55 protein-coding genes and 1 pseudogene (2 of these 56 only partly in view) are annotated in these 57,671 nt (G+C 59.9%); 37 read left to right on the top strand and 19 right to left on the bottom strand.

The window, feature by feature from the left end; translation table 11 throughout:
- Positions 1-846: the 5' portion of a DMT family transporter gene (locus tag AB4N43_RS09080; RefSeq protein WP_460153812.1), read on the bottom strand. It extends 48 nt beyond the left edge of the window; 846 of the gene's 894 nt are visible here — the first part of the coding sequence; its start codon is at positions 844-846; the stop codon falls past the left edge of the window.
- A 223-nt stretch (positions 847-1,069) separates the two neighbouring features.
- Positions 1,070-1,828, bottom strand: a complete 759-nt coding sequence (locus AB4N43_RS09075; RefSeq protein WP_027922291.1) for a helix-turn-helix transcriptional regulator — start codon at positions 1,826-1,828, stop codon at positions 1,070-1,072.
- A gap of 129 nt (positions 1,829-1,957) precedes the next feature.
- On the opposite strand from AB4N43_RS09075, the gene AB4N43_RS09070 reads away from it, so the two are divergent.
- Complete coding sequence (locus AB4N43_RS09070; RefSeq protein ID WP_027922292.1) at positions 1,958-2,773, top strand: UDP-2,3-diacylglucosamine diphosphatase; 816 nt, start codon at positions 1,958-1,960, stop codon at positions 2,771-2,773.
- 136 nt (positions 2,774-2,909) lie between these two features.
- Here the strand turns inward: AB4N43_RS09070 and AB4N43_RS09065 are convergent, their stop codons facing one another.
- Together AB4N43_RS09065 and AB4N43_RS09060 are read right to left on the bottom strand one after the other, a co-directional pair.
- A complete protein-coding gene (locus AB4N43_RS09065; protein ID WP_059181402.1) occupies positions 2,910-3,500 on the bottom strand; it encodes an HD domain-containing protein in 591 nt (196 codons plus the stop codon).
- 29 nt (positions 3,501-3,529) lie between these two features.
- Positions 3,530-3,841 (bottom strand): Mpo1-like protein, encoded by a 312-nt coding sequence (locus AB4N43_RS09060; RefSeq protein ID WP_027922294.1) that lies wholly within the window; start codon positions 3,839-3,841, stop codon positions 3,530-3,532.
- Positions 3,842-4,004: 163 nt separating this feature from the next.
- Here AB4N43_RS09060 and AB4N43_RS09055 point away from each other — a divergent pair, with 163 nt between their 5' ends.
- A complete protein-coding gene (locus AB4N43_RS09055; protein ID WP_081743913.1) occupies positions 4,005-5,066 on the top strand; it encodes an AraC family transcriptional regulator in 1,062 nt (353 codons plus the stop codon).
- Here the strand turns inward: AB4N43_RS09055 and AB4N43_RS09050 are convergent.
- Positions 5,023-6,477 carry a TrkH family potassium uptake protein gene (locus AB4N43_RS09050; RefSeq protein ID WP_027922296.1) on the bottom strand — a complete coding sequence of 485 codons (1,455 nt, stop codon included), beginning with the start codon at positions 6,475-6,477 and terminating at the stop codon, positions 5,023-5,025. The genes AB4N43_RS09055 and AB4N43_RS09050 overlap by 44 nt on opposite strands.
- 121 nt (positions 6,478-6,598) lie before the next feature.
- Between AB4N43_RS09050 and AB4N43_RS09045 the strand changes: the two genes are divergently transcribed.
- On the top strand, positions 6,599-7,165 hold the full coding sequence (locus AB4N43_RS09045) for a nitroreductase family protein (RefSeq protein WP_027922297.1): 567 nt from the start codon (positions 6,599-6,601) through the stop codon (positions 7,163-7,165).
- A 97-nt stretch (positions 7,166-7,262) separates the two neighbouring features.
- Here AB4N43_RS09045 and AB4N43_RS09040 read toward each other — a convergent pair whose 3' ends face one another.
- From AB4N43_RS09040 to AB4N43_RS09015, 6 genes are all read right to left on the bottom strand, one after another.
- The gene (locus AB4N43_RS09040) at positions 7,263-8,603 is read right to left on the bottom strand and encodes a sensor histidine kinase (RefSeq protein WP_059181399.1); all 1,341 of its coding nucleotides are present in this window, start codon (positions 8,601-8,603) and stop codon (positions 7,263-7,265) included.
- A 169-nt stretch (positions 8,604-8,772) separates the two neighbouring features.
- The gene (locus AB4N43_RS09035) at positions 8,773-9,222 is read right to left on the bottom strand and encodes a Spy/CpxP family protein refolding chaperone (protein WP_027922299.1); all 450 of its coding nucleotides are present in this window, start codon (positions 9,220-9,222) and stop codon (positions 8,773-8,775) included.
- A gap of 210 nt (positions 9,223-9,432) precedes the next feature.
- Entirely contained in the window at positions 9,433-10,110 is a 678-nt protein-coding gene (locus AB4N43_RS09030) for a response regulator transcription factor (RefSeq protein WP_027922300.1), read from the bottom strand.
- A gap of 7 nt (positions 10,111-10,117) precedes the next feature.
- Positions 10,118-10,531: a translation initiation factor 2 gene (locus AB4N43_RS09025; RefSeq protein WP_027922301.1), complete on the bottom strand. Its 414-nt coding sequence runs from the start codon at positions 10,529-10,531 to the stop codon at positions 10,118-10,120.
- 122 nt (positions 10,532-10,653) lie between these two features.
- Entirely contained in the window at positions 10,654-10,953 is a 300-nt protein-coding gene (locus tag AB4N43_RS09020) for a YciI family protein (protein WP_027922302.1), read from the bottom strand.
- Between the two features lies 1 nt (position 10,954).
- Complete coding sequence (locus AB4N43_RS09015) at positions 10,955-11,551, bottom strand: septation protein A (RefSeq protein ID WP_194939839.1); 597 nt, start codon at positions 11,549-11,551, stop codon at positions 10,955-10,957.
- 87 nt (positions 11,552-11,638) lie between these two features.
- Between AB4N43_RS09015 and AB4N43_RS09010 the strand changes: the two genes are divergently transcribed.
- The 6 genes from AB4N43_RS09010 (at position 11,639) to rluB (ending at position 16,727) form a co-directional block, all read left to right on the top strand.
- Positions 11,639-12,502 (top strand): PHP domain-containing protein, encoded by an 864-nt coding sequence (locus AB4N43_RS09010; RefSeq protein WP_027922304.1) that lies wholly within the window; start codon positions 11,639-11,641, stop codon positions 12,500-12,502.
- A gap of 13 nt (positions 12,503-12,515) precedes the next feature.
- Positions 12,516-13,145 carry an L-threonylcarbamoyladenylate synthase gene (locus AB4N43_RS09005; RefSeq protein ID WP_032833461.1) on the top strand — a complete coding sequence of 210 codons (630 nt, stop codon included), beginning with the start codon at positions 12,516-12,518 and terminating at the stop codon, positions 13,143-13,145.
- Positions 13,146-13,967: a segregation and condensation protein A gene (locus AB4N43_RS09000; protein WP_027922306.1), complete on the top strand. Its 822-nt coding sequence runs from the start codon at positions 13,146-13,148 to the stop codon at positions 13,965-13,967.
- An 11-nt stretch (positions 13,968-13,978) separates the two neighbouring features.
- On the top strand, positions 13,979-14,944 hold the full coding sequence (gene scpB / locus AB4N43_RS08995; RefSeq protein WP_059181397.1) for an SMC-Scp complex subunit ScpB: 966 nt from the start codon (positions 13,979-13,981) through the stop codon (positions 14,942-14,944).
- A 147-nt stretch (positions 14,945-15,091) separates the two neighbouring features.
- Complete coding sequence (locus AB4N43_RS08990) at positions 15,092-15,283, top strand: DUF1289 domain-containing protein (protein ID WP_059181396.1); 192 nt, start codon at positions 15,092-15,094, stop codon at positions 15,281-15,283.
- 157 nt (positions 15,284-15,440) lie between these two features.
- Entirely contained in the window at positions 15,441-16,727 is a 1,287-nt protein-coding gene (gene rluB / locus AB4N43_RS08985; RefSeq protein WP_027922309.1) for a 23S rRNA pseudouridine(2605) synthase RluB, read from the top strand.
- A gap of 152 nt (positions 16,728-16,879) precedes the next feature.
- Here rluB and AB4N43_RS08980 read toward each other — a convergent pair whose 3' ends face one another.
- A complete protein-coding gene (locus AB4N43_RS08980; protein ID WP_460153805.1) occupies positions 16,880-17,845 on the bottom strand; it encodes a M29 family metallopeptidase in 966 nt (321 codons plus the stop codon).
- A 69-nt stretch (positions 17,846-17,914) separates the two neighbouring features.
- Positions 17,915-18,052, bottom strand: coding sequence for a hypothetical protein (locus AB4N43_RS08975; protein WP_027922311.1), 138 nt, complete (start codon positions 18,050-18,052; stop codon positions 17,915-17,917).
- 810 nt (positions 18,053-18,862) lie between these two features.
- Between AB4N43_RS08975 and AB4N43_RS08970 the strand changes: the two genes are divergently transcribed.
- Together AB4N43_RS08970 and arfB are read left to right on the top strand one after the other, a co-directional pair.
- Positions 18,863-20,275, top strand: coding sequence for an amino acid permease (locus tag AB4N43_RS08970; protein ID WP_460153803.1), 1,413 nt, complete (start codon positions 18,863-18,865; stop codon positions 20,273-20,275).
- 127 nt (positions 20,276-20,402) lie between these two features.
- Positions 20,403-20,816 (top strand): alternative ribosome rescue aminoacyl-tRNA hydrolase ArfB, encoded by a 414-nt coding sequence (gene arfB / locus AB4N43_RS08965; RefSeq protein WP_008010994.1) that lies wholly within the window; start codon positions 20,403-20,405, stop codon positions 20,814-20,816.
- Here arfB and AB4N43_RS08960 read toward each other — a convergent pair.
- From AB4N43_RS08960 to phhA, 6 genes are all read right to left on the bottom strand, one after another.
- Positions 20,813-22,009, bottom strand: a complete 1,197-nt coding sequence (locus AB4N43_RS08960) for an MFS transporter (RefSeq protein WP_460153801.1) — start codon at positions 22,007-22,009, stop codon at positions 20,813-20,815. The two genes, arfB and AB4N43_RS08960, sit on opposite strands and share 4 nt — an antisense overlap.
- 103 nt (positions 22,010-22,112) lie before the next feature.
- A complete protein-coding gene (locus AB4N43_RS08955) occupies positions 22,113-22,295 on the bottom strand; it encodes a hypothetical protein (RefSeq protein ID WP_027922314.1) in 183 nt (60 codons plus the stop codon).
- 77 nt (positions 22,296-22,372) lie between these two features.
- Positions 22,373-22,504: a hypothetical protein gene (locus AB4N43_RS08950; protein ID WP_010461912.1), complete on the bottom strand. Its 132-nt coding sequence runs from the start codon at positions 22,502-22,504 to the stop codon at positions 22,373-22,375.
- Between the two features lie 217 nt (positions 22,505-22,721).
- Positions 22,722-23,915 (bottom strand): amino acid aminotransferase, encoded by a 1,194-nt coding sequence (locus AB4N43_RS08945; protein WP_460153798.1) that lies wholly within the window; start codon positions 23,913-23,915, stop codon positions 22,722-22,724.
- Positions 23,915-24,271, bottom strand: a complete 357-nt coding sequence (locus AB4N43_RS08940) for a 4a-hydroxytetrahydrobiopterin dehydratase (protein WP_027922316.1) — start codon at positions 24,269-24,271, stop codon at positions 23,915-23,917. Before AB4N43_RS08940 ends, AB4N43_RS08945 begins: the two co-directional genes overlap by 1 nt.
- A 104-nt stretch (positions 24,272-24,375) precedes the next feature.
- Complete coding sequence (gene phhA / locus AB4N43_RS08935; protein ID WP_027922317.1) at positions 24,376-25,161, bottom strand: phenylalanine 4-monooxygenase; 786 nt, start codon at positions 25,159-25,161, stop codon at positions 24,376-24,378.
- A 278-nt stretch (positions 25,162-25,439) separates the two neighbouring features.
- Between phhA and AB4N43_RS08930 the strand changes: the two genes are divergently transcribed.
- From AB4N43_RS08930 to pseG, 26 genes and pseudogenes are all read left to right on the top strand, one after another.
- Positions 25,440-26,993 carry a sigma-54-dependent phenylalanine hydroxylase transcriptional regulator PhhR gene (locus AB4N43_RS08930; protein ID WP_027922318.1) on the top strand — a complete coding sequence of 518 codons (1,554 nt, stop codon included), beginning with the start codon at positions 25,440-25,442 and terminating at the stop codon, positions 26,991-26,993.
- A 175-nt stretch (positions 26,994-27,168) separates the two neighbouring features.
- Positions 27,169-27,336 carry a periplasmic nitrate reductase, NapE protein gene (locus tag AB4N43_RS08925; RefSeq protein WP_027922319.1) on the top strand — a complete coding sequence of 56 codons (168 nt, stop codon included), beginning with the start codon at positions 27,169-27,171 and terminating at the stop codon, positions 27,334-27,336.
- A gap of 39 nt (positions 27,337-27,375) precedes the next feature.
- Positions 27,376-27,642 carry a chaperone NapD gene (locus AB4N43_RS08920; RefSeq protein ID WP_027922320.1) on the top strand — a complete coding sequence of 89 codons (267 nt, stop codon included), beginning with the start codon at positions 27,376-27,378 and terminating at the stop codon, positions 27,640-27,642.
- Positions 27,633-30,137: a nitrate reductase catalytic subunit NapA gene (gene napA, locus AB4N43_RS08915; protein WP_194939837.1), complete on the top strand. Its 2,505-nt coding sequence runs from the start codon at positions 27,633-27,635 to the stop codon at positions 30,135-30,137. Before AB4N43_RS08920 ends, napA begins: the two co-directional genes overlap by 10 nt.
- An 11-nt stretch (positions 30,138-30,148) precedes the next feature.
- Positions 30,149-30,640, top strand: coding sequence for a nitrate reductase cytochrome c-type subunit (locus tag AB4N43_RS08910; RefSeq protein WP_027922322.1), 492 nt, complete (start codon positions 30,149-30,151; stop codon positions 30,638-30,640).
- A gap of 9 nt (positions 30,641-30,649) precedes the next feature.
- Positions 30,650-31,245: pseudogene (locus AB4N43_RS08905) on the top strand (cytochrome c3 family protein).
- Between the two features lie 212 nt (positions 31,246-31,457).
- The gene (locus AB4N43_RS08900) at positions 31,458-32,198 is read left to right on the top strand and encodes a flagellar basal body rod protein FlgF (protein WP_059181392.1); all 741 of its coding nucleotides are present in this window, start codon (positions 31,458-31,460) and stop codon (positions 32,196-32,198) included.
- Positions 32,199-32,243: 45 nt separating this feature from the next.
- Positions 32,244-33,029, top strand: coding sequence for a flagellar basal-body rod protein FlgG (flgG, locus tag AB4N43_RS08895; RefSeq protein WP_027922324.1), 786 nt, complete (start codon positions 32,244-32,246; stop codon positions 33,027-33,029).
- A 52-nt stretch (positions 33,030-33,081) separates the two neighbouring features.
- Positions 33,082-33,777, top strand: a complete 696-nt coding sequence (flgH, locus tag AB4N43_RS08890) for a flagellar basal body L-ring protein FlgH (protein WP_027922325.1) — start codon at positions 33,082-33,084, stop codon at positions 33,775-33,777.
- Between the two features lie 27 nt (positions 33,778-33,804).
- Positions 33,805-34,893 carry a flagellar basal body P-ring protein FlgI gene (locus AB4N43_RS08885; RefSeq protein ID WP_032833447.1) on the top strand — a complete coding sequence of 363 codons (1,089 nt, stop codon included), beginning with the start codon at positions 33,805-33,807 and terminating at the stop codon, positions 34,891-34,893.
- Positions 34,894-34,904: 11 nt separating this feature from the next.
- Positions 34,905-36,200 carry a flagellar assembly peptidoglycan hydrolase FlgJ gene (gene flgJ / locus AB4N43_RS08880; protein ID WP_027922327.1) on the top strand — a complete coding sequence of 432 codons (1,296 nt, stop codon included), beginning with the start codon at positions 34,905-34,907 and terminating at the stop codon, positions 36,198-36,200.
- Positions 36,201-36,223: 23 nt separating this feature from the next.
- A complete protein-coding gene (flgK, locus tag AB4N43_RS08875; RefSeq protein WP_460153793.1) occupies positions 36,224-38,290 on the top strand; it encodes a flagellar hook-associated protein FlgK in 2,067 nt (688 codons plus the stop codon).
- A 13-nt stretch (positions 38,291-38,303) separates the two neighbouring features.
- Positions 38,304-39,869, top strand: coding sequence for a flagellar hook-associated protein 3 (locus AB4N43_RS08870; protein WP_027922329.1), 1,566 nt, complete (start codon positions 38,304-38,306; stop codon positions 39,867-39,869).
- Positions 39,870-39,962: 93 nt separating this feature from the next.
- Positions 39,963-43,535 (top strand): glycosyltransferase, encoded by a 3,573-nt coding sequence (locus AB4N43_RS08865; protein WP_460153791.1) that lies wholly within the window; start codon positions 39,963-39,965, stop codon positions 43,533-43,535.
- A 987-nt stretch (positions 43,536-44,522) separates the two neighbouring features.
- Positions 44,523-45,296, top strand: coding sequence for a glucose-1-phosphate cytidylyltransferase (rfbF, locus tag AB4N43_RS08860; RefSeq protein ID WP_027922331.1), 774 nt, complete (start codon positions 44,523-44,525; stop codon positions 45,294-45,296).
- Complete coding sequence (gene rfbG, locus AB4N43_RS08855; protein WP_027922332.1) at positions 45,278-46,360, top strand: CDP-glucose 4,6-dehydratase; 1,083 nt, start codon at positions 45,278-45,280, stop codon at positions 46,358-46,360. The genes rfbF and rfbG overlap by 19 nt, the downstream gene beginning before the upstream one ends.
- Positions 46,357-46,917 (top strand): dTDP-4-dehydrorhamnose 3,5-epimerase family protein, encoded by a 561-nt coding sequence (locus AB4N43_RS08850; RefSeq protein WP_027922333.1) that lies wholly within the window; start codon positions 46,357-46,359, stop codon positions 46,915-46,917. Before rfbG ends, AB4N43_RS08850 begins: the two co-directional genes overlap by 4 nt.
- Positions 46,914-48,140, top strand: coding sequence for a methyltransferase domain-containing protein (locus tag AB4N43_RS08845; protein ID WP_460153789.1), 1,227 nt, complete (start codon positions 46,914-46,916; stop codon positions 48,138-48,140). Before AB4N43_RS08850 ends, AB4N43_RS08845 begins: the two co-directional genes overlap by 4 nt.
- A complete protein-coding gene (locus AB4N43_RS08840) occupies positions 48,137-48,994 on the top strand; it encodes an NAD-dependent epimerase/dehydratase family protein (RefSeq protein ID WP_059181386.1) in 858 nt (285 codons plus the stop codon). Before AB4N43_RS08845 ends, AB4N43_RS08840 begins: the two co-directional genes overlap by 4 nt.
- Complete coding sequence (locus AB4N43_RS08835) at positions 48,984-50,054, top strand: class I SAM-dependent methyltransferase (RefSeq protein ID WP_460153786.1); 1,071 nt, start codon at positions 48,984-48,986, stop codon at positions 50,052-50,054. The genes AB4N43_RS08840 and AB4N43_RS08835 overlap by 11 nt, the downstream gene beginning before the upstream one ends.
- 17 nt (positions 50,055-50,071) lie before the next feature.
- Positions 50,072-50,809 carry a cephalosporin hydroxylase family protein gene (locus AB4N43_RS08830; protein ID WP_027922337.1) on the top strand — a complete coding sequence of 246 codons (738 nt, stop codon included), beginning with the start codon at positions 50,072-50,074 and terminating at the stop codon, positions 50,807-50,809.
- A 56-nt stretch (positions 50,810-50,865) separates the two neighbouring features.
- Complete coding sequence (locus tag AB4N43_RS08825; protein WP_460153784.1) at positions 50,866-53,799, top strand: TIGR00180 family glycosyltransferase; 2,934 nt, start codon at positions 50,866-50,868, stop codon at positions 53,797-53,799.
- Between the two features lie 30 nt (positions 53,800-53,829).
- On the top strand, positions 53,830-54,831 hold the full coding sequence (gene pseB, locus AB4N43_RS08820; protein WP_027922339.1) for a UDP-N-acetylglucosamine 4,6-dehydratase (inverting): 1,002 nt from the start codon (positions 53,830-53,832) through the stop codon (positions 54,829-54,831).
- Entirely contained in the window at positions 54,828-55,991 is a 1,164-nt protein-coding gene (gene pseC / locus AB4N43_RS08815; protein ID WP_027922340.1) for a UDP-4-amino-4,6-dideoxy-N-acetyl-beta-L-altrosamine transaminase, read from the top strand. Before pseB ends, pseC begins: the two co-directional genes overlap by 4 nt.
- Positions 55,992-55,995: 4 nt before the next feature.
- Positions 55,996-56,691 (top strand): pseudaminic acid cytidylyltransferase, encoded by a 696-nt coding sequence (gene pseF, locus AB4N43_RS08810; protein ID WP_027922341.1) that lies wholly within the window; start codon positions 55,996-55,998, stop codon positions 56,689-56,691.
- A protein-coding gene (gene pseG, locus AB4N43_RS08805) for a UDP-2,4-diacetamido-2,4,6-trideoxy-beta-L-altropyranose hydrolase (protein ID WP_410921348.1) crosses the window boundary here: on the top strand, positions 56,688-57,671 show its 5' portion. 522 nt of this gene lie beyond the right edge of the window; only the first 984 of its 1,506 coding nucleotides appear in the window; its start codon is at positions 56,688-56,690; its stop codon lies beyond the right edge, outside the window. Before pseF ends, pseG begins: the two co-directional genes overlap by 4 nt.

Below are 57,671 nucleotides of genomic sequence, written 5' to 3'. Positions count from 1 at the left end.
GGACAGCCGGCTGGAAACCACGATCGCCACAATGATCAGCGCGCCGCCGATCAGCATCCGCAACGTCGGGTTTTCATTGAACAGCAGCCAGGCCATGGTGATCCCGTAAACGGGTTCCAGGGCGAACACCACCGCCGCCGTGCGGGCCTTGATCACCGCCAGGCTGGCGACGAACAGACTGTGGGCGACGCCGGTGCAGAACACCCCGAGCAGACTGATCCACAGCCAATCGATGCCACGCACTTCGCTCAACTGCGGTACCGCCACGGGCAGCAGGCACAGCGCGACCACCACGTTTTGACACAGCGCGGCCTGTACCGGCGGGATCCGTCCGGAACTGGCCCGGTTGGTCAGCGACAGCAGGGCAAACAACAACCCGGAACCGACGGCCCATAGCAGACCGGTGGTCGCGCCGCTCGCCAGATCGAAGTCCGGTGTGACCAACACCAGCCCGACACTGACCAATACCACCAGCAGGATTTCATTGGCGCGAATCCGCTCGCGGAAGATCAGCCCTTCGAGGATCACGGTAAACGCCGGGAAACTGGCAAAGCCCAAGGTCGCAATCGCCACGCCCGCGACTTTCACCGCAATAAAAAAACTCACCCAATGTCCGGCCAGCAGCAAACCGCTGAGCAGCAGGCGGCGCCAATCCACGGCTTCAAGTTTCTGCCAACGGGTGTTGCTGGCGAAACGCGCGAAAACCGCGAGTGCCAGCACCGCAAACGCAGCGCGGCCAAAGACGATGACAGCGGGGGACGCGGCGGCGAGTTTGCCGAACACACCGGTCAGGCCAAACATTAATGCGCCGATATGCAGGGCGCCAAGGGCGGAACGGGGAGTCATTGCAATCCTTGATAAACGAGTAAACCAAACCGACAGAAACTACGGATTTGTAGCAGCTGGCGCAGCCTGCGTCCGACTGCGGAGCGGTCGTAAAACCTGAAAACGCGGTGTATCAGACACATTGCATTTGTCCCGATGGCGACCGCTTCGCAGTCGGACGCAGGCTTCGCCAGCTGCTACATTTAATCGCGTGATGCGCGGTTTTTCTGTCGTCAGACTCGCCTCATTTGTCGCCAGCCTCGCGCCGCAGTTTGCCGGGAGAGGCGCCAAACTCGCGCAACACTGCGGCGGCGAAGGCGCTCTGTGAGCTGTAGCCGACCCGACTGGCAATCTCGCCGATGGGCAATGGCGAATCCCGCAGCAACCCCACCGCAATATGCAGCCGTCGACTGCGGATATAGTCCATCGGCGTCTGCCCGCATTCAGCCACAAACCGTGCGTGCAACCGGGCGCTGGACAACCCGGCGACACCGGCCAGGTCCGCCACTTGCAACGGATAAGCTGCATGCTGATCGATGTGCGCATTCATCGCTGCATACGGCAGGCGTCGTCCGCCCACGCTGGCTGGTTTGGCGTTGTTGAGGCTGGCCAATAACAGCACCGCGCCTTGTTGCGCGATCAACGGATCGTGGACCTGACTGCTCGCCAACCAACTGACCAATTGGCTCTGCCCGGCATCCAGCGGCAAGCGTCCAGCGTTGTCGAGCAGACGGCGACTGGCCTCGGCGTGATCGCCCAGCGACTGTGAAATCCATTGATCGCTCGGCACATCCAGCACCAGGCAGCGGCTGCCATTGCTGCTGCCGCAGGCGTGATGGAAACCGGACGGCACCACCACGAAACTCTGCTGCACCACCTGACTGCCACGCCCGTCGACTTCGAAATCCAGCGCGCCCGACAGCCCGAACACCAGTTGGGCGTGGTCGTGGCTGTGGACGATCAGGTCGTGGGTGTACTGGCGTAGTGTGAGGATCGGTCGCATCACCGCTCTCCTGGGCAAGATGGGGCCAGTCTACACCGGCCGGTTGCTGTCACAGGAATGACTCACCCCTGTCATGACCGATTAACCCGACCGGCGCAAGCTTGGAAAAACAATCGCAGAGGGTTGCCCATGACCAGCGCCGAGCTCGCCAAACCCAGTCGTAAGCAACGTGTGCGGACCTTGTGGATTTCAGATGTGCATCTGGGCACTCGAGACTGCCAGGCCGAGCACCTGTCGCAGTTTCTCAAGGGCTACCACGCGGACAAGATTTACCTGGTCGGCGACATCATCGATGGCTGGAAACTGCGCGGCGGCATGTACTGGCCCCAGGCGCACACCAACGTCATTCGTCGCTTGCTGACCATGAGCAAGCGCGGCACCGAAGTGATCTACGTCACCGGCAACCACGACGAGTTCCTGCGTCGTTACTCCAAGCTGATCCTGGGCAACATCCAGTTGGTCGACGAAGCCGTGCACGTCACCGCCGACGGCCGTCATCTGCTGGTGATCCACGGCGATCAGTTCGATGTCATCACCCGTTATCACCGCTGGCTGGCCTTCCTCGGGGACTCGGCCTACGAGTTCACCCTGACCCTCAACCGCTGGCTCAACCACTGGCGCGCCCGCTATGGCTACGGCTATTGGTCGTTGTCGGCGTACCTCAAGCACAAGGTTAAGACAGCAGTCAGCTTCATCAGCGATTTCGAGGAAGCCATCGCCCACGAATGCGTGAAGCGCGAGTTACATGGCGTGGTGTGCGGGCACATCCACCATGCCGAGATTCGCAAGGTGGGCGAGGTGGATTACCTCAATTGCGGGGATTGGGTGGAGTCGTGTACGGCGCTGATCGAGCATTGGGACGGGTCGATCGAGTTGTATCGGCTGGCGGATGCGCAGGCGCGTGAGGCGGAGTTGAAGGCGCTGAAGGTTGCCGAGCCGGCCTGAAATTTGCGGTGACTGGGCTGGGGCCTCATCGCGAGCAGGCTCACTCCTGCATTGAACTGAGTCTGCCTTGAGAACGCGGTCAACTGTAGGAGTGAGCCTGCTCGCGATGGACCGCGCAGCGGTCCCCTGAGGTGTATCAGGCCGGCGAATATTCTTCCATCGCCGCCTTGTAGATCGAGTTCTTCGGCTGCGCAAACAACCGTTCCATCATTGGCATAAAGAAACTCAACGGCAGCGTGTCATAGGCCGGGTCAAAGGCCGCCGCATCGTATTTGGCACAGAACTCGACGGTGGCCTGATACTGCGGATGGTCCTTGAACTGCTCGCGCAGGTGCCGATCCATGCCCAAATGGTGGAAAAAGTAATAGCCTTGGAAAATCCCGTGTTTCTCCACCATCCACAGATTCTCGGCGCTGACGAACGGCTTGAGAATCGCCGCGGCAATGTCCGGATGGTTGTAGGAACCCAAAGTGTCACCGATGTCATGCAGCAACGCGCACACCACATATTCCTCATCACGGCCATCGCGCCAGGCGCGACTGGCGGTTTGCAGGGAGTGGGTGAGACGGTCCACCGGGAAGCCACCAAAATCGCCCTCCAGCAACTTCAGGTGCGCCACAATCCTTGAAGGCAATTGTTTCGCGTAGGCACTGAAGTCGGCGGCGATGATCGCCCAGTCTTCCCGGGTGCCATCCTTCATGTGGGTGAAACGGGCGTTGGCATTCATTGACTCTTCTCTCTTCGTGTTCACGACGCTTAAAACGGCACGCGACCCAGGATCATGTCGCGGTACATGACGAAGTCACCGAGCAGGCTATAAAGAGGATGCTGGAAGGTCGCAGGCCGATTCTTCTCGAAGAAAAAATGCCCGGCCCAGGCGAAGCTGTAACCCGCCAGCGGCAGGGCCCACAGCAGCAGCCACGCGCCTTTGCCGATGGTCAGGGCGAGAATGAAGATGACCAGTGTCGTGCCGATGAAGTGCAGTCGTCGGCAAGTGCTGTCACTGTGCTCGCTGAGGTAATACGGGTAGAACTCAGCAAAGCTGTTGAAACGTTTGATGTTTTCCACGACAGCGATCTCTGTGGTTGTTGTTCTGATTGCAAGATGTTCTGCGGGTAGCTTATTTGAGTCTAGAGTGATCATTGGCATCAGCCAGTGACAATAGGCGCCACTTTAGTATCCTTCGAAAACTAGCCGCGTCAGACGGCTCACTGAACAGTAAGCAAACGCCATGAGCGAACGAACGACTTCTGCAAGCTGGGCGATGGGGATTGTCAAAGCACTGGAGATGGACGGCCTGGATTGCCGGGCACTGTTCAAGCAGCTAGGGCTCGACTACGCCTCACTGGATGATCCGGATGCGCGTTTTCCGCAAGATTCCATGACGCGACTGTGGCAGCGCGCGGTCGAGCTGTCCGGCAACCCGGCGATCGGCCTGAACATGGGCAAGGTGGTGCGACCGGCGTCTTTCCATGTCGCCGGTTACGCCCTGATGTCCAGTCAGACCCTGGCCGAAGGCTTTCAGCGGCTGGTGCGCTATCAGCGGATCATTGCCGAAAGTGCCGACCTGAGTTTCCGTCTGCTGGATGAAGGTTATGCGCTGATTCTGACGGTCCACGGCGACCACTTGCCGCCGACCCGGCAAAGTGCCGAGGCGTCACTGGCCTGTGCGCTGGCATTGTGCGGCTGGTTGACCGGGCGGACCTTGCAACCGCTCAAGGTGCTGTTACAGGGCGATCAACCTGTCGACCTCGAACCCTATAAACAAGCCTTTCATGCGCCGTTGCTGTTCAACGCGCCTTACGACGCGTTGATCTTCGAACGTGCCGACATGGAAGCACCATTGCCGACCGCCAATGAAGCAATGGCGCTGTTGCATGACCGGTTTGCCGGCGAGTACCTGGCGCGGTTTTCCGAGAGCCGTGTGACGCACAAGGCGCGACAGGTATTGTGCCGTTTGCTGCCCCAAGGCGAACCCAAGCGCGATACCGTGGCGCAGACGCTGCACCTTTCACAACGCACCTTGCAGCGACGCTTGCAGGAAGAGGGCACCAGTTTCCAGGCCTTGCTCGATGACACCCGGCGCGAATTGGCCGAGCAGTACCTGGCCCAGCCCACCATGACCCTGCTGGAAATTGCCTACCTGCTGGGGTTCGCTGACCCGAGCAATTTCTTCCGCGCGTTCCGCCGTTGGTTTGATGCGACCCCCGGCGAGTACCGGGCGCACATGACCGAAGCGGCGGCGCAGGTCAGTGGCGCCAGAACGCAGGAATGCACAGAACAAACACCGTAATGATCTCCAGTCGGCCGAGCAGCATGCCAAACGACAGAATCCACTTGGCGGCGTCCGGCAACGACGAAAAGTTACCCGACGGCCCGATGGTCGGCCCCAACCCCGGCCCGACACCGGACACGGTACTGGCCGCGCCGGTCAGGGCAGTCATCCAGTCCACGCCGAGCAGTGAGAGCAGCAACGCGATGACGCAGATGGTGATGGCAAAGAAGAACGAAAAGGTCAGGATCGAACGCACGATTTCTTCGTCGAGACGGTGACCGTTGTACTTCTGCTTGATCACCGCGCGCGGGTGAATCAATTGGTTAAGGTTGGCCTTGAGCAGGATATAGGCGACCTGGAAGCGGAAAATCTTGATCCCGCCGGCCGTCGAGCCTGAGCAGCCGCCGACAAAGCCCAGGTAAAAGAACAGCATCAGCGAGAAATTGCCCCACAGGCTGTAATCCCCCAGCGCAAAACCGGTGGTGGTGACCACCGATGTCACGTTAAACGCCACGTGCCGCAAGGCTTCGAGCCAATGCAGTTGGGTGGTCCACCAGTACCAGGTGCCAAGCACCAGCCAGGTCACCAGCAACATGCCGAGCATCCCTTGAACCTGTTGATCCTTGATCAAGGCCCGACGGTTGCCGCGCAAGGTTGCGACGTACAGGGTGAAGGGCAGGCTGCCGAGAATCATGATGACAATCGCCACCCAGTGCACCGCCGGCTGCGTCCATTTGGCCAGCGACTGGTCCGAGGTGGAAAACCCGCCAGTGGAGATCGCTGACATCGCGTGGTTGATCGCATCAAACAGGCTCATCCCGGCCCACCAGAGCGCGAGGCTGCCGATGATGGTGATGCCGACATAAGCCGCCACGATCAGACGCGCCACCATGTGCGAGCGAGGCATGACCTTTTCCGAACGGTCCGAGGACTCGGTCTGGAACAGGCGCATGCCACCGATGCGCAGCAACGGCAGAATCGCCACCGCCATGCCGATAAAACCGATGCCGCCGAGCCAGTGCAGCAGCGAACGCCAGATCAGGATGCCGGGTGACATGGAGTCCAGGCCGCTGAGGACCGTCGAACCGGTGGCGGTGATGCCGGACATGCTTTCAAAGATCGCGTCGGTGAAGCTGACATGTTGAGCCAGCATAAAAGGCAGTGAGGCGAAGAGGCAGACCACCAGCCAACTGCTGACGGTCAACAGGTACATGTCCCGTGGACGCAGGTGGATGTGTTCGGGGCGACCAGGGATAACCATCGCCAGGCCGGCGACGAAGGTAATCATGCTCGACCACAGGAACGAGGGGAGCTCGTGGGTGCGCTCGAAAATCACCAGGGTCGCCATGGGCACGACCATGGCAATGGCCAGCGTAATCAGGAAGATGCCGATGATAAAACCAATAATCCGTAAGGTCGGCAACGCCATGAAATCCGCTCGGGCTGTGGTGGGAGTGGGCGCCATTCTACCTGCGGGGCAGGGCATGTAAACCGACGCCGCTTGCGCACTTGCAGCTAGAATAGCCAAACATTTTTTCAGGAGGTGGCCGATGCAGGCTCTCGACGCTTTGCTCAACCGTGTTTCCGTTCCACGACTGCTTGACCCGGCACCGACTGCGGCGCAACGCGAAGTCCTGTTTGGCGCCGCCATGCGCGCCCCGGACCATGGTCATTTGCAGCCTTGGCGCTTCCTGACCGTCGAGGGCGCGGCGCGCGAGCAAATGGGCGAATTGCTGGCCGAAGCGGCGAAGTTGCAAGACAGCGAGGTGTCGGAGGCGGCGCTGGACAAGGCGCGCAACGGCCCGCTGCGCGCACCGTTGGTGGTGGTGGTGATTGCGCGGGTGCAGGATCACGTCAAGTACCCGAAATCCGAGCAACTGCTGGCCGCAGGCTGTGCAGCGCACGGAATTTTGCTGGCGGCGTATGCGCAAGGGATTGGCGCGGTATGGCGTACCGGTGAACTGGCCTACTCGGCGCATGTGGCCAAAGGGCTGGGGTTGGCGGAAGGGGAAGAGGTGATTGCGTTCCTTTACCTGGGCACACCGCAAAAAGAACCGCGTGTGGCCGAAAAAGCCGACCTCGCCGAGTTCGTCAGCGCGTGGCCTGCCAAGTCCTGAAGATCAAAAGAATCGCAGCCTCGTTTCACTCGACAGCTGCTACAGGTGCACACAGACCTCTGTAGCAGCTGTCGAGTGAAACGAGGCTGCGTGCTTTTTACGGTTGGACGACCGCCCCTGGCACCAGCGGCAATTCCAGACTGGCCACAAACCCGCCCTGCGGATGATTGGCCAGTACCAGACTCCCGCCATGACGTTCTGCCGCGCGGCGCGCGATCGCCAAACCCAGGCCATGCCCGGCGGCCGTTTGCCCTGGAGCTCGATAAAACGGCTCACCCAACTGATTCAAATGCTCGGTGTTCACGCCCGGTCCATGGTCACGCACGCTGACCACAATGCGCTCACCCTGACGCACGGCCTTCATTTCAATCGACTGCCCCACCGGATTAAAGCGCTGGGCGTTGCGCAGCAGATTGTCGACGGCGCGCTCGATCATCGTCGGCCAGCCCTTGAGGTTCAGTTGCGGTTCTGCCTCAAGACTTACGTTCTGTTCCGGTGAACTCAGTTGCGCATCCTTTTGCAGCGTATGAAGCAACGCGTTCAGGTCGACCTCTTCGGCACTGGCGTTGTCGGCGTCGACCCGCGCCAGTACGAGGATTTCGCTGATCAACGCTTCCAGCCGGTCGCATTCGCGGGTCAGGCGCGGCCAGAGTTTTTCCCGTTCTTCAGGGTTGGCCCGTTCCGCCAATGCCAGGGCAATGCGCAGTCGAGCGAGCGGGGAGCGCAATTCATGCGACACATCGCGCAGCAACTGCCGCTGACTGCCGATCAAGCTTTGCAGGCGTGAGCCCATGCGGTTGAAATCGTTGGCCAGCACGCCAAACTCATCGCGCCGGTTGGCCAGTTTCACCAGACTGTTCTGCTGATAAGTGGTTTGTCCCAGGTCATGCACGGCGCTGCGCAAACGGCTGAGCGGGCGGGTAATCGACAGGGTGACGAACAGGCTGAACAAGGTCAGCACCACCAACGCGATGCCCAGCGCACTCAACGGCCACAGCAGGCTTTCGCGGTGCCAGGAATCCAGTTCCGGGTGCGGAATGCGATAGATCAGCAGGTAGGTGTCGCCGGTTTTCTCGCTGGTGTATTCCGCAGTCAAACGACGCCATGGCAGGCGCCGGTCATCGTTGTTCTGCCGCGCTTCGAACGCGGCTGCGCGACGCGGAAAGGTCCCACGGACGACCGGGTCGCCGCTTTCGTTCAACACCTGAACGTCGATGTGATATTGACGTTTGCGCTGTTCCAGAATGTTTTGGGCGGCTTCTTCGCCCTGGGATTCGTAGGTTTGCGTCCACTCTTGCGCGAGGGTATTGAGGCCTGGATGGCGACTGAGGATCCACGCGTCCTGATTGAGCATGTGCCCCAGCAGAATGGAGAGCCCTGCCACCAGAGCGATGGCCAGCCAGAAGCTGGCCAGGATACGCCAGAACAATGAACGCACAGAAAATCCTCAAGCTGACGCAAGATCCTTGTAGGAGCGAGGCTTGCCCGCGAAGGCGATTTAACATTCAACATCTCTGTTGATTATGAAATCGCCTTCGCGGGCAAGCCTCGCTTCTGCAGTGGTAACAGACCCAACGGGGTTGGCCGTTGGGTCCGGGGTCAGCGCATTATTGCGCTTTTTGCGGTTGTTGCGCTTTCCAGGCCTTGAACTCGGCCCACTCGGCGCGACGCTCAGCCTGCTTTTTCTGGATCTCGTCGAATTTCTTCTGTTGATCCGGTTTCAGCACGGCGCGTACATCGGCTTCGGCTTTCTGATGCTTGGCGGTCATTTCGTCTTTCAGGGCTTTCTGGTCGGCTGGCGAGAGTTTCTCCAGGTACTTGTCGACCAGTTGCTTACGCTCGTGCATCTGCTCGCCCATGATCTTGCGGATCTGCTCGCGCTGTTCGCGGCTCAGGTCAAGCTGACTGTACGGGCCTTTACCGTGCATGCCGTGCATCTGACCGCCGTGGTGCGAGCCATCCATCGGCCCATCCATCGGGCCGGTGCCCTCAGGCATGGCCATGGCAACGGTCGGCAAAGCGGCGGCGAACATCAGAGCGATAAGAGTCTTGCGCATGGTGAATCTCCTTGTCTCGTTCCCGGTACGTTCCGGATGAGTACAGATTACGCAGATCAAGGTCAGCGGCGGTCAGCGGAGCGTAAAGCTTGGGTAAAGACGATTTCCCGCCGACCTGACACTTCCACCACCTTTTGGACACACATGGCCCATGTGGCAGCTGTCGAGCCTGCGAGGCTCGACAGCTGCTGCAGGGAATCGCGTTCGGGATTAGAGGCTGTAGTAGTAACCACGGCTGCGCAGCGCAACGATGCGCGGGCGGCCGTCGGGGTGCGGGCCGATTTTCTTGCGCAGGTTACTGACGTGCATGTCCAGGCTGCGGTCGTACAGGGTCAGCTTGCGGCCGAGGGCGATTTGCGCCAGTTCCTGTTTGTCCAGCGGCTCGCCGGGTTGCTTGAGCAGGGCTTCAAGCAGACGGCTTTCGGAGACGGTGAGGGTGAATTCCTGTTCATCGATGCTGACCACGCCGCGCACCGGGCTGAAACACAGGTCGCCCAGTTCCAGCTGGCTTGACACTGCCGCCGGATGGCTGCGACGCAACACCGCGCGCAGGCGGGCTGTCAGTTCCCGTGGGTCGCAGGGTTTGGCCAGGTAATCGTCGGCGCCCAGTTCCAGGCCGAGGATGCGGTCCAGTGGCTCGCCGCGTGCCGACAGCATCAGCACCGGCAGGTCCGGGTGATCGCTGCGCAATTGCTTGAGCAGCTCCAGACCGCTGCCGTCGGGCAGCATCACGTCCAGCACCACGGCGGCGGGAGAGGTTTCGGCCAACGCGCGGCGGGCACTCTGGCCATCGTGGCAGGCACGGACCTGAAAGCCTTCCTGGCTCAACCAACTGCTCAGGAGCTCGCACAGCTCCTGGTCATCATCAATTAGTAACAGCTCGCTCATGAATCACTCAATTTAGCCATTGCCGACGTTTTCTGGTGGCACCACTGGCGAAGATACCGCAGAGCAGGGCCAATAGCGCTACTCCACCGCCGATAACAAACCATTGCTGCTGATCAGTCAGCAGACGTGGCAACGGGCTACTGGCCTGCGCTTCCTTGAGTTGCAGCTTGAGGCGCTGATTCTCTTGGCGCAACCGGCTCAGTTGAGCGCTTTCGCGTTCGGCATCGGTATTTTGCAGTTGCTTGCTCAATTCTTCCCGTTGCTGCTCGCTGACCTTCAAGCGTTGCTGCAACTCGCTAATCTGGCTGCCGGCGCTCAGGGACAAAGGCGTCGAATTAGCGCCCTCGGCGCTTTCTTCACCGTGGGCCGGGGCCATGATCGACAACGTCACCAACAACAGACACAACGGACCCTTGCGCATCGCGACTCCTGATTCCAATCGAGTGATTGGGCAGGTTGTCGGCAGGCAAACAAGAATAATGAGCGTTGAGAGCGCGATGAACCGACAAGGTTCAACGCGCGGGGGGCATTTGTGGGGGAGAGTTACGGCAGGACTTGCTTGAACGGCTTGACTGAAACGTTGGCGTAGACGCCTGCAGCGATATACGGGTCGGCGTCGGCCCAGGCCTGTGCGGCGCTCAGGGAGTCGAATTCGGCGACGATCAGGCTGCCGGTGAAACCCGCAGCGCCCGGATCATTGCTGTCGACCGCCGGGTGCGGACCGGCCAATACGATGCGGCCTTCGCCCTTGAGCACTTGCAGGCGCTCAAGGTGGGCAGGGCGCGCGGACAGTCGGGCTTGCAGCGAGTTGGCGACGTCTGTGGCAATGATTGCGTAGAGCATGTCAGTCCTCGGTTTTTGGCGTAGTGGTGTCGGTGTCGTGCAGGTGGCGGGACAGGTAAATGCCCTGGCCGACCAGGAACAGCAGCGTCATGCCCAGGCTGCCGAAGACTTTGAAGTCGACCCAGTAGTCCTGAAAGGTGAACGCGACGAACAGGTTGGCGGCGCCGCAAAACAGGAAAAAAGCGATCCAGGCGATGTTCAGGCGCGTCCAGACGGGCTCTGGCAGGGTCAGTGCATGGCCCATGATGCGCTTGATCAAAAGGCTGTCACCGACGAAGTGGCTGCCAATGAACGCGAGGGCAAACAACCAGTTCACTACCGGCGCTTTCCACTTGAGGAAGGTTTCGCTGTGGAACGCCAGGGTCAGGCTACCGAAGACCAGGCAGGCAATGAGGGTCAGCCACTGGCTCTTCTCAAGCTTGCGCTGCTTGATGAACAGCGCGCCGTAAACCACCAGCGAGCTGATGATCAACATCGCGGTGGCGCTGTAGATACCGCCTACAGTCAATTCATAACCGCCGATGTCGACGACCCGTGGGTCCAGTTTGAAGACGATGAAAAACAGCAGAAGCGGGATGAAATCGATGAATTGTTTCACAGTGGCAGCCAGAAGCAGGATGTGGCGGCATAATAACAAACATATGGGCGCGCGATAGCGCCAGCTGATTTGAGGTAACAAAGTCCTGTGAATGTTGATTTGCACTGCCATAGCACGGCCTCCGACGGCGCCCTGGCGCCTGCGGTACTGGTTGCGCGTGCGTTCGAGAAAGGCGTGCGAGTCCTGGCCTTGACCGATCACGACACCCTTGAGGGCCTCGATGAGGCCCGCACAGCCGCGACGGCGCTGGGGATGCAACTGGTCAATGGCGTCGAATTGTCCTGCACCTGGGGCGGCGCGACCATTCACGTGTTGGGTTACGGATTTGATGTCACGGCGCCGCCGTTGGTCGAGGCGATCGCAAAATTGCACGATGGCCGTTGGCTACGGTCCGAAGAAATAAGCCGCAAGCTGGCGTTGAAAGGCATGCCGGGAGCGCTGGAAGGTGCCCGCGCCATGCAGCAGGAGCTGGGCGACAGCGGCAACGCGCCGGCCCGTCCGCACTTTGCCGATTGGATGGTGCGTGAAGGGTTTGTAAAGGATCGCGCCGAAGCCTTCCGCAAATGGCTGGGCGCCGGCAAGCTGGGCGACGTCAAGCAACACTGGCCGACCCTCGAAGAAACCGTCGAAACCCTGCGCGCGGCGAAGGCCTGGGTCAGCCTGGCGCATCCCTGGCACTACGATTTCACTCGCAGCAAGCGTCGTCGCCTGATTTCTGACTATATTCAAGCCGGGGGCCACGCGATTGAAGTGGTCAATGGTCATCAGCCCGCCGAACAAGTGGGCAGCCTGGCCATTCTTGCCCGTGAGTTCGGTCTGCTGGTCAGCGCCGGCAGTGATTTTCATGGCCCTGGAGGCTGGTCCGAGATCGGCGAATATCGCCCGCTCCCGGAGGATCTGCCACCACTGTGGTGTCGATTCAAACATGACCCAATTATTGCCGCCGTCTGAACAGGTAGAGAATGTGAGTCAATTTTTCCAGATTCATCCGGAAAACCCGCAAGCGCGCCTGATCAAACAGGCGGTTGAGATCATCCGCAAAGGCGGGGTGGTGATTTATCCCACGGACTCGTCCTACGCCATTGGTTGCCAGATCGGCGACAAGAATGCCGTGGACCGCGTACGCCGTTTACGCGGGCTGGATGACAAACACAACTTTGCGCTGATTTGCAGCGACCTGTCGCAGCTGGGGCTGTTCGCCAAGATCGATACCGGCACGTTCCGTCTGCTCAAGGCGCACCTGCCCGGGCCTTACACCTTTATTCTCAACGCCACCCGCGAAGTGCCGCGTCTGCTGCTGCATCCGAAAAAGCGCACCATCGGCCTGCGAGTACCGAGTCATCCGATTGCGCTGGCCTTGCTGGCCGAACTCGGCGAGCCGCTGATGAGCGTGACCCTGATCATGCCCGGCGACGAAGACCCGTTGAGCGATCCGTACGAAATGCGTCAATTGCTTGAGCATCAGGTGGACTTGATCATCGACGGCGGTTTCGGCGGGATCAAGGCGTCCACCGTGATCGACCTGACCGGCGACGACCCGGAAGTGATCCGTGTCGGTTGCGGCGACCCTGCGCCGTTCATGGCCGAGGCGTAGATGTCTGCAGTAGAACCCGCAGTCGACAGTCAGGCCGGAGCCCAGCAAGAGCTGCCCTTCGCGATGGTGTATGGCCAGGCGGTGCTGGAAATGCCGCTGGACCTGTACATCCCGCCGGATGCGCTCGAGGTCTTTCTCGAGGCCTTCGAAGGCCCGCTCGACCTGCTGCTGTACCTGATTCGCAAACAGAACATCAACATCCTCGACATCCCGGTGGCGGAAATCACTCGCCAATACATGGGCTATGTCGAGCTGATGCAGTCGGTGCGCCTGGAGCTGGCCGCCGAGTACCTGGTGATGGCCGCGATGCTGGCCGAGATCAAGTCGCGGATGCTGTTGCCCCGCGCCGAAACCATCGAAGACGAAGAAGAGGACCCGCGCGCCGAGCTGATCCGCCGCTTGCAGGAATACGAGCGTTTCAAGGCGGCCGCCGAAGGCATCGATGGCCTGACCCGTGTCGGGCGTGACGTGGTGGTGCCCAAGCTGGATGCCCCGGAAGCCCGGGCGCGCAAACTGTTGCCGGATGTGCGCCTGTCTGAATTGCTGTTGTCCATGGCCGAAGTCCTGCGCCGTGGCGACATGTTCGAAAGTCACCAGGTCAGCCGCGAGGCGTTGTCCACCCGCGAGCGCATGAGCGATGTGCTGGATCGGCTCAAGGGCGGAGGTTTCGTGCCCTTTGTCGAGCTGTTCACGGCAGAAGAGGGGCGACTCGGGGTGGTGGTGACCTTTATGGCGATCCTCGAACTGGTCAAGGAATCCTTGGTCGAGCTGGTGCAGAATGAGCCGTTCGCAGCGATCCACGTGCGGGCCCGAGCCGAATAACGAGTTGAATCATGAACCTGACTGAACCCCGCGAGCTGGCGCCACTGCTTGAAGCCTTTCTGTTGGCCTCGGGAAAACCGCAATCGCTTGAACGCCTGTTCGAACTCTTCGAAGAGGGCGAGCGGCCGGAGCCGCCGGTTTTCAAGAAAGCGCTGACGATCCTGGCCAAGTCCTGTGACGGGCGCGCGTTCGAGCTGAAAGAAGTCGCCTCCGGCTATCGCCTGCAAATCCGCGAAAAATTCTCGCCGTGGGTTGGGCGTTTGTGGGAAGAGCGGCCGCAGCGATATTCCCGCGCCATGCTCGAAACCATCGCGCTGATCGCCTATCGCCAGCCGATCACCCGGGGCGAGATCGAAGACGTGCGGGGCGTGGCGGTCAACAGTCAGATCGTCAAGACGCTGATGGAACGCGAGTGGATCCGCATCGTCGGCTACCGCGATGTGCCCGGCAAACCGGCGATGTTCGCGACCACCAAGGCGTTTCTCGATCACTTCAACCTGAAAAACCTCGACGATCTGCCGCCGCTGGCCGAACTGCGCGAGCTGGAACCGGACCCGGTACTCGACTTCGACGATGCGCCCGTGCCTGCCAGCCTGCAAGCGTTGGCGGACGCCAGCGCCGAGCCGGAAGAACCCAAGGAAGAAACCAGTTTCCACACGTTGTTGCTGGAGCTGGACACCATGGAGGAGGGGCTCAAGACCGACTTCGACGATTTGTTGCGCGATGGCGAGATGACTGCGGTTGAGCCTGACATCGACAGTGAACCTCCGGTTGAGCCCGAAGCCGCAGTCGAAACAGAGCCGGAACCGGAGCTCGAAGACGATATTCTGGGCGTCGCTGAAGCTCGCGAAAAACTATTGGCCGCGGTTGCCGCCCTCGAACAACCGAAACCCGAGCCCGAGCTGAGCGACGAAGAAGCCGAAGCCCGGGCGCTCGCCGAAGCCATCGAAGCCGAACGCCGCGAGTTCGACGATTGACGCAATCCCTGAGGTCCATGGAGATCCTTGTGGGAGCGAGCTTGCCAGCGATGAGGGCGTGTCAGTCAACATCATTGCTGCCTGACCCACCGCTATCGCGAGCAAGCTCGCTCCCACAGGGGTTTCGTGTGTATAGAGACATTTGCGATGAGCTCAACCAAAGACCCCTGCATCAACCTCTGCAAATTCACCGACGACATCTGCCTCGGCTGCGGCCGCAGCAAGCGTGAAATCAGGGCCTGGAAGAAACTCGACAAGCTCGACAAACACACCGTTCTCGCTGAAGCATCGCTCAGGTTGATCAAACTCGGCGCCACCGGTCGGCGGAAAAACAAGTAAGTCCGCGTTCATCAGCTAGTCTCTGATGCGCAAATGCCCACATGAGCGTATGATTCGCGACCCTTCGGCGATCCCTTCGCCCAAGTGAACAGATTTACATCGCTTCAGGACCCTCACTTCAGAGCTTCCTGAACAGACCACACCGGGAGGTGCCCAGATGAGTATCAACGACCAGAAAGACGACCAGGAAATCGGCCCAGCAGGCGAAAAACTGCAGAAAGTCCTCGCCCGTATCGGCGTCGGCTCGCGCCGTGACGTAGAAGCCTGGATCAGCCACGGCCGCATCAAGGTCAATGGCAAAGACGCCACGCTCGGTCAGCGTGTCGACATGCATGACGCCATCACCATCGATGGCCGCGTGATCAAGCGCGAAGAAGCCGCCGAGTCGGTACGCCGCGTGATCATGTACAACAAGCCCGACGGTGAAATCTGCACCCGCCTCGACCCGGAAGGCCGTCCGACCGTATTCGACAAGATGCCAAAACCGAAAGAAGGTCGCTGGATCAACATCGGCCGTCTGGACATCAACACCACCGGTCTGCTGATGTTCACCACCGACGGTGAGCTGGCTAACCGCCTGATGCACCCTTCCTACGAAATGGACCGTGAATACGCGGTACGTGTACGTGGCGAAGTCGATGACGAGATGATTGAGCGTCTGAAAGCAGGCGTCGTCCTTGAAGACGGCCCGGCCAAGTTCACCGACATCAAGCAGGCGCCAGGCGGCGAAGGTTTCAACCACTGGTACCACTGCGTGGTGATGGAAGGTCGCAACCGTGAAGTTCGTCGTCTGTGGGAATCCCAGGGCCTGGTGGTCAGCCGTCTGAAGCGCGTGCGCTTCGGTCCGGTGTTCCTCAACTCCGACCTGCCGATGGGCCGCTGGCGCGAAATGAGCCAGTACGAAGTCGACATTCTGAGTGCTGAAGTCGGCCTGACGCCGGTTGCAATGCCGCAGATGAACGCGAAGAGCAAAGACAAGCTCGACCGTATGCAGCGTAAATCGTCGCGTCCGATGGGCAAGACCGAGCGCGTGCGCACCCTGCGTCCAGCGGCCGGTGCACAGCCAACGGTTGCTCCGCGTGATTCCCGTGAGCCGCATTTCGAAGGTGAACGTCCAGCCCGCAAGCCAGCAGCCCCTCGTGCTGATGGCGAGCGCGGTCCACGCACGCCACGTCCGGCCAACGGTCGCACCGAGCGCGGCGAAGGCCGTGGTGCGCCAAGCGGCGGTCGCAGTGATCGCGGTGCTCCGGCAGGTCGCGGTGAGTCGGGTCGCGGTACGCCAGTGGCGGACCGTCCTGCTGATACCAAGCGCCCGGCCAAGCCAGCGCCGAAGAAGCGCCCAGGCATCGTCCTGGTCGACAAGGACGCGCCATCGGGCAAGCGTCGCGGTGCGCCAGCCGGTTCGGGCCAGCGTCCGGGCTTTGGTCGTCGCAAGCCTGAGTAATCGGTAAGCACCCTATAAAAAACGCCATCCCTCGGGATGGCGTTTTTTTTTGCCTGACTGATCGGAATGCCTCAATGGACGCTCTGCGTCCGCTTCGAAAGGAAGCGGGGCGTTCCCGGCTGCATACCCACGCGGAGCGTGGGAACGATCATTTAGAACACAAACCGCCCATCAAACACCGGCTCATCATCCAACGCCAACACGCCACCGGAGAAGATCAAATCCAGATGATGGCTGCCCTTGGCGCCACCGCCCAACCCAAGGTGCAGCCCGCAATGGCGCTCCTCGAACCCGGCATTGCGCGCATACAAGGCTTTCACCCCCTCATTGGTGCCAATCCCCAGTTCTTCAATCATGCGATTCGACGGATTGGCCTCCAGGTATTGATTGAAGTCATGTTCCAGCCCCGGAACATCGGTGGCGATTTTATGGATGGTCGAGTTCTCGATCCATAACTCCAGCGGTGATTCCAATACGCCATATTTGCGCGCAAACGGAATTGTACTGAGAAAAGTCCCCATGAACTTCACACGCCCATTAATCGCTTCGCTGTGCGTGGCGATTTCACCGGGTGCCAGATCAAAGTTGCCGACACCGTTGATGTCAGTCCACTTTTTAATGCTGTTCAGCGGAGCGTCAAACCAGGAACCGTGTTCATCTTTGAAACTTAACGTCTTGGCCTGGGACAGGCGCTGGATCAAGTGGCTGTTCAGCCCGGCAATGCGTTGGGGGGTGACACTGAAGGTGTCGTAGAAGTAATCACCATAATCCTTGAATAGCAGGGATTTCTTCCAGTTCTCGGCCATCACCCCTTGCAGTGCGCGGACAAATTCCGGGCCTTCGGGGCGTGGGTTGGGCAGCGTGGAAGAGTCGTAGAAGAAAATGTACAGATCGCTGTCGGCAATGGCCTGGGCCAGCAAAGCCGTGGGTTCCAGATCAAGGCGTAGCGTGTTGAAACGGAAGGGTTGGCGGCCACCGGCGTGTTCGGCAATGGCGCCGGTCAGCGCCTCGTAATCGGCGGTGTGGCCAAGCAAGACCTTCGCCGGGTTGATGCCGGCAAGGGCCGGGTGTTGTTCGAGGTAGTAGAGAAAATGGGTAATGGCGCGATGCTTGTCCATGGTGTCCTCCGTGACGAACCGGGAAAAAGTGGCAGGCACAACCGGCCGGATTACGCCTGCCGGGAGGTCTTACAGAGGCCACATCGCCGTGCCGAACGGAACGACCGCGTCGGCTTGCATCATTTCTACGGCGGCTTCATGGGTCGGTGCTTCAAACCATTCGTCCAGTTGAAGTTCAGTTTCCAAGTCGTTGTCCAGTGCTTGCATGGTGAAACTCCTTAATGACTTTTGAGTAGAAACAACTTGCCGGTCGATGCGGCTCGGCAAGTCGCTGCAAACCTAGTTGAGGGATTTTTAGAATGCAAAAAAATAATCAAATAAGATTTTCATTGAACTGTTTGGTTTGTTTTTTTAATCATTATTTATTAATAAAAAACAAAAACTAACTCGGCTTTTTCCTTAGGAAGCTTCCTATCGTCAATTTGCAGTCGTCCTACAGATAAATCCGATTCGGAAAATAATCGTTACGCCTTGTAAAGAAATGCTGACGAAATTTCGCCTGAAACCCTGTGGGTTGACGCTTGCGGAGCGGGTGTAAGGAAAACCTGCCGAAATCAATCCGCTCGACCATCGCCCAAGGCTCTGGCCCGCTTGTTTCAGCGGCGCAGGAAGGGTCAGATGCGTCCCATGCCTGTCGTGCAGGTGCATAACAAGAAGGAGGCGCAATGTACGCCGTGATTCAAACCCATCTCTCCCCGTGGGGCGATTTTTCAATCGTTCCCGTCGATGGCCCGCAAGGGTCTGACTCTCTATTTGCAGCCGCCCGGGACACCCGGGGCGGACACCGGCAATCCCGGCTTACAACACGCTGATCCAGCGGGTCTGGCAGCAGGGGGTTAGCGGTGTACAATGCGCCGCGTTTTACCTGTGACCTCCTGCGCAAATGCGCAAACTTCAAGGCTATCCGCCTTGTTCACTCCGCCACGCCACGAGTGTGCCGGGTTCGATTTCGTCACAGATAAAAACAAACAGGTGACGCATGAACGTTGTAACGATGCAGAACGTGAGACCCTTTTCATGAGTGGACAAAACTCGCAGTCAGGCGAGCTGAAGCGCGGCCTGAAAAATCGCCACATTCAATTGATCGCCCTCGGTGGCGCGATCGGTACCGGTTTGTTCCTCGGCTCGGCCGGGGTCCTGAAATCCGCTGGCCCGTCGATGATCCTCGGCTACGCCATCTGCGGCTTCATCGCGTTCATGATCATGCGCCAGCTCGGCGAAATGATCGTTGAAGAGCCGGTCGCCGGTTCGTTCAGCCACTTCGCGCACAAATACTGGGGCGGTTTCGCCGGCTTCCTGTCGGGCTGGAACTGCTGGATCCTGTACATCCTGGTGGGCATGTCGGAGTTGACCGCGGTCGGCAAATACATCCACTACTGGGCGCCGGACATCCCGACCTGGGTCTCGGCTGCGGGGTTCTTCGTCTTGATCAACCTGATCAACCTGGCCAACGTCAAAGTCTTTGGCGAGGCCGAGTTCTGGTTTGCGATCATCAAGGTTGTGGCCATTGTCGGCATGATTGCCCTGGGCAGCTATTTGCTGGTCAGCGGTAACGGCGGCCCGCAAGCGTCGGTCAGCAACCTGTGGTCCCACGGTGGTTTCTTCCCGAACGGTGTCAGTGGTCTGGTGATGGCCATGGCGATCATCATGTTCTCCTTCGGCGGTCTGGAAATGCTCGGTTTCACCGCTGCAGAAGCCGACAAGCCGAAAACCGTGATCCCGAAAGCCATCAACCAGGTGATCTACCGGATCCTGATTTTCTACATCGGCGCGCTGGTCATTCTGTTGTCGCTGACGCCATGGGACAGCCTGCTGTCGACCTTGAACGCGTCGGGTGATTCCTACAGCGGCAGCCCGTTCGTGCAAGTGTTCTCGATGCTCGGCAGCAACACCGCCGCGCACATCCTCAACTTCGTGGTACTGACTGCGGCGTTGTCGGTGTACAACAGCGGCACCTACTGCAACAGCCGCATGCTGTTGGGCATGGCCGAGCAGGGTGATGCGCCAAAGGCCTTGTCGAAGATCGACAAGCGTGGCGTGCCGGTGCGTTCGATCCTCGCTTCGGCGGCGGTGACGCTGATTGCCGTTCTGTTGAACTACCTGATCCCGCAAAACGCGCTGGAGCTGCTGATGTCGCTGGTGGTTGCGACCCTGGTGATCAACTGGGCGATGATCAGCTTTTCGCACTTCAAGTTCCGTCAGCACATGAACAAGACCAAGCAAACGCCGCTGTTCAAGGCGCTGTGGTACCCGTACGGGAACTACATCTGCCTGGCGTTCGTGGTGTTCATCCTGTGCGTGATGCTGCTGATTCCGGGGATCCAGATCTCGGTGTACGCGATTCCGGTGTGGGTCGTGTTCATGTGGATCTGCTACGGCATCAAGAACAAGCGCAGTGCGCAGCATGCGTTGCAGGCTTCAGTGAAGTAACGCGGTACGCAACAACAACAAACCCGGCCAAGTGCCGGGTTTTTTGTGCGCGCTATAAAACCTGTGAGAGCGTATTCCTTCTTTCCATTCGCGGTATCCTGCGCACTCTGAATACGGACGTTTTTCCATGCTGGTGATTTCCAACAACGTGCATCTGCCGGATGCCGAGATCGAGTTGACGGCCATTCGCGCGCAAGGCGCCGGCGGGCAGAACGTCAACAAGGTCTCCAGCGCCGTGCACCTGCGCTTCGACATTCCGGCCTCGTCCTTGCCCGAGTTTTACAAGGAACGGTTGCTGGCGCTGCGCGACAGCCGCATCACCAGCGAAGGGGTGTTGATCATCAAGGCCCAACAGTACCGCACGCAGGAGGCCAATCGCGCCGATGCGCTGGAGCGCTTGACCGAGCTGATCCTCAGCGCGACCAAGGTCGAAAAGAAGCGTCGCCCGACCAAGCCAACGCTGGGTTCAAAAAAACGTCGGCTCGAATCCAAGACAAAGCGCGGCAGCATCAAGGCCGGGCGCGGCAAGGTCGACTTTTAACGCGCCCGCGCTTCGCGTTGTTTAGGTGCTTGCCGGTACAAGTACACACTCAATGCCAAACCGCTCAGCGCGGCCATCGCGGCAAACAGGAAGATCGAAGCAAAACCAAACCCGGCCGCAATGGCACCGGCCAATGGCCCGGTAATCCCCAGCGACAAATCAATGAACAACGAATAAGCCCCGACCGCGGCACCACGACTGGAAGCTGGCACCAGGTTGACCGCTTCCACGCCGAGCGCCGGGAACACCAGCGAAAATCCGAAACCGCTCAGCGCCGCACCGGCCAGTGCCCAATGGGCATCAGGCGCCAGCCACAGCAGCAGCAACCCCAAAGTTTCCACCGACAGACAGGCGATCGCCACGCGAAATCCGCCGAGGCGGTTGATCAGGTTGCCGAACAGCAGGCGCGCGCCGATGAAACTGGCGCCGAACAAGCTCAGGCACAACACCGCGTTGTCCCAGTGTTGCGTGGTGTAATACAAGGTGATGAAGGTGGCGATGGTGCCGAAGCCGATGGAGCCCAGTGCCAGGCCGCAACCGTGTGGCAGCACCCGACCCAGCACATGCATGAACGGCAAACGTTCACCGACCACAATCGGCGCGGCAGTTTTTGGCCAGGCCAGTGCCAGGCCCAGCACGGCCAACAGCACGATGCTCACGCCCATGCTCCACAAGCCCAACTGATGAACCAACAGCACCCCCAGCGGCGCGCCGACGGCCAGTGCGCCGTAACTGGCGATGCCGTTCCAGGAAATCACCTTGGCAGTGTTGGCCGCGCCGACCCGGCCGATGCCCCAGCCAATCGATCCGGAGCCGACCAGGCTTTCCGCGCTGCCGAGCACCAGACGGCCAATCAACAGGCTGATCAGGCTCACGGTCGGCAGGCTCTGCGTCCAGGCCGAAATCAGCATGAACACACCGCTCAAGCCGCAGCCGGCCAGTCCGTACATCACCGCCAGTTTGCTGCCCTTGTTGTCGATGATTTTCCCGGCATAAGGCCGGCTGAGCAGGGTGGCCAGGTATTGCACGCTGATCACCAGCCCGGCGATCACCGCGCCGAAGCCGAGGTCACTGTGGACATAGCCGGGCAATACGGCCAGGGGAATGCCGATATTCAGGTAGCCGATGAAGGTAAACAGAACGATGGAAACAACTTGCAGCGTGACCGCCAGGGGGCGCTGGTTTTCAGGCATGGGTAAAGGTCCACGGGAAAGCAGGATAGATAGGCTGCTTATGATAACGGCGCGAGCGCTCGCGGGTCGTGGAAAAAGTAAAACTATTTGCCAGCGGGCTGAATCAGGGCTTGGCGGGGGCCACCAGTTGCGTCGTGACCAGGGCGGCCAAGGCGTTTTCTTGAGTACCGAAGCGGGCGAGCAGTGCGGCTTGTTTCTCGGGGGAGAGACGGTTCCAGATCTCGATCATCTTCTCGGCGGTGCCGATCAGGACGCTGGCCTGGCTCTCATTGAATTCGTCGGTCATGGTGCGTAGCTCAAGGGTTCAGGCGGTGTGGAAAGCGCATGTTAGCGCTTTCCACACGGTCTGGCATTGCAGGTGTTTCAGTCTTCGCTGTCGGCCTGGCGGCGTTCAGTGGCTTCTTTGGGCTCGGGCTGTTGGGCGCCGGCTTGTTGCGTGGTTGTCTGCTCAGTTTCGTGCAGGCTTGGGAAGGGGAGATTAGGGATCTCGTGCATGTTTCGCGCTCCTCGCAAAGTCTGTTGATAGATCTGGTAGATCCGCGCTTATACAAAGCTTGGGCAGGATACAGCACTGAAAATGACAAATAGACTTTTATATCCATTTGTTTCGACGGATGGGGTTGTCTAGACAGGTCTGGAAGAGGGAACAACACAAAGCAACTGTGGGAGCGAGCAAGCTCGCTCCCACAGGGGACGGTGCAGGTACTTGGGGTTACTTGCAGACTTCAGCAATCGCTTCAGCCAGCAAATCCAGACGCGTTGCATCAATCCCCGCCACGTTGGCCCGGCCGGAGTTGACCATGTACACGCTGTGATGATCGCGCAGCTGTTTAACCTGCGCCGCCGTCAAACCGGTGTACGAGAACATTCCGCGCTGCACGCCAATGTGCGCAAAACGCTCGCGCAAACCATACGGTTCCAGCGCTTCAACCAGGCCACTGCGCAACTGGGCAATGCGCAAGCGCATGGCTTCCACTTCGTCGGCCCAGAGGCTTTTCAGCTCAGGGTCGCCAAGAATCGTTGCGACCACGGCGGCACCGTGATCCGGCGGGGTCGACCATAGGTTACGGGCGATGTTGGCCAGCTGGCTGCGGATGTCCACCAGCTTGTCAGCGGTTTTCGCGCAGACAATCAGTGCGCCAGTGCGGTCGCGGTACAAGCCGAAATTCTTCGAGCAGGAACTGGTGATCAGCACTTCCGGCAACGCGTCTGCGAACAGACGGGTCGACCAGGCATCCTGTTCCAGGCCATCGCCGAAGCCCTGGTAGGCGAAGTCGATCAATGGCAGCAGATCGCGACTGCGCACCACGTCCAGCACTCGGCGCCAGTCGTCATGGGGCAGATCGAAACCGGTCGGGTTGTGGCAGCAGGCGTGCAGCAACACCACGTCGCCCTTCGGTGCTTCGCTCAGTACCGCGAGCATGGCGTCGACATCGAGGCGGTTGTCGCTGCCCACGTACGGGTAATGACTGACCTTGACCCCGGCCGCCGCGAAAATCGTTTCGTGGATTGGCCAGGTCGGGTTGCTCAGCCACACGCCACGGCCCGGCAGGCACTGGGCGATAAAGTCGGCGCTCAAGCGCAATGCGCCGGTGCCGCCCGGTGTCTGGGTCGCGCCGGCGCGTTGACCGGCGATCAGCGCGGAGTCCGCACCGAGCACCAGCTCACTGATGGCTTTGCCGAAGGCCGGTTCGCCGTGACCACCGATGTAGGTCTTGGTGGTCTGGCGATCCACCAGACGCTGCTCGGCCAGCTTCACCGACTGCGGAATCGGCGTCAGGCCCTGGGCATCTTTATAGACGCCCACGCCGAGGTCGAATTTGCGCGGGTTCGGGTCCTGCGCATAGGCTTCCATCAAGCCGAGAATCGGATCACCGGGTACTCGACCTATGGCGTCGAAATGCATTATTTACGGCCCTCGGCGTCCTTGGCCACTTCGTCAGTGCGCGCGGCCATGATGAAGTCGTTGCGGTGCAAGCCCTTGATGGAGTGACTCCACCAGGTGACGGTGACTTTGCCCCATTCGGTCAGCAGGCCCGGGTGGTGACCTTCGGCCTCGGAGATTTCACCGACGGCGTTGGTGAACGCCAGCGCGTGCTTGAAGTTTTTGAACAGGAACAGCTTTTCCAGCTGCATGACGCCGTCGCGGACTTCGATGTTCCAGTCCGGGATCTGCTTGATCAGGATCGGCAATTCCTCGTCGCTGACCTGAGGGGCGTCGGCGCGGCAGGCTTCGCAGTGGGCTTGGTTCAATGTGGACATGTTGAATTCCTGAAATCAAATAATTGGAAATCGGCCGTCAGTCACTCCACGCTAAACCAAAGCGTCGGTTCCTGACAGGCTCACTTGTTTCTAAAAGCAGCGGATCACGCTGCCTTTGGCGGAAATTTCGGGGTGTGCAAGCCCAACTGCATGCCTTGTTTGACCATGCTCATGATGTCTTCATGGGCCACATCAAACAGACGCTTGAGGTTCGGCAAGACAAAGTACAGCGGTTGCAGGATGTCGATGCGATACGGCGTGCGCATGCATTCCAGCGGATCGAACGCCTGATGCTCAGGTTCGTTCGACAGGCAGTAAACGGTTTCTTTTGGCGAAGAAAGAATGCCGCCGCCGTAAATGCGCAGGCCTTCGGCGGTATCGACCAGGCCGAACTCGATGGTCATCCAGTACAGGCGCGCCAGGTACACGCGTTCTTCCTTGGTCGCTTGCAGGCCAAGTTTGCCGTAGGTGTGGGTGAATTCAGCGAACCAGGGGTTGGTCAGCAGAGGGCAGTGACCAAAGATCTCGTGGAAAATGTCCGGCTCTTGCAGGTAATCCAGCTCTTCGCGGGTACGAATAAACGTTGCCACGGGAAACTGCTTGTTGGCCAGCAATTCGAAAAACGTCTGGAAGGGGATCAGCGCCGGGACTCGGGCCACTTGCCAACCGGTGGTTTCACCGAGGACTTTGTTGATTTCACCGAGTTGCGGAATGCGGTCGTGGGGCAGACCGAGTTTTTCGATACCGTCCAGGTATTCCTGGCACGCACGGCCCTCGATCACTTTCAGTTGACGAGTGATCAGCGTGTTCCACACCGCATGTTCTTCAGCGGGGTAGTCGATAAAACCTTGCGCATCGGGCTCGCGAGCCACGTACTGCGTCTGCTTCATGCTGCTCTCCTGCGAGGGATTTCGTTCTTGTTATGTGCTGCTATGGACCTAGAAATACCCCAAGGCGTGCGGCGTTGCAGCAGGTGTCCGGCACTCCTTGTAGGAAAATTCGCCGTTTTTCGTAAAGTATTCGTTACGCTTTGACGGCTATGGCGCAGCTATTGAGATTTGCGGGTTTGAAATGGCGTCCAGGTGTCACATAATCTTGACGACTAACTTGGCGCCCGCGCAGAAAATTTGCGCATGGGACCTCGATTCCCCTTTCTTCGGGCCTTTATATGCGTATCAAAGTCCACTGCCAGAACCGCATCGGCATCCTGCGCGACATTCTCAACTTGCTGGTGGAGTACGGAATCAACGTCGCCCGTGGTGAGGTCGGCGGTGAGCATGGCAATGCGATCTACCTGCATTGCCCGAACCTGATCAACATTCAGTTCCAGGCCCTGCGCCCGAAATTCGAATCGATTGCCGGTGTATTCGGCGTCAAGCGGGTAGGGCTGATGCCCAGCGAGCGTCGGCACATGGAGCTCAATGCCTTGCTCGGCGCCCTGGAGTTTCCGGTGCTGTCGATCGACATGGGCGGCTCCATCGTCGCGGCTAACCGGGCGGCGGCGCAGTTGCTCGGGGTGCGGGTGGACGAGGTGCCGGGGATTCCGCTGTCGCGTTACGCCGAGGATTTTGATTTGCCGGAACTGGTGCGTGCCAACAAGTCGCGCATCAACGGGCTGCGGGTCAAGGTCAAGGGTGACGTGTTTCTGGCTGACATCGCGCCGCTGCAATCCGAGCATGACGACAGCGAAGCCATGGCCGGTGCCGTCCTGACGCTGCACCGCGCTGATCGGGTGGGGGAGCGCATCTATAACGTACGCAAGCAGGAACTGCGTGGGTTCGACAGCATCTTCCAAAGTTCGAAAGTCATGGCCGCGGTGGTGCGCGAAGCGCGGCGCATGGCACCGCTGGATGCACCGCTATTAATAGAAGGCGAAACCGGTACCGGTAAAGAATTGCTGGCCCGCGCCTGCCACCTCGCCAGCCCACGCGGGCAGTCGCCGTTAATGGCGCTCAATTGTGCCGGTTTGCCGGAGTCGATGGCCGAGACCGAATTGTTTGGCTACGGCCCCGGCGCCTTCGAAGGTGCACGCGCCGAAGGCAAGCTTGGTCTGCTGGAACTGACGGCGGGCGGAACGCTGTTTCTTGATGGCGTGGGCGAAATGAGCCCGCGCTTGCAGGTGAAGTTGCTGCGCTTTTTGCAGGACGGTTGCTTCCGTCGTGTCGGCAGTGATGAAGAGGTGTATCTGGATGTGCGGGTGATCTGCGCCACCCAGGTGGATTTGTCCGAGCTGTGCGCGCGGGGTGAGTTTCGCCAGGATTTGTATCACCGCTTGAACGTGCTCTCGCTGCACATTCCGCCACTGCGTGAATGCCTCGATGGGTTAACGCCGTTGGTGGAGCACTTCCTCGATCAGGCCAGCCGGCAGATCGGTTGCCCGCTGCCGAAGCTGGCACCGGCGGCGATGGAGCGGCTCAGTCATTACCATTGGCCGGGTAATGTCCGGCAATTGGAAAATGTGTTGTTCCAGGCGGTTTCGTTGTGCGAAGGCGGGACGGTCAAGGCCGAGCATATTCGTCTGCCGGATTACGGTGTGCGTCAGCCGCTTGGCGATTTCTCGCTGGAGGGCGGGCTTGACGAGATCGTCGGACGGTTCGAGAAAGCGGTGTTGGAGCGGCTGTATTCCGAGCATGCCAGTAGTCGGCTGTTAGGTAAGCGCCTGGGGGTCTCTCACACCACCATTGCCAATAAGTTGCGTGACTATGAAATTGGCAAGACGTGAGCAGTAACGTTATCCAGCGCCGAATCAATAAACAAGAATACTGAGTTGGAGTCAGTCATTCACTGGCGCTTCAAAATGCCACTTGAAGCGCTACCGTCATGCCGTTGATCTGAATCGTGGAATTTGCCAGGCAAGCCATCTAGGCTCATTTCAAAGTTCGGCAGGAGCGATAACCATGCCATCAACGGATGACTCTACCCAGCAAGTCCGCAAAGAAACTCGCCTGTTCTTTTTTCTGATTGTTGTCCTCTTTCCATTGCTCTCGGTGGCGATAGTGGGTGGTTACGGATTTTTTGTCTGGTTTCTGCAAATGCTGCTCGGCCCTCCTGGTTCACCTCATTGATCGCGGTCCATCTTCAGCATAAGAAGAGGAGTACAGGTCATGGCAGAAACGCTCCATATTGCCAGTCTCGTGGTACTGGCCCGTCCTGAGTTGTTCGAGGCGGTGAAAGCCAACTTGCGTTTACTCACAGGCGTTGAACTGCATCACGAAAGCCCCGTCGGCAAGCTGGTGGTTGTGCTGGAAATGGAAGAAGAAAGCGAAATTTCCAAGCGAATCACTCAGATCAACGGTTTGCCTGGAGTACTCAATGCAGCCCTCGTTTATCACGAGATTCTCGATGTGACGGGAGAAAGTACATGCCAATGACTCGGCGCGAGTTTGTCAAAGCCCAGGCGGCCGGGATTGCTGCAGCGGCGGCGGGGCTTCCGGTGTTTACGTCTGCCAGCAACCTGATCACTGAAGAAGACCGTGTCACCATGGACTGGAATAAAGCCCCTTGCCGCTTTTGCGGTACCGGGTGCAGCGTCATGGTGGCGACCAAGGACAATCGAGTGGTCGCGACTCATGGTGATGTGAAAGCCGAGGTCAATCGCGGTTTGAACTGCGTCAAGGGTTACTTCTTGTCGAAGATCATGTATGGCGTTGATCGACTGACTCAGCCGCTGTTGCGCATGACTAACGGGCACTATGACAAACAGGGCGAGTTTCAGCCGGTGTCCTGGAGCCAGGCGTTTGATGTCATGGAGTTAAAGTTTAAGGAAGCGATAAAAAACAAGGGTTCCGAGTCTGTCGCCATGTTCGGTTCCGGTCAGTGGACCATTTGGGAAGGGTACGCGGCCAACAAGTTGATGAAGGCGGGATTTCGCTCCAATAACATTGATCCTAATGCGCGTCATTGCATGGCCTCTGCGGTCATGGGGTTTATGCGTACGTTCGGTATCGATGAGCCGATGGGGTGTTATGACGATATTGAGGTTACTGACGCGTTTGTGCTGTGGGGTTCAAACATGGCGGAGATGCATCCGATTCTTTGGAGTCGGGTCGCAGATCGCCGGTTAAGCCAGCCCAGCGTCAAGGTTGCGGTGCTGTCGACTTTCGAGCATCGCAGTTTTGAGTTAGCCGACATCCCCATGGTGTTCAAGCCCCAGACGGACCTGTTTATCCTCAACTACATTGCCAACCACATCATCGAAAGTGGCTCGGTCAACAAAGACTTTGTCAGCAAATACACCCGCTTCGCCAAAGGAACGGATGACATCGGCTATGGCTTGCGTCCCGATAATCCGCTGGAGATGAAGGCCCGCAATGCCGCCAAGGCGAACACCTGGAGCGATATCGACTTTGAGCAGTACGCCGCTTTCGTAAAACCCTACACCCTTGAACGTACCGCCAAGGAAACCGGTGTGCCAGCCGAGCGCCTCAAGGCATTGGCCGAGTTGTATGCCGACCCCAAGCGCAAGGTGGTTTCATTCTGGACCATGGGTTTTAACCAGCACACGCGCGGCGTATGGGCCAATAACCTGATTTACAATATTCACCTGCTGACCGGGAAAATCAGTGAGCCGGGCAACAGCCCTTTCTCCCTGACGGGCCAACCCTCAGCCTGCGGGACGGCACGCGAAGTGGGAACATTCTCCCATCGCTTGCCTGCCGACCTGGTGGTCACCAACCCGGCACATCGCGCCAAGGCAGAGCAAATCTGGAAAGTGCCTCCGGGCACCGTCAATGAGAAGGTCGGTTTCCACGCCGTGCAGCAGAGCCGCATGCTCAAGGATGGCGTGCTCAATGTGTATTGGACGATGGCCAGCAACAACATGCAGGCCGGCCCCAACATCATGCAGGAAGTGTTGCCGGGTTGGCGCAACCCCGAGAATTTTGTGGTGGTTTCGGATGTTTACCCCACTGTCTCTGCCCAGGCGGCCGATCTGATCCTGCCCACCGCCATGTGGGTGGAGAAAGAGGGCGCCTACGGCAATGCTGAGCGCCGTACACAGTTCTGGCATCAATTGGTCTCGGCGCCGGGCGACGCCAAATCGGATCTCTGGCAGTTGGTCGAGTTTTCCAAGCGCTTCAAAACGGACGAGGTCTGGTCTGCGCAGTTGTTGTCCGCCTCACCGGAGTACAAGGGCAAGACCCTGTACGAAGTGTTGTTCAAGAACGGCCAGGTCGATCAGTTCCCGCTTGAACAGATGGAGGCGGGCTATCAAAACGATGAGGCCCGGGATTTTGGTTTTTACCTGCAAAAAGGTCTGTTCGAAGAATATGCCCAATTCGGGCGTGGTCACGGTCATGACCTCGCCCCGTTTGACCGCTACCACACCGAGCGCGGGTTGCGATGGCCCGTCGTGGAGGGCAAGGAAACACGCTGGCGTTTCCGGGAAGGGTATGACCCTTACGTTGAGAAGGGCAGTGGTGTGCAGTTTTATGGCTATCCCGACAAGAAGGCCATCATCTTCGCGCTTCCCTACGAGCCACCGGCGGAATCCCCCGACGCGGAATTTCCATTCTGGTTGAGTACCGGTCGGGTGCTTGAACATTGGCACACCGGCACGATGACTCAGCGGGTCGAGGAACTCTATAAGGCCGTCCCCGACGCGTTGGTCTACATGCATCCGGCCGATGCCAAGGCCTTGAATGCCCGTCGCGGCAGCGAAGTGAAGCTGATCAGCCGACGAGGTGAGATGCGTGCGCGCATTGAAACCCGAGGACGCAACAAACCGCCGCAAGGTTTGGTGTTTGTACCGTTCTTCGATGCCAACCGGCTCATCAACAAAGTCACGCTTGATGCGACGGACCCTATCTCCAAACAAACTGATTACAAAAAATGCGCGATCAGGATTGAGTTGATCAAGACGGCATAAGGAGAGCTCAGATGAAGCGTCGTTCGCTGTCCTTGCTTGCCGCGCTGCTGCTATGGATGCCAGCGGCATTCCCGGCAGAGCCCGGTTACCCGCTGGATGCGCCTGCGCCGGATGGTCGGCGAATCGGAGGGACGCTGACCCAGGAGTTGCCGGCGCCGCCGATTGCTGATGAAGAGAACAAGGACCTCAAGCGTGAGCGCAATTATCCCGAACAGCCACCCACCATTCCCCACAGCATTGCGGGGTATCACATCGACAAGAACAGTAATAAGTGTCTGTCCTGTCACAGCCGAGCCAACAGCGCACGTACCCAGGCGCCAATGATCAGTATCACTCACTACATGGACCGTGACGGTCAGGCGCTGGCCGCGGTTTCTCCGCGCCGGTATTTCTGCAATCAGTGTCATGTGCCACAAACAGACGTTAAGCCACTGGTGAACAACAGCTTCAAGAACATTGACCAGGTGCTGCAAGACGAAATCAACGGCCAGCAGAAACGATAAGGAGAGGCCATGAAATCCTTGCTCGCCCTGTTCAAAGACTATTGGAGGGTTTTGCGTCGGCCCAGTGTTCATTACAGCCTGGGCTTTCTGACGCTCGGCGGATTTATCGCCGGGGTGATTTTCTGGGGGGGTTCAACACCGCGCTGGAAGCGACCAACACCGAGAAATTCTGCATTTCCTGTCATGAAATGCGCGATAACGTTTTTGTCGAGTTGCAGGACACCATTCACTACACCAATCGCTCTGGCGTACGCGCAACCTGCCCGGACTGTCACGTCCCCCATGAGTGGACGCACAAGATTGCCCGCAAGATGCAGGCGTCCAAAGAAGTGTGGGGGAAAGTGTTCGGAACGATCGATACCCGGGACAAGTTTCTCGATATGCGGCGTGAACTGGCCGAGCACGAGTGGGGGCGACTCAAGGCAAACGACTCCCGAGAGTGCCGCAATTGCCATAACTTCGAATTCATGGACTTCACCCGTCAAGGCAAGCGCGCCGCCAATATGCACTCCACGTCGCTGGCTAGCGGCCAGGCGACCTGTATCGACTGTCATAAGGGCATCGCCCATAAGTTACCCGACATGAGCGGGGTCAAAGGCTGGTAGTCGAATCAGCCCAGGCTTTCACTCCGTTGCCGCCTGGCGGCATATCCGCGCCGGTTTTTCGACTTTGACCCAATCCCCCATTCCCCTCTGAATCCCCTCAAGTCCTTTGTTTGCCGGGCCCGGCGCCGCCAGAAAAAAGTTGGTCTGCAAATTGCTTATCGCTCATCAGTACAGCGGTGGGCGGCAAACGTCCGGCATGCAGAGGAAAGAGTGTGGACAAGTACCTTTATGTGGCAATGACCGGCGCCAGCCAGAATGCACTGGCGCAGAAGGCTCATGCCAACAACCTGGCAAACATCTCCACCAACGGTTTTCAGAAGGACCTGGAACAGGCCCGTTCGATGCCGGTGTTTGGTGACAGCTTTCCGGCGCGTGCGTTTGCGATGACCGAACGCCCGGCCACCGACTTCTCCCCTGGTTCGCTGGTTGAAACCGGTCGTGACCTCGATGTCGCGGTGCAAGGCAGCGGCTGGATTGCCGTGCAGACGCCCGATGGCGCTGAAAGCTATGTGCGCACCGGCAGCCTGAACGTGGACGCCCTCGGCGTATTGCGCGCCGGCAACGGCATGCCGGTGATGGGCAATGGCGGTCCGATCGCCGTGCCGCCCGAGCAGCAAATCGAAGTCGGCGAAGACGGCACCATCAGCATCCGTGCGATGGGCGAAGGCCCGCGTGTGATGGCTGAAGTCGACCGCATCAAACTGGTCAACCCTGACCTGAAGAACATGACCAAAGGCCTGGATGGTTCGATCCACACCAAGGACGGCAAGCCGGCGCAAGCCGACGCCGGCGTCAAACTGGTGTCCGGGTTCCTTGAGTCGAGCAACGTCAACGCCGTGGAAGAGATGACTTCGGTGCTGGCTTTGTCGAAGCAGTTCGAGCTGCACATCAAGATGATGAACACCGCCAAAGACGATGACCAGGCCATGGCTCGGGTCTTGCAGATCAGCTAATTATCAGAACGTCGCGCCGTAAAACAGGCGCACGAGGAGAATCGAATGCTTCCGGCTCTATGGGTTGCCAAAACAGGTCTGTCCGCCCAGGACACCAACCTGACCACTATTTCCAACAACCTGGCCAACGTGTCGACCACGGGTTTCAAACGTGACCGCGCCGAGTTCCAGGACTTGCTCTATCAGATCAAGCGCCAGCCAGGCGCCCAGTCGACCCAGGACAGCGAACTGCCGTCGGGTCTGCAAGTGGGTACCGGTGTGCGCATCGTCGGCACCCAGAAAAACTTCACCGCCGGCAGCCTGCAAACCACCGAACAGCCGCTTGACCTGGCGGTCGACGGTCGCGGTTTCTTCCAGATCCTGCAGCCGGACGGCACCACGTCCTACACCCGTGACGGTACCTTCCACCTCGATTCCAACGGTCAGATCGTGAATGCCAGCGGCTTCGCCCTGGAGCCGGCCATTGTGATTCCGAACGACGCGCAGACCTTCACGGTCGGTCGCGACGGCACCGTGTCCATCACCGTTCCGGGTAACCCGGCCAACCAGGTGATCGGCAACCTGCAAACCGCCGACTTCATAAACCCGGCCGGTCTGCAGGCCGTGGGTAACAACCTGTTCCTGGAAACCGCTGCTTCCGGCGCACCGCAAGTCGGTACTCCGGGCCTGAACGGTTTCGGCACCACGCTGCAGAACACCCTGGAAACGTCCAACGTCAGCACCGTTGAAGAGATGGTCAACATGATCACCACTCAGCGCGCCTACGAGATGAACTCCAAGGTGATCTCCACCGCCGACCAGATGCTCTCGTTCGTAACGCAGAATCTGTAATCAAGTCTATGAGGCGACCATGAGGTCGCCTGCAACACCGTGAGGTAGGGTCATGAATCGCTTTGTATCTGTTCTGGCACTGAGTGGGGCTGTTGTGCTCGCAGGCTGCGTTCCAACGACGCCCAAGCCCAATGACCCGTATTACGCGCCGGTGTTGCCGCGCACGCCGTTGCCGGCTGCCGCGAACAATGGCTCGATTTATCAGGCCGGTTTTGAACAGAACCTGTACAGCGACCGCAAGGCGTTCCGGATCGGTGACATCATCACCATTACCCTGAACGAGAAGACCCAGGCGAGCAAAAACGCCAACTCGCAAATCGACAAGAACAGCAAGACAGGCATCGGCCTGACCTCGTTGTTCGGCTCCTCGCCCAACACCAACAACCCGTTTGGCAGTGGCGACCTGAACCTGAGCGCCAGCTATGAAGGGGACCGTGCGACCAAGGGCGACAGCAAGGCCGCGCAGGGCAACACCCTGACCGGCTCGATCACTGTCACCGTGGCTGATGTGCTGCCCAACGGCATCATCGCGGTACGCGGCGAGAAGTGGATGACCCTCAACACCGGCGATGAGCTGGTGCGGATTGCCGGCCTGGTGCGCGCCGATGACATCGCCACCGACAACACCGTGTCGTCGACCCGCGTCGCCGATGCACGCATCACCTACTCGGGCACCGGTTCGTTTGCCGATGCGAGTCAGCCAGGCTGGTTCGACCGTTTCTTCCTCAGCCCGCTGTTCCCTTTCTAGGTGGCCAGTTTGAATCTTAAACACCTCATGGTGGCCGCCCTGATGCTGTCTGCCGCGTTCAACGCGCAGGCCGAGCGGCTGAAGGATATCGCCAGTATTTCTGGCGTGCGTTCCAACCAATTGATCGGCTACGGCCTGGTGGTCGGGCTTAACGGCACCGGTGACCAGACGACGCAGACGCCTTTCACCCTGCAGACCTTCAACAACATGCTTTCGCAGTTCGGCATCAAGGTGCCGCCGGGTTCGGGCAACGTGCAGTTGAAGAACGTCGCAGCGGTCTCGATCAGTGCCGATTTGCCGGCGTTTGCCAAGCCGGGTCAGCAGGTCGATATCACCGTGTCCTCCATCGGTAACTCCAAGAGCCTGCGCGGCGGCACCTTGCTGCTGACTCCGCTCAAAGGTATCGACGGCAACGTCTACGCCGTCGCTCAGGGCAACCTGGTGGTCGGTGGTTTTGATGCTGAAGGTCGTGACGGTTCGAAGATCACCGTCAACGTTCCGTCGGCCGGTCGTATCCCCGGCGGTGCGTCGGTCGAGCGTTCGGTGCCGAGCGGTTTCAACCAGGGCAACAGCCTGACGCTGAACCTCAACCGTTCGGACTTCACCACCGCCAAACGCATTGTCGACAAGATCAACAACATGCTCGGCCCGGGCGTTGCCCAGGCCATTGACGGCGGTTCGATTCGCGTCAGCGCGCCGCTTGATCCGAGCCAGCGTGTCGACTACCTGTCGATCCTGGAAAACCTTGAAGTCGATCCGGGTCAGGCGGTGGCGAAAGTCATCATCAACTCGCGTACCGGCACCATCGTGATCGGCCAGAACGTCAAGGTGTCACCAGCCGCCGTAACCCACGGCAGCCTGACCGTGACCATCACCGAAGACCCGATTGTCAGCCAGCCCGGCCCTCTGTCCAACGGTCAGACGGCCGTCGTGCCGCGCTCGCGGGTTAACGCACAGCAAGAAGCCAAGCCGATGTTCAAGTTCGGCCCGGGCACCACCCTCGACGAAATCGTCCGTGCGGTGAACCAGGTCGGCGCGGCGCCGGGCGACTTGATGGCGATCCTCGAAGCACTGAAACAGGCTGGCGCATTGCAAGCCGACCTGATCGTGATCTGAGGACGGCTGTCATGGATATGCGCAAGAGCGGTCTGGTCAGCAGCAGCGACTCCGGTTCCTATTCGGACTTGAATCGTTTGAACCAGCTCAAGGTGGGCGACAAGAACAGCGACGGCAACATGCGCAAAGTGGCGCAGGAGTTCGAATCGCTGTTCCTCGGTGAGATGCTCAAGTCCATGCGTTCGGCCACCGAAGCGCTGGGCAAGGACAACCCGCTCAACACGCCGGCGGCCAAACAGTACCAGGAAATGTACGATCAGCAGTTGGCCATTTCCATGTCCCGCGAAGGCGGTGGTATTGGTCTGGCGGACGTGCTGATGCGGCAGATGTCGAAGAACAAACCGCTCGCGCCAGGCGAGGCGGCGGCCCTGTCCGCGGCCAAGCAGGAAGCGGCGAAAGCCGCCGTGCCAACGCCGATTGCGGCCGGCACCGTGGCCACTGATGGTCCGCTATCGCGGCTCAATGGCCAGCGTCCGTTGTGGGCTTCGCGTTCGGTGAAAGCGCCGACAGGCGAGGGCACGCATCGCAATGACATGGAGCTGATTAATCAGCGCCGTCTCGCCTTACCGCCGAAACTGGCGGATCGCTTGCTCGCCGGTCTGGTGCCTTCAGCCACCACGACTGCTGCTGCGACGCCGAACAAAACCCTGTTGCCAGAGCGTGCCACGACGACGGCCACGACCGGTGCCGGCCCGCTGTTCAACGGCGATTGGCTGGCCTCGCAAACGGACAATAAGTCCAGCGGGCAGATGCAGATTTACGGACGTGCGATGGCGCAGATTCCTCTCGCGCCGCCGAAGAAAGCCTTCAGCTCCGCCGACGAATTCGTCAACACCATGCTGCCGATGGCCAAGGAAGCCGCCGAGCGCATCGGTGTCGATCCTCGCTACCTGGTGGCTCAGGCCGCACTGGAAACCGGTTGGGGTAAATCGGTCATGCGTGCCCAGGATGGCAGCAGTAGCCACAACCTGTTCGGCATCAAGGCCGGCACCAGTTGGAAGGGCGATTCGGCGCGGGCCATTACCAGCGAATTCCGCAACGGCGAGAGGGTCAAGGAGACGGCTGAGTTCCGTTCCTACGACTCGTACAAAGACAGCTTCCACGACCTCGTGACGTTGCTGCAAACCAATAATCGCTATCAAGATGTTGTGAAGTCGGCCGATAACCCAGAACAGTTTGTACGCGAGTTGCAGAAAGCCGGGTATGCAACCGACCCGGATTACGCAAGCAAGATCTCGCAGATAGCCAAACAGATGACGAGTTACCAAAACTACGCTGCGGCGGGCGCTTCCACCACGCCTCTATAGGCACAAGGCATAAGGTCTGAACCATGAGTTTGCTCAATATCGGGATGTCGGGTCTGGCCGCTGGCCAATCCTCGTTGATGACTACCGGCAATAACATTGCCAACGCCGACACCGCCGGTTATTCACGCCAGCAAACCGTGCAGGGCACCAAAGCCTCGAATCAGTTCGGCAACGTCTACATCGGCACCGGCACGACCCTGGCCGATGTGCGTCGCGTCTACAACAGCTACCTCGATGCGCAATTGCAGACCACCACCTCGCTCAACAGCGACGCGGCCGCCTACGCCGGGCAGATCAGCCCGCTCGACGCCTTGCTGTCGGACAGCGGCACCGGCCTCAACGGCGCGCTGACCAAGTTCTTCGCCTCGGTGCAGAACGTCAACGCCAAGCCGGGTGACGATGCGTCCCGTCAGTTGCTGCTCAGCGATGCCCAGGCCTTGAGCAACCGTTTCAACTCAGTGTCCGCCCAGTTGACCGCGCAGAACGCGAACATCAACGGCAACCTGACGAACATGGCCGATCAGGTCAACAAACTCGCCGCCACCGTGGCGCAGTTGAACCAGAAGATTTCCGAAGTTTCCAAGGCCGGCGGCATGCCCAACGAGCTGCTCGACGCGCGCAACGAAACCGTGCGTCAGCTCTCCACGTTCACCGGCGCACAAGTCATCGAACGCGACGGTAACCTTGATGTGTACCTGGGCAGCGGTCAGCCGCTGGTCATGGGCGGCACCGCCAGCACTCTGCAAGTGGTGCCGAGCCAGGCCGATCCATCGCGCATGGGCATTCAGCTCAATCGTGGTTCGAGCACCGTCGACATTACTTCGGTAATGACCGGTGGCGAGATGGGCGGTCTGCTGCGCTATCGCAGCACCGTGCTGGACCCGGCCATGAACGAACTGGGCCGCGTAGCCCTGGTCGTTGCCGACCAGATGAACGGCCTTCAGGCCCAAGGCATCGACAAGAACGGTGCGTTCGGTTCGAACCTGTTCAACAGCATCAACAGCGCCGCACAGATGGCCGACCGCAGTGTGGCCACCGTTGGCAACAGCGCCGGTTCCGGCAACTTCGATGTCAGCATCGAGGACAGCGGCAAGCTGACCATCAACGATTACAAAGTCACCTTCACCAGCGCCACCAACTACACCGTGCAGCGCCTGCCGGAAGGTACAGCGATGGGCGCTTTCAGCACCCTGACCACGCCGCCTCCGGTGATTGACGGTTTCTCGTTGAAGCTCAGCGGTGGGGGGGCTGCGGCCGGTGACACGTTCAAGATCACGCCGACCCGCAACGCGGCGACGAACATCAAGACCGAGATGACCGACTCCAAGCGTCTGGCCATTGCGGCACCGTTGAGCGCGGCGATTGCGCCGGGCGGCAGCGGCACCCTGACCATCTCGTCCAGCGGTCAGCCAACCCTGACCACGAAGTTCGATATCTACGACACGGCCACGACCACCCTTATCCAGAACGGCATGAACACCTCCATGCCGGTCAAAGTGGTGTTCGGTGCCGCAGCGGCCGACGGTTCCAGCCAGCCTTACCAGTTGCTCGATGCCAAAGGCGTGCAGATCAGCACTGGCACCATCAAGCCGAACCAGAACAACACCCTGAACCTGACCGTGCCTCTCAAGGACGGCACGGGTGCGCCGATCATGGACCCGGGCCCGCCCGCCGTGCAGCGTACCGTCAGCTTCGACATGACCGTGGCCGGTTCGCCAGGCACAGGCACTGCGATTGATATCAACATCGCGCAGCCAGGCACCCTGGACAACCGTAACGGCACTGCACTGGCCGGCTTGCAGACCAAGCAGGTAGTGGACACCGGTACCGCCAGCAAGGGTATTTCCCTGACCGACGCCTACGGCAAACTGGTCGAGGGTGTTGGCGCCAAGGCGGCGCAGGGCAAGCTCGACAGCGCGGCGACCGGCGCCATTCTGGACAACGCCAAGAATGCCCGCGACTCGCTGTCCGGTGTCGACCTCGATGAGGAAACCGGCAACCTGGTCAAATACCAGCAGTACTACACCGCCTCTTCGCAGATCATCAAGGCTGCGCAAGAAATCTTCAGCACACTGATCAACAGTCTTTAAGGAGTCGTAGCCCATGCGCATTTCTACCGCCCAGTTTTACGAGTCCTCTGCTGCCAACTATCAGAAGAACTTCTCCAACGTGGTCAAGAGCAGCGAAGAGGCGAGCAGCCTGGTTCGCGTCAACACTGCGGCCGATGATCCGGTCGGTGCCTCGCGCCTGCTGCAACTGGGTCAACAGGCTTCGATGCTTGATCAGTACAAAGCCAACACCAACACTCTCAAGGCGACCCTGGGCCAGACCGAGTCGGTCATGACCAGCATCACCAACGTGCTGCAGCGCGCCCAGGAACTGGCCATCGGTGCCGGCAACGCCGGTTACACCGACGCCGACCGTCAAGCCAACGCTTCGGAGCTGGGCGAGATCGAAGGTCAGTTGCTGAGCCTGATGAACAGCAAGGACGAGAACGGCAAGTACATCTTCGCCGGTTCCAAGGGTGACACCGTTCCGTTCACGCAAAACGCCGACGGCACCTACAGCTACAACGGTGATCAGGTAACGCTTGACCTGGCGGTCGGCGACACCATGTCGATGGCCACCAACAGCACCGGTTGGGAAGTGTTCCAGCAGGCGATCAACACCAGCCGCAGCCAGGTCACCATGACCGCACCGGCGGTGGATGACGGTCGTGTGGTCCTGTCCAACGGTCAGGTGTCGTCGGGCGTCACCTACAACAACAAGTTCCGCGCAGGCGAGCCGTACACCGTCGATTTCGTCAGCGGCACCCAGTTGAAAATCACCGATTCGGGCGGCAACGATGTGACCGCTGAAGCAAGTCAGGGCGGTGCGTTCGACCCGACCACGAAAACCGGCCAGACCGTGTCGTTCCGTGGTGTCGACCTGAACCTGAACATCAACCTGGCGGCCGGTGATACCGCTGCCGCCGTGCTGCCGGGCCACACCTTTACCCTGGCGGCCAAGCCTGACACCTTCACCGCGACGCGCAGCCCGGGTAACCCGACCGCGACTCAGGTCACTGCCAGCAACATCACCAACCCGGCGAATTACCACGCCAGTTTCCCGACCGGTTCGGCGGTGATGAAATTCACCAGCGCCACCGCGTTCGACCTGTATGCCGCACCGTTGACGCCTAACAGCCAGCCGGTTTCTTCCGGCACTGTGGTTGCCGGCGTCGCCACGGCCTCGGGCGTGAGCTTCACCCTGGCCGGTACGCCGGGCGCGGGTGATCAGTTCAGCGTGGCGGTCAACACCCACGAAACCCAGAACATTCTGGACACCGTGAACCAGCTGAAAACCGCACTGAACACGCCAATCAGTGGCAACCCGATCGCGATCCAGAAGTTTCAGGCCGCACTGGCTTCGGGCATCGGCAACCTGGCGAGCGGCGCCGATCAGTTGTCGACCTCTCTGAGTTCGGTGGGTGGTCGCGGTTCCGCCCTGGACACCCAGAGCGAGACCAACCAGAGCCTGGTCCTGGCCAACACCCAGACCCAGTCGGCAATCCGCGATTCCGATCCGGCCGAAGTCATGACCCGCCTGACCTTGCAGCAAACCATGTTGCAAGCGTCGCAACTGGCCTTCAGCAAGATTGCTCAGCTGGGCTTGTTCAACAAGATCTGAGTCTGTGTCTGTCGAGCTACCAACCGTCTTTTCCTAAGCGGTTCCGCAGCCTCTGCCTGAAAGGGCAGAGGCTCGCCGCTCGAGAGTTCTGTCGTGAATCAACGCCCTCTAGTCAGCATCGTCATCCCCGCCTTCAACCCGCGCTTCTTCAGTCAGGCGCTGGAAAGCTCGCTCGCTCAAAGCTATGAGAACGTTGAAATCGTCGTCTGTGACGATTCGTCTTCTGACGAGATCCACAAAATCGTCAAATCGTTTGCCGACCCTGCTCACCCTGTTCGTTACCTGCGTAACCCCAAGCGTCTGGGCCTGTCAAAAAACGTGCTGCGTTGCGTCAACGAAGCACGCGGCGAGTTCATCAAAGTGCTGTGCGATGATGACCGGCTGTTCACGCCGAGCATCGCGATGCAAGCCCAGGCGCTGATCGACTATCCCGAGGCCACCCTGGTGTGCGGCCTGCGCATGATGAGCGACGCGAACAATTTCATCTTGCCGCCCCGCATCGATAACTGCCGTTTTTCGCCCCTTGATGCGTTGCTCAAGGGCGATGACATGTTGGCGATTTTCGAGAACACGCCGAAGAACTTCATCGGCAACTTCAGCTCGACCCTGATGCGCCGTGCCGATGTGCTGGAACTGTTGCCGGCGCTGACCCAGGACGGTACGGGTTTTGTCGCGATGCTCGATTTCGCCTTGTTCGTATGCCTGCTGCGCCGCGGCAACATGGCGGTGTTGAACACCGTGCTGAGCACCGAGCGTCTGTACCCGGAACGCCTGAGCAAGACCACGGAAATGACCCGGGCTGCCGTGCAGGAATGGGAATGGCTGATGCAAATGCTGACCTCGCGCGGTGGCGAATCGGCCCCGGCGTCGGGCTGGGTGCGCTGCGTCGAATTGAGAAAGGCCCTTGAAGAGCCGCGCCAGTGGGAAGAGTTGTGTGTGGTGCGCGTGCTCGGCAGTCGCAACACCGTGGTCAACGGTCGCGTGGGCGGAAACAGCGACAGCTACGCCGAGTTCTATCGCGAGTGGCTGGCGAGCCGCCAATTCACTCCGGCGGAAACACGGCACATGCCGGGTACGATCAGCCGCTGGGCCATGCGTCCGAACCTGGTGCCGATCATCATCGACACCGAGTCTGACAGCGTCGCCCTGAACGCCACGCTGGCCAGCCTCGCCACGCAACTGTACGCCCCGCAAGCGGTGGTGGTGCTGTCGAACGCGGACTTCGATGGCGCCGATAACGTGCTGCAATTGCCGCTTGAGGACAACTGGGCGCACCAGCTCAATGGCGTGATACCGCAACTGGAAGGTGCGCATTGGTTCTACCTGCTGCGTGCCGGCGACACCTTGCGCGTGTCGTCGTTGCTGGTGATGGCCGAGCGCATTGCCGGTACGCCGGGCATGCTCTGCGCCTACAGCGATGAAGGCGCGTTGGTGGAAGGTGAGTCCGCCGAGCCAGTGTTCAAGCCAGGCTTCAACCTCGACCTCATGCGTTCCTACCCCTACGTTGGCCGGACTCTCGCATTCGAGCGTCAGCGCTTTTTGGCGGTGGGCGGTTTCGATTCGGCTCACGGCGAATTGGCCCCGCATGATTTGCTCTGGCGTCTGGTGGAAGAGGCCGGGTTGCACACCATCGAACACATTGCAGAGATTCAGGTGGAGTCGACGCAGACCTACGCCGATTGGCTGTCGTTGCCTGAGGTGATCGAGGGCAGCGAAGCCGTCGTCAGCGCGCACCTCGACCGCATCGGTCTTGAACACCGGATTCGCGATGGCGAGTTGCCGCTGCTCAAGCGCATCGATTACCTGCACGCGCACCGGCCGGTGGTCTCGATCATCATAGGCGCGGGCTCTTCGCTGGGCGCTTTGCAGCGTTGCACCGAAAGCCTGATCGAGCAGACCTCGTACACCGAGTACGAAATCCTGATTGTCGATGAAGGACGCGGTGATGCGGCGATGGCCGAGTGGCTGGGCGCGATGTCTCAACTGGGCGCCGCGATGCTGCGCGTCCTGCGTTTTGACGGGGGCACCGGCGAGGCGGCGTTGGTCAACTTCGCTGCCAGCCATGCGCGGGGCGAGTACCTGCTGACGCTCAACCCGCGCAGCGTGATTTACGCGGGTGACTGGCTCGCCGAAATGCTCAATCATGCTCAGCGTCCGGAAGTCGGCGTGGTTGGCGCACGGCAGATGAACGCCAACGGCGCGATTGTTTCCGCCGGTTTGATCCTGGGCATGGCCGGGCCTGCGACTTCGCCGTTTATCGGCGAGCACGTCAGTTCGCGTGGCTACATGCAGCGTCTGCAAGTGGCGCAGAACTGGAGTGCGGTCAGCAGTGATTGCCTGATGGTGCGCAAAGAGGTGTTCGACAGCCTCGGTCAGCTGGATGAGGCTGAATTCAGCCTCGGGCTCGGGGGTGTTGACCTGTGCCTTAAGGCGGATAAAAACGGTTACCTGATCGTCTGGACGCCGTTCGCGACCGTGATGATCGGTGACGACAGCGCGCCAGCCCTGACGCAGGTCGATGTGCAGGCGCAGCAGGCCGAGCAGGAAAGTTTCTACCTGAAGTGGCTGCCGAAGATTTCCCGTGATCCGGCGTACAACCCGGCCCTGACACTCGGCGTCGCGAGCTTCAGCCTGGAGCCTTCGCTGCGCCACAACTGGAATCCGTTCTGCCATCGCGACCTGCCGCTGATTCTCGGCTTGCCGGTCAACGAGTCGGCGATCGGGCATTACCGCGTGACCGCGCCGCTGGCGGAGCTTGAGGCAGCCGGGCGGGTCATTTCACGGGTGGCTTACGAGTCGCCTTCGACGGTGGAAATCGAGCGCCTGTCGCCGGACACCATTATTTTGCAGGGGCGCTACAGCGAAGGTTCGGCGGCCGACATTCTGCGCATGAAGAAGTACTCCAATGCGCTGCGGATTTTCGAGCTGGATGACTACATTGTCAGCACGCCGAAAAAGAACAGCCACGCCCGCAACAAGCCGGCCAACACTGAGCAGATGTTGCGTGAGGGTATTGGTCTGTGTGATCGCGTGGTGGTGACTACCCAGGCACTGGCTGATGTGTTGTCGAGCATGCACAGCGAGATTCGTGTGGTGCCGAACATGTTGCCTCCCGAGCCATGGGCGACGTTGACCAGTCAGCGCCGTACCTCGAAAAAGCCACGGGTTGGTTGGGGGGGTGGCACCAGTCACACCGGCGACCTGGAGATCATTGCCGATGTGGTTCGGGAGTTGGCCAATGAGGTGGAGTGGGTGTTCTTCGGCATGTGTCCGGATGCGTTGCGTCCGTACATTCATGAGTTCCATGGCACGATCGATCTGCAGAGTTATCCGTACAAGCTGGCGAGCCTGAACCTTGATTTGGCGTTGGCGCCGTTGGAGTTTCATATCTTCAACGACTGCAAGAGCAACTTGCGGTTGCTGGAGTATGGGGCTTGTGGGTATCCGGTGATTTGCACGGATACCCGTGCGTATGACGGGTTTTTGCCTTGCACCAAGATTCTGAGCAATAGCACGGAGGAGTGGTTGCAGGCGATTCGCATGCACCTGGCGGATCCGGATGCGAGTTATCGCATGGGGGATCAGTTGCGTGAGGCGGTGCATCGGGATTTCATGTTGCGCGGGGATAATCTTCAGCACTGGTTGTGGGGTTGGTTGCCGGACTGATTCGGTGTACATATCCGTTTTTCGGTAACGGCTTCTATTGGTTTCGCTCTTACAGCGAGTCACTTTGGAAAATCCGGAATGCCGGCCCAGACCAAAGTAACCAAAGCGCGTTTGCCCCTTTCGTTCGGTGCCTCGCTGTGGCTCGGCATGCCCTCGCTCCGGTCCTGCTCCGTGGGCCCGCCGCCACCGGCCATCCATGGCCGGGGGCGGCTAACCCGGCATCCTTGCCGGGTTGCCCACTGCGCAGAACCTCCACTCGGCCTCTCGAGGGGGCGGTGCATCAAGATCAAAAGCTGAAGGCGAGCTAACGCTCGGCCTGATGAGTGGTGAGAAGCAAGGGCGGTATACCGATCTATTGTCGGAGCCTGGCTTGCCAGCGATGGCGTCCTGTCAGCCAACCAATCTCTCTGGGATGCACCCAGTCCAACTGTGGGAGCGGGCTTGCTCGCGAAGCTGTTGATCTTGCCGTTGTCGTTGTCGTTGCCGTTGCTTCGGCTTTTGACGTTGATCTTGATCTTGATCTGTTGCCCCTTTCCCAGAGGCCGAACGCAGGCGTTGCGTAGGGGGCACCGCGGCAAGGATGCCGCGGTAGCCGCCCCCGGCCATGGATGGCCGATGGCGGCGGGCCCCCGGAGCAATGCCGGAGTGAGGGCATGCCGAGCCACAGCGAGGCACCGAATGGAGGGGCAAAGCCTTTTGCTTACTTTTCGGCGTCTGGAAAAGTGAGTCGCTGTAAGAGCGAAACCGCCAGCAGCCGTTATTGCAGAAATGGATATGCACGCAAATCCCTAACCACAGAACCCAACCCCCATCAGTCGCCCACCCCAAGCAATTGGCTCACTTCCTGCAAGTCCCCCACATATCGCCATAAATCCTTCACCTCAACAGGCGTGAAGGCCCCAGTGGCTGCGGGTTAATGATGTGCATCTGACGGTTCGCCAACCCTAGCGGGGCTGGCCAAACCGCGCGAAGAGCAAGAGGACAGCGATGAAGGCAGTAATTCTGGCGGGTGGTCTCGGTACGCGGATCAGCGAAGAGTCGCACCTCAAGCCCAAGCCAATGATCGAAATCGGCGGCAAGCCAATTCTTTGGCACATCATGAAACAGTACTCCGCCCACGGCATTCACGACTTCGTGATCTGCCTTGGCTACAAGGGCTACGCGATCAAGGATTTCTTCGCCAACTACTTCCTGCACACCTCCGACGTCACGTTCGACATGTCCAACAACCGCATGGACGTTCACCAGAACTACAGCGAACCGTGGCGCGTGACCCTGATCGACACCGGCGAAGACACCATGACCGGTGGCCGCCTGCGTCGCGCCGCCCGTTACCTGGAAGGCGAACAAGCGTTCTGCTTCACCTACGGCGACGGCGTCTCGGACCTGAACATCGGCGCGTTGGTGGACTTCCACCTGAGCCACGGCAAACTCGCGACCGTGACCGCCGTGCAGCCACCGGGACGTTACGGCGCCCTGGAGCGCGACGGTGACAGCGTCAAAGGTTTCATTGAAAAACCACGCGGTGACGGCGGCTGGATCAATGGCGGCTTCTTCGTACTGTCGCCCAAGGTCTTGCCCTACATTGCTGACGACCAGACCTCCTGGGAAGCCGAGCCATTGGCCGCGCTGGCCAACGAGCAACAGTTGCAAGCGTTCCAGCACGACGGCTTCTGGCACCCGATGGACACCCTGCGCGACAAAAACCACCTTGAGCAGCTGTGGCTGAGCGGGGAGGCCCCATGGAAGCAATGGGACTGAGTCAGGAGTTCTGGCGCGGCAAGCGGGTTCTGCTGACCGGCCATACCGGCTTCAAGGGCAGTTGGTTGACGTTGTGGCTGCAAAGCCTCGGTGCCAAGGTCAGCGGTTTTTCGCTGGACCCGTCCACCGAACCGAGCCTGTTTGAACTGGCGCGCGTGCACGAAGGCATCAACGATCAGCGCGGCGATTTGCGTGACCTCGGCGCATTGCTGGAGCTGATCGCCGAGACCCAGCCGGAAATCGTCTTGCACCTGGCGGCCCAGCCGTTGGTGCGTGAAGGTTATCGCGACCCGTTGGGGACTTATTCCAGCAACGTCATGGGCACCCTCAATCTGCTCGAAGCCATCCGCCAGGTCGGCGGCGTGCGCGCCTGCGTGCTAGTGACCACCGACAAGGTTTACGCCAATCAGGAATGGCTGTGGCCGTACCGCGAAAACGAAGCCCTCGGTGGCCACGACCCGTACAGCAGCAGCAAAGCCTGCTGCGAGTTGCTGGCGCAGTCTTACGCGGCGTCGTTCTTCCCGGCTGAAAAGTACGCCGAGCACGGTCTGGCCCTGGCCACCGCCCGCGCCGGCAACGTACTGGGTGGCGGTGATTTTGCACCTGAGCGGTTGATTCCCGATGTGCTCAAGGCCTGGTCCGCCGACGAACCGGTGACCCTGCGTTACCCGCAAGCCGTGCGCCCGTGGCAGCACGCGCTGGAACCGCTGGCCGGTTACCTGCAACTGGCGGCCGGCCTGTATGAACAAGGCCCCGAGTTTGCCGGTGCGTGGAACTTCGGCCCGAGTGAAGCGGACATGTGCAGCGTCGGCGAAGTCGTCGAATTGCTCGCCAACCGCTGGCCACAAGCCCGTGGCCTGCGCATCGAACCGAGTGAGTTGCATGAAGCCGGCCTGTTGCGCCTGGACAGCAGCCGCGCCCGTCAACTGTTGGCGTGGCAGCCGCGCTGGTCGTTGCAACAGTGCCTGACCCAGACGCTGGATTGGCACCTGGCCTGGCAAAACGGCGACGACATGCGCGCCATCACTTTGGGCCAGTTGAACCTGTACCGAGGCGCGTTGTGAGCGAGTTTTCGATAACGCCATTGCCGCTGGCCGGTCTGTTCAGCGTGCAGCACAAACGCTTCGAGGATGAGCGCGGACACTTCGCCCGTCTGTTCTGTGAAGGCAGCCTGAGCGCCTTCGGCGAGCCGTTTCATATCCGTCAGATCAACCATTCCTGCACCCGTGAGCGGGGCAGTGTTCGTGGCCTGCATTATCAAAACGCGAGCGCGCCGGAAGCCAAATTGATCACCTGCCTGCGCGGCGAAGTCTGGGACGTAGCGGTGGATTTGCGCCCCGATTCCGCGACCTTCCTGCACTGGCACGCCGAGTACCTGCGTGCCGGTGACGGTCGCAGCCTGCTGATCCCGGCCGGCTTCGCCCACGGTTTCCAGACCCTGAGCGACGATGCCGAATTGCTCTACCTGCACAGCGCGGATTACACGCCAGTGCATGAGGGTGGTTTGAGCGTGAACGATCCACGGCTGGCGATTGCCTGGCCGTTGCCTGTCAATAATCTGTCGGCACGGGATTCCAGCCATCCCTTGCTTGATGACCACTTCGCTGGAGTGCGTGTATGAATTGCCGTGGTTGCGGGACTTCCCTGGCCTTGCCGCTGATCGACCTCGGCACCTCGCCGCCGTCCAACGCTTATGTGCGCGCCGATCAGCTGGAGCAAACCGAGCAATGGGTGCCGCTCAAGGTGGCGGTGTGTCAGCAATGCTGGCTGGTGCAGACCGAGGATTACACCAGCGCCGACAGCCTGTTCGACGCCGAGTATGCGTATTTCAGTTCGTTCTCCAGTACCTGGCTGGCCCATGCCGAGCGTTACGTCGCCGAGATGACCGAGCGCTTCGGCCTGACCGCTGACAGCCTCGTGGTGGAAATCGCTGCCAACGACGGTTACCTGTTGCAGTACGTCGCTGGACGCGGCATTCCGTGCCTGGGCGTCGAGCCGACCCGCAGCACCGCACAAGCGGCGCGGGACAAAGGCCTGGAGATTCGTGAACTGTTTTTCGGTCGCGATACCGCCGCGCAATTGGTCAGCGAAGGCTGGTCCGCCGACCTGATGGCTGCCAACAACGTGTTGGCCCACGTTCCGGACATCAATGATTTCCTCGGTGGTTTTGCGACCCTGCTCAAGCCGACCGGGGTGGCGACGTTCGAGTTTCCGCAACTGCTGACGTTGATGGCCGGCCAGCAGTTCGACACGCTGTATCACGAGCATTATTCCTACCTGTCGCTGACCGCCGTGCAGACCTTGTGCAAGCGCAATGGACTAGAAGTGTTCGACGTCAGTCAGCTGTCGACCCATGGCGGTTCGCTGCGGGTTTTCGTCCAGCGTGCCGATGGTGTACGTCGTCCGGTACAACCAGCCGTTCAACAGCAGTTGCAGGCCGAACTCGCCGCCGGGGTAAAAACCACCGAGTACTACGCGACCCTCGCACCCGCTGCCGAACGGATCAAACACGAACTGCTGCGCTTCCTGCTGCAGGCCAAGGCCGACGGCAAGCGTGTGGTCGGTTACGGCGCGGCGGCCAAGGGCAACACCTTGCTCAACTACGCCGGAGTCAAACCGGATTTGCTGGCGTGGGTGGCCGATGCCAACCCGCACAAGCAGGGCAAGTATTTGCCGGGCAGTCGCATTCCGATTGTCTCGCCGGCACAGATCGACCTCGAGAAACCCGATTACGTCCTGGTGCTGCCGTGGAACCTGCTGACCGAAGTCAGTCAGCAACTGGCGCAGGTGCGTCAGTGGGATGGCCGTTTCGTGATCGCCGTGCCTGAGTTGACCGTGCTGTGAAAGTGCTCGTGACCGGCGCCACCGGGTTTGTCGGCCGTCATCTGGTCGACGCCTTGCTCGCCCGTGGCTGCGAAGTCCGCGCCGTGGCGCGCAATGCCGAGACTGCCGCGACCATGCCGTGGATCAATGCCGTGGAATTCGTTGCGACGGATATTCACGCCGAGGATCTGAACATCGCCGCATTGACCGATGGCGTCGACGCGCTGGTGCATCTGGCCTGGCCGGGGCTGCCGAACTATCGGGCGCTATTCCACTTCGAACACAACTTGATGGCCGACTACCGGTTCATCAAGGGTGCGGTCGAGGCGGGCGTCTCCCAAGTCTTGGTCACTGGCACCTGTTTCGAATACGGCATGCAAAGCGGTCCGCTCAGCGAGCACACCGCGCCGCAGCCGAGCAATCCGTACGGGTTGGCAAAAAATACACTGCGCCTGTTTCTGCAAAACCTGCAGCAGGTTCAACCGTTCACCCTGCAATGGGCGCGGTTGTTTTACCTGCATGGCGAAGGGCAAAACCCGAACAGTTTGCTCGCCGCGCTTGACCGCGCCATCGACGCTGGCGATGACAGCTTCAACATGTCGGCCGGTGAGCAATTGCGTGACTACCTGGCGATTGAAACCGCGGCCGGTTACCTCGCCGCCATCGTGCAACAGCGTGAATTCGATGGCGTGATCAATTGCGCCAGCGGCCAGCCGGTTTCGGTGCGGGCGCTGGTCGAACAGCGGCTGCGTGAGCGCGGCGCGTCGATCCATTTGAACCTCGGTCACTACCCATACCCGACCCACGAACCGATGGCGTTCTGGGGCGTGGCGGACCGTTTGCAACAGCTACTGGGAGCAGAGCATGAGGCATGAGTTGTATCGGGTCGCCGACCTGCCGGTGTTGCAAAACCGCACCTTTGCCGACCCCGCGTCGGCCAAGGCTTCGGCGTGTGCCGACATGGTCCTGGTACAGGATGAAAAGAGCGGGTTGATCTTCAACCAGGCCTTCGATGCCGACAAGCTCAGCTACGACGCCGACTACCAGAACGAGCAGGCGCATTCGGGCCAGTTCCAGAAGCACCTGGGCGATGTCGAAGGCATCATTGCCCGCCACTTCAAGGGCCGGGAACTGATCGAAGTCGGCTGCGGCAAGGGCTACTTCCTCGAACTGCTCAAAGGGCTGGGTTACGCCATCACCGGCATCGACCCGGCCTACGAAGGCGACAATGCCGACGTGATCAAAGCACCGTTCACCCGTGGCCTAGGCCTGGCGGCGGATGCCATCGTGCTGCGCCATGTGCTGGAACACATTCAGGACCCGGTGAGTTTTCTTGCCGAGATCGCCGACGCCAATCAGGGCGGGCAGATCTACATCGAAGTGCCGTGCTTCGACTGGATCCTCGAGCACAAAGCCTGGTTCGACCTGTTCTACGAGCACGTCAATTACTTCCGCCTCGATGACCTGCGCCGGATGTTCGGCACCGTGCACGAGGCCGGGCACCTGTTCGGCGGCCAGTACCTGTACATCGTTGCCGACCTGGCGACCTTGCGCCTGACCCCGGAACACCCGGTGCCACGCCTGGCGCTGCCTGACGGTTTCACCGCAAGCCTTGCGCGTGCGGTACAGATTATCCAGGACGCACCCGAGCACGGTTCGGCGATCTGGGGCGCATCGTCCAAAGGCGTGATCTATTCGCTGTTCCTGCAAAGGGCCGGTGTGGCAGTGGATCGCGTGGTCGACATCAACCCGGCGAAGCAGGGCCGTTATCTGCCCCTGAGCGGTGTGCGTGTGTCCTCGCCGCAAGAGGCCATGGACGCGCTGCCCGAAGGCGCCCACCTGTTTGTAATGAATTCCAACTACCTCGAAGAAATCAAGCGGATGACCGATGGACGCTACGTCTATCACGCCGTCGACAGCGCTTCGTTCCAGTGACTATTGAGATTAGAAAAATGACTGACAACACCATCAATAAAGCCTTCGAAGCCGAGTGCGCAGAACAAATCGCCGCTCAGGGCGACGACCAGAAACTCACCGGTCTGGCCCAGGATTTCTTCAACCAGTCGGCCAAGCACAAGTACAGCTACCACTTCTCGTGGATGGGCCGTCCGATCATCCAGCTGCCGCAAGACATGATGGCGATGCAGGAAATCATCTGGCAGGTCAAACCCGACCTGGTGATTGAATGCGGCATCGCCCACGGCGGTTCGATCATCTACTACGCCTCGTTGCTGGAGCTGCAAGGCCACGGCGAAGTGCTCGGCATCGACCTCGACATTCGCCCGCACAACCGCGAAGCCATCGAAAGCCACCCGATGAGCAAGCGCATCAAAATGATCGAAGGCTCGAGCATCGACGAGGCGATCGCCGCACAAGTCCGCGCTGCCGCCGAAGGCAAGAAAGTCATCCTCGTACTCGACTCCAACCACACCCACGATCACGTACTGGAAGAGCTGCGTCTGTACGCACCGCTGGTGTCGGTAGACAGCTATTGCGTGGTTATGGACACCGTGGTTGAGGACATGCCAGCCGATTTCTTCCCGGATCGTCCATGGGGCCCGGGCGACAACCCGAAGACCGCCGTGTGGAAATACCTGGAAGAAAACGCTGACTTCGAAATCGACCGTCAGTTGCAGAACAAGCTGCTGATCACCGTGGCGCCGGATGGCTATCTGCGTCGCGTTCGTTAATCACTTTTGAATTGAATGTAGGTTCTCGGCTTCTGGCCGGTTGTGGGGATAGAAATATGCGCGTTCAAAACACTGCTCGAAACGATGTGGCACCGCTGAATGAACGGTTGACGGTGGTGGTGATTTCCCACAACCGCAACGCCTACCTGCGGCGCACCTTGCAGTATTACAGCAGCTATCCCTGCACGATTCTGGTCCTGGACTCTTCGCTGAAAAGCGACGAGAACATCGCCCGTGATTACCCGATGGTCGATTACCGGCACCTGCCGCAATTCACCTACACCGGGTTGCAGGACAAACTCGCCTATGGCGTGAATCAGGTGACCACGCCGTACATGGTGCTGGCCGCCGATGACGATTTCCTGCTGCACGATGCGGTCACCGAGTCGCTGGAGTTTCTCGAAGACAACGCCGACTACGGCATGTGCCACGGCTACGGGATCATGTACCTGGCGCGCGCCACGGAAGTGAATTACTTCCGCCGCGACCGCAAGGGCCCGGAGGACTATTGCTCGGAGTCGGCCGAAGAACGCCTGACGCAATTCATGGGGCACTTCCTGCCGCCGTTCTACGCGGTCAGCCGTACCGAGTTGCTGCAGGACTGGCACAACGCGTTGCTGCCGGGCACCAGCTTCGAATGGCAGGAAATCGGCCATGCCTATTACATGCTCGCGCGCGCCAAGGCGCGGATCTTGCCGATCCCGTTCGCCGTGCGGGAAATCCCTTACGGTGCCTCGGAGCACAACACCAACGTGCTGACGGTGTTGACGCTCAAGGACGCAAAAACCGTGGCCGATCGCGAGCGCTTTGCCGAGTTTCTGGCGTCGTTGCCGACCGGCATGTCCCACAAGACACTGGCCGAAGGCAAGCAGGTGGCGCTGGACAGTTTCGCCACCATGGCCGACTGCCTGACCAACATGCGTTCGTTGCAGGGCACGATGATTTTCACCTCGACCTGGCTACAGGCTGGCAACGACCCTTCGCGTCTGTTTGGTCAGATGCAGTTTGTCGAGATGCCGTTCTACAACCAGCCGGTTTTCGATTTGCTGACCGAGTTCGAATTCCTGCTGCACACCATGCCGGCCGGCAAGTTGCAGCTGCAGGAACTGGAAGGCCTCTTGCTCAAGCAACATGAGCTGATGCGCGTGCACCCCAACGACAACGAGCGCACCTTGCGCAGCCGTTTGTGGGAAGCCCTGAGCCTGTATGCGTTCAACCGCACGGTGGTGTCGCGTCTGGTCGAGTCGTTAAAGGATTCCGATGAGCCCGAAGAAGGCCTCAAGCTGCAAGCCTGGGCCGAACGCCTGGCGTCGGTGCCGGCACAGGACGAGCAATCGTTGTTCGAGAACATGCCGTCCGGGCGCTTGCTGAACTGGCTCGATGCACGCAACCCGGATGCCAAGCAGCTCAAGGTGATTGAGGCGCAGCTGCGTAAACGCAATGGCGGCCCGCAGTTCGGCATCATGCTGTTGGACCTCGACGCCGACATGGTCAAGTTGCAGGCCACCTTCGACAGCCTGGTCGCTGGTAATTGCAAGGCGTTCAAGGTCGTGGTGTTCACCACCGGTGATTTGCCGGCGACCACCACACCGCGTGACACCGTGCATTTCGTCAAAGTCACCGCCACCAATTACGTCGAGCGCATCAACCAGAGCGTCAACCAGTCCACCGCCGACTGGCTGGTACTGGCTGAGGCCGGTGATCAGTTCACCGCCAGCGGTCTGCTGCGCGCCAGCCTCGAACTGATGGGCGCCGAAGGCATTCGTGCTGTGGCGATGGATGAAATCCAGCGTCAGGAAAACGGCTCACTGGCGGATGTGTTCCGTCCGGGCGTCAACCTTGATCTGCTGCAAACCGTGCCGTCGCTGATGGCCCGCCACTGGCTGATCCAGCGTGACGTATTGGTGAACGCGGGAGGCTACTCGGCTGAATACCTGTCGGCGCTGGAGTTCGACCTGTTGCTGCGTCTGATCGAAGACGGCGGCCTGGGTGGCCTGGCGCATCTGGCCGAGCCGCTGCTGATCTGCAACGTGGCGTCCGTCGAGGAAAACCCTCACGAGCGTCAAACCCTGACCCGTCACCTGACCGCCCGCGGCTATCGCGGTCAGGTCAGCTCCGGGCTGCCTCAAACCTGGCAGATCGATTACCAGCATGCCGCGCGGCCAAAGGTCTCGATCATCCTGCACAGTCAGGACAATCTGGAGCACCTGCAACGCGCGGTGGTCAGCGTGCTGCAACGTACCCGTTACCAGCAGCATGAAATCCTGATCGCCGATAACCACAGCCAGTCCGAAGAACTGGCGACCTGGCTGACCAGCCTGGAAGGCAAGGGCGATCGCCTGCGCGTCCTGCGCACCGGTAAACGCTTGAGCGCCTCGGCGCTGCATAACTTTGCGGTCAGTGAAGCCAAGGGCGCCTACGTGGTGTTGATGTCGGCCGAAGCTGAAGTGGTCAATTCCAACTGGCTCGACAGCCTGCTCAATCAGGCCCAGCGTCCGGAAGTCGGGATTGTCGGCGGCAAGCTGATGAACTTCCGTGGAGCGACCACACAAGCAGGTCTGGTACTGGGCTTGAACGGCGTGGTCGGTTCGGTGTTTGTCGATGAGCGCAAAGATGCCAAGGGCTACATGAACGGTCACCAGGTTGAACAGAACTACTCGGCAGTGTCCGGCGCTTGCATGATGGTGCGCAAGGAGCTGTACGAGGCCGTTGGCGGTCTGGACGAAGAGCATTTCGACGAAGCGTTTGCTGACATCGACCTGTGCCTGAAAGCCGCCGACGCCGGTTACCTGATCGTCTGGTGCCCGCAAGCGCAGATGCTGCACCCGGGCCTGTTGCCGGATGCACCGCAAACGGCCGCGGCCCTGCAAGACAAGTGGCGCGCGCGCTTCGCTCAAGACGCGGCGTACAACCAGAACCTGGCCTTGACCGGCAAGGGCTTTACCCTCGGCGCAGCCTCCAGTGTGAACTGGACGCAGTTGCTCGCTTAAGCCTGGCTGACAGGTACAAGGACTCAAGGCATGTTTAACGGTAAATCGATTTTCATCTCCGGCGGCACCGGCTCGTTCGGGCGCAACTTCATTCGTCGGCTGCTGGAGCAATACCAGCCAAAACGCGTCGTCGTGTTCTCGCGCGATGAGCTCAAGCAGTACGAAATGCAGCAGACGTTTAATGCCCCGTGCATGCGTTACTTTTTGGGTGATGTGCGCGACGCCGAGCGTTTGCGCCAGGCCATGCGCGGTATCGATTACGTGGTGCATGCCGCCGCCCTGAAGCAAGTGCCGGCGGCGGAATACAACCCGACTGAATGTATTCGTACCAACGTCAATGGCGCCGAGAACATCATCGCCGCGGCCATCGACAACGGTGTGAAAAAAGTCGTCGCGCTGTCCACCGACAAGGCCGCCAGCCCGATCAACCTGTACGGCGCGACCAAGTTGCTGTCGGACAAACTGTTTGTCGCTGCCAACAACATTGCCGGTGAACAGCAAACGCGCTTTGCCGTGGTCCGCTACGGCAACGTGGCCGGTTCGCGGGGCTCGGTGGTGCCGTTCTTCAGCAAGCTGATCCGTGAAGGCGCCACTGAACTGCCGATCACCGATGAACGCATGACGCGTTTCTGGATCACCCTCGATCACGGCGTGCAATTCGTGCTCGACAGCTTTGCGCGCATGCACGGCGGTGAAGTGTTTGTGCCGAAGATTCCATCGATTCGCATCGTTGATCTGGCGCAGGGCATGGCTGAACACCTGCCGCACAAGAACGTCGGGATTCGCCCGGGCGAAAAACTCCATGAATTGATGGTGCCGCTGGACGACGCGCGGATGACCCTGGAGTTCGCCGATCACTACACGATTCAGCCGTCGATCCGCTTCACCAGTGTCGACGTGGATTTTGCCGTGGACAATCTGGGCGAACAGGGGAATGCCGTGAGCGAGGACTTCGAATACCGCTCCGACACCAACCCGCACTTCCTGTCGGTGGGTCAGATCGCAGACCTGCACGCCGAGTTGTCGGCATGATTCCTTACGGTCGGCAAAGCCTCGATCAGGCAGACATCGATGCGGTGGTTGCCGTGTTGCAGTCTGACTGGCTCACGCAAGGGCCGACCATCGAGCGTTTCGAACAGGCCATGGCCGAACGTTGCCAGGCCGGTTTCGCGGTGGCGGTGTGCAACGCCACGGCGGCGCTGCACATCGCTTGCCTGGCGGCGGGGCTTGGGCCGGGCGATCGTTTGTGGACCACGCCGAACACCTTTTTGGCCTCGGCCAACTGTGGTCGTTATTGCGGTGCCGACGTGGATTTCGTCGACATCGATCCGTTGACCTGGAACCTCGATGCCTATGCCCTGAAAGCAAAGCTGGAAGCAGCCGAAGACAGCGGCACGCTGCCCAAAGTGCTGGTGGCGGTGGCCTTTTCCGGACAAAGCTGTGACATGCGCATGATCGCCGAACTGGCCGAGCGCTATGGCTTCACGGTCATCGAAGACGCATCCCATGCGGTTGGCGCCTCCTACGCCGGTCGCCCGGTGGGCTGTGGCGAATTCGCCGCCATGACGGTGTTCAGTTTCCACCCGGTCAAGATCATCACCAGTGCCGAAGGTGGCATGGTGCTGACCAATCGCCCGCAGCTGGCTGAACGCTTGCAACGTCTGCGCAGCCACGGCATGACCCGCGATCCGCAGCACATGACCGAACCCAGTCACGGTCCATGGTATTACCAGCAAGTGGAGCTGGGCTTCAATTACCGCATCACTGACCTGCAAGCAGCCCTTGGGTTGTCACAGCTGGGTAAACTTGACGGGTTTATCGACCGTCGTCGTGAACTGGTGGCGCGTTATGAGCGGTTGCTGGCGTACTTGCCGGTGACCCTGCCGAGCATTCAGCCCGAGGCCGAATCGGCATGGCACCTGTACGTGGTGCGCCTGCAGACGGAGCGCATCAATCTCAGTCATCGGCAGGTGTTCGAAGGCTTGCGAGCCGCCGGGGTCGGGGTGAACCTGCACTATATTCCGGTGCATTTGCAGCCGTATTATCGTGACCTGGGATTTTCCGAGGGGGACTTCCCGCAAGCGGAGCGTTACTACGCCGAGGCCATCAGCCTGCCGCTGTTTCCTTTACTGAGCGATGAACAACAGGATTACGTGGTCGAGCAGTTGCGACGGCTGGTCCTTGAGGAGTAGTACCTTGAGCAGCGTTGCGATCATTCCGGCCCGAGGTGGCAGCAAGCGTATTCCCCGCAAGAACCTCAAGCCGTTCGACGGCGTGCCGATGATCGTTCGCTCGATTCGTACGGCGCTGGATTCAGCGCTGTTCGATCAGGTGGTTGTCAGCACCGACGATGAAGAAATTGCCGAGGTTGCCCGGGCGCATGGGGCTCACGTACCGTTCATGCGTCCGGCGTCGTTGGCGGATGATTTCACCGGCACGGCGGCGGTGATGGTTCATGCCTTGAATGAACTGCCGGCGTTCGACTTTGCCTGCTGCGTCTATGCGACCGCGCCGCTGTTGCAAGCGCGGTATCTGCGCCAGGGGCTGGAATTGCTCAAGCGGCATCCAGACAAATCGTTTGCATTTTCCGTCGCCGGTTTCGGCTTCCCCGTGCAGCGTGCCTTGACCCTCGACGAAGAGGGCGCCTTGACCTCGCTTTACCCGGAATTTCGCACGACCCGTTCCCAGGATTTGCCCGAAGCCTTTCAGGACGCCGGCCAGTTTTACTGGGGGCGTCGCGAAGCCTGGTTGCGCGGCGATGTACTGTTTTCCCCGGCGAGCCTGCCAGTGATTTTGCCGCGGTATCTGGTGCAAGACATCGACACCGTTGAAGACTGGAAGCGTGCCGAATATCTGTACGCGGCATTGAAAGCCGGCGGTGAAGTGCAATGAGAGTGCTGATTCGTTCCGACGCTTCGCCGACGATTGGCAGCGGCCATATCGCGCGCCTGTTGCCACTGGCCAGAACCTTGCGCAAGCAGGGTTCGCACGTGGCGTTTGCCTGTCGTCTGCTGCCGGGCCATCGACTGGATGCTTTGGCGGGTGAGGGCTTCGAAACCTTTGCGCTGCCGGATCGTTATCCTGATGAAGATCCGCAACAAGCCATCGAATCGATGCTGCCGTGGCAAGCGGACATCGACGCATTGGCACAGGTGCTGGAAGACCAGCCGGCGTTCGACTGGATCATTGTCGACCACTATGGCCTCGATCATCACTGGCAAACCGCAGCCCGACGCTGGGCAACCCGGATCGCAGCGGTGGATGACCTTGCGACGCGCACCTATAGCGTCGATCTGCTGCTCAATCAGAACCTGTCCGGTACACCTGAGGCTTATGCCTCGCTGCTGCCGCGGGGTTGCCAGACCTTGCTCGGCCCGCGTTTTGCGATGCTGCGTGATGAGTTCAACTGCGCGGCCATCGAGATCAAACCCCGGGCCAAGCGGGTGCTGGTGAATTTCGGCGGTTTCGATGCGGCAATGCAGACGCATCATGCGATGTTGGCGATGGCGGACTTCCATGAGCTGGACGTCGATTTTGTGGCCGGTGCCGATAATCCGGCCTGGGAACAGATGCAGGCGTTGGCGGCAGATCGTCCAAACTGGCGTTTGCACAGTTTTGTCAGCGACTTCTACCGGTTGATGACCGAGGCCGACTTGTTTGTCGGTGCCGGTGGCGGTACCAGCTGGGAGCGGGCGGCGCTGGGGCTGCCGACGATTTGCATCGCTGTGTCGAATAATCAGCAGGCCAATGGCGAAGTCATGGCGGCAGCGGGGGCCCATGTCTACCTGGGGCCGCGTGAGCAGGTCTGTGTTGAACAGCTGCGTCAGGCCGTGGGATTTGTCGCGGACAATCAGGGCTTGCGCCAGAGCCTC

This window comes from Pseudomonas sp. S2_B07 (assembly GCF_054668435.1).
Note: the sequence above shows the minus strand (reverse complement) of the source record. Positions and strands in the feature narration are given on the sequence as shown.

Coding starts and splice junctions, on each gene's coding strand:
- AB4N43_RS09075 (WP_027922291.1), bottom strand. CDS start 1,828: ATGCGACCGATCCTCACACTACGCCAGTACACCCACGACCTGATCGTC.
- AB4N43_RS09070 (WP_027922292.1), top strand. CDS start 1,958: ATGACCAGCGCCGAGCTCGCCAAACCCAGTCGTAAGCAACGTGTGCGG.
- AB4N43_RS09065 (WP_059181402.1), bottom strand. CDS start 3,500: ATGAATGCCAACGCCCGTTTCACCCACATGAAGGATGGCACCCGGGAA.
- AB4N43_RS09055 (WP_081743913.1), top strand. CDS start 4,005: ATGAGCGAACGAACGACTTCTGCAAGCTGGGCGATGGGGATTGTCAAA.
- AB4N43_RS09050 (WP_027922296.1), bottom strand. CDS start 6,477: ATGGCGTTGCCGACCTTACGGATTATTGGTTTTATCATCGGCATCTTC.
- AB4N43_RS09045 (WP_027922297.1), top strand. CDS start 6,599: ATGCAGGCTCTCGACGCTTTGCTCAACCGTGTTTCCGTTCCACGACTG.
- AB4N43_RS09035 (WP_027922299.1), bottom strand. CDS start 9,222: ATGCGCAAGACTCTTATCGCTCTGATGTTCGCCGCCGCTTTGCCGACC.
- AB4N43_RS09030 (WP_027922300.1), bottom strand. CDS start 10,110: ATGAGCGAGCTGTTACTAATTGATGATGACCAGGAGCTGTGCGAGCTC.
- AB4N43_RS09025 (WP_027922301.1), bottom strand. CDS start 10,531: ATGCGCAAGGGTCCGTTGTGTCTGTTGTTGGTGACGTTGTCGATCATG.
- AB4N43_RS09020 (WP_027922302.1), bottom strand. CDS start 10,953: ATGCTCTACGCAATCATTGCCACAGACGTCGCCAACTCGCTGCAAGCC.
- AB4N43_RS09000 (WP_027922306.1), top strand. CDS start 13,146: ATGTCTGCAGTAGAACCCGCAGTCGACAGTCAGGCCGGAGCCCAGCAA.
- scpB (WP_059181397.1), top strand. CDS start 13,979: ATGAACCTGACTGAACCCCGCGAGCTGGCGCCACTGCTTGAAGCCTTT.
- AB4N43_RS08990 (WP_059181396.1), top strand. CDS start 15,092: ATGAGCTCAACCAAAGACCCCTGCATCAACCTCTGCAAATTCACCGAC.
- rluB (WP_027922309.1), top strand. CDS start 15,441: ATGAGTATCAACGACCAGAAAGACGACCAGGAAATCGGCCCAGCAGGC.
- AB4N43_RS08980 (WP_460153805.1), bottom strand. CDS start 17,845: ATGGACAAGCATCGCGCCATTACCCATTTTCTCTACTACCTCGAACAA.
- AB4N43_RS08975 (WP_027922311.1), bottom strand. CDS start 18,052: ATGCAAGCACTGGACAACGACTTGGAAACTGAACTTCAACTGGACGAA.
- AB4N43_RS08970 (WP_460153803.1), top strand. CDS start 18,863: ATGAGTGGACAAAACTCGCAGTCAGGCGAGCTGAAGCGCGGCCTGAAA.
- arfB (WP_008010994.1), top strand. CDS start 20,403: ATGCTGGTGATTTCCAACAACGTGCATCTGCCGGATGCCGAGATCGAG.
- AB4N43_RS08960 (WP_460153801.1), bottom strand. CDS start 22,009: ATGCCTGAAAACCAGCGCCCCCTGGCGGTCACGCTGCAAGTTGTTTCC.
- AB4N43_RS08955 (WP_027922314.1), bottom strand. CDS start 22,295: ATGACCGACGAATTCAATGAGAGCCAGGCCAGCGTCCTGATCGGCACC.
- AB4N43_RS08950 (WP_010461912.1), bottom strand. CDS start 22,504: ATGCACGAGATCCCTAATCTCCCCTTCCCAAGCCTGCACGAAACTGAG.
- AB4N43_RS08945 (WP_460153798.1), bottom strand. CDS start 23,915: ATGCATTTCGACGCCATAGGTCGAGTACCCGGTGATCCGATTCTCGGC.
- AB4N43_RS08940 (WP_027922316.1), bottom strand. CDS start 24,271: ATGTCCACATTGAACCAAGCCCACTGCGAAGCCTGCCGCGCCGACGCC.
- phhA (WP_027922317.1), bottom strand. CDS start 25,161: ATGAAGCAGACGCAGTACGTGGCTCGCGAGCCCGATGCGCAAGGTTTT.
- AB4N43_RS08930 (WP_027922318.1), top strand. CDS start 25,440: ATGCGTATCAAAGTCCACTGCCAGAACCGCATCGGCATCCTGCGCGAC.
- AB4N43_RS08925 (WP_027922319.1), top strand. CDS start 27,169: ATGCCATCAACGGATGACTCTACCCAGCAAGTCCGCAAAGAAACTCGC.
- AB4N43_RS08920 (WP_027922320.1), top strand. CDS start 27,376: ATGGCAGAAACGCTCCATATTGCCAGTCTCGTGGTACTGGCCCGTCCT.
- napA (WP_194939837.1), top strand. CDS start 27,633: ATGCCAATGACTCGGCGCGAGTTTGTCAAAGCCCAGGCGGCCGGGATT.
- AB4N43_RS08910 (WP_027922322.1), top strand. CDS start 30,149: ATGAAGCGTCGTTCGCTGTCCTTGCTTGCCGCGCTGCTGCTATGGATG.
- flgG (WP_027922324.1), top strand. CDS start 32,244: ATGCTTCCGGCTCTATGGGTTGCCAAAACAGGTCTGTCCGCCCAGGAC.
- flgH (WP_027922325.1), top strand. CDS start 33,082: ATGAATCGCTTTGTATCTGTTCTGGCACTGAGTGGGGCTGTTGTGCTC.
- AB4N43_RS08885 (WP_032833447.1), top strand. CDS start 33,805: ATGGTGGCCGCCCTGATGCTGTCTGCCGCGTTCAACGCGCAGGCCGAG.
- flgJ (WP_027922327.1), top strand. CDS start 34,905: ATGGATATGCGCAAGAGCGGTCTGGTCAGCAGCAGCGACTCCGGTTCC.
- flgK (WP_460153793.1), top strand. CDS start 36,224: ATGAGTTTGCTCAATATCGGGATGTCGGGTCTGGCCGCTGGCCAATCC.
- AB4N43_RS08870 (WP_027922329.1), top strand. CDS start 38,304: ATGCGCATTTCTACCGCCCAGTTTTACGAGTCCTCTGCTGCCAACTAT.
- rfbF (WP_027922331.1), top strand. CDS start 44,523: ATGAAGGCAGTAATTCTGGCGGGTGGTCTCGGTACGCGGATCAGCGAA.
- rfbG (WP_027922332.1), top strand. CDS start 45,278: ATGGAAGCAATGGGACTGAGTCAGGAGTTCTGGCGCGGCAAGCGGGTT.
- AB4N43_RS08845 (WP_460153789.1), top strand. CDS start 46,914: ATGAATTGCCGTGGTTGCGGGACTTCCCTGGCCTTGCCGCTGATCGAC.
- AB4N43_RS08835 (WP_460153786.1), top strand. CDS start 48,984: ATGAGGCATGAGTTGTATCGGGTCGCCGACCTGCCGGTGTTGCAAAAC.
- AB4N43_RS08830 (WP_027922337.1), top strand. CDS start 50,072: ATGACTGACAACACCATCAATAAAGCCTTCGAAGCCGAGTGCGCAGAA.
- AB4N43_RS08825 (WP_460153784.1), top strand. CDS start 50,866: ATGCGCGTTCAAAACACTGCTCGAAACGATGTGGCACCGCTGAATGAA.
- pseB (WP_027922339.1), top strand. CDS start 53,830: ATGTTTAACGGTAAATCGATTTTCATCTCCGGCGGCACCGGCTCGTTC.
- pseC (WP_027922340.1), top strand. CDS start 54,828: ATGATTCCTTACGGTCGGCAAAGCCTCGATCAGGCAGACATCGATGCG.